At 71.0% G+C, this 54,067-nt stretch carries 57 protein-coding genes and 4 tRNA genes (1 of these 61 running past the window's edge); 26 read left to right on the top strand and 35 right to left on the bottom strand.

Annotation, left to right across the window (positions count from 1 at the left end; translation table 11 throughout):
- Positions 1-143, bottom strand: the start of a protein-coding gene (locus tag J2W45_RS03355; protein ID WP_310129012.1) for an MFS transporter. Its footprint begins 1,132 nt before the window's first position; only the first 143 of its 1,275 coding nucleotides appear in the window; the start codon lies at positions 141-143; the stop codon falls past the left edge of the window.
- On the bottom strand, positions 143-862 hold the full coding sequence (locus tag J2W45_RS03350) for a helix-turn-helix domain-containing protein (protein WP_310129010.1): 720 nt from the start codon (positions 860-862) through the stop codon (positions 143-145). The genes J2W45_RS03355 and J2W45_RS03350 overlap by 1 nt, the downstream gene beginning before the upstream one ends.
- Before the next feature lie 108 nt (positions 863-970).
- On the opposite strand from J2W45_RS03350, the gene J2W45_RS03345 reads away from it, so the two are divergent.
- Together J2W45_RS03345 and J2W45_RS03340 are read left to right on the top strand one after the other, a co-directional pair.
- Entirely contained in the window at positions 971-3,010 is a 2,040-nt protein-coding gene (locus tag J2W45_RS03345; protein ID WP_310129009.1) for a M3 family metallopeptidase, read from the top strand.
- Between the two features lie 57 nt (positions 3,011-3,067).
- Positions 3,068-4,369 carry an ion channel protein gene (locus J2W45_RS03340; protein WP_310129007.1) on the top strand — a complete coding sequence of 434 codons (1,302 nt, stop codon included), beginning with the start codon at positions 3,068-3,070 and terminating at the stop codon, positions 4,367-4,369.
- On the opposite strand, the gene clpX is transcribed toward J2W45_RS03340, so the two are convergent.
- The 7 genes from clpX to J2W45_RS03305 form a co-directional block, all read right to left on the bottom strand.
- Positions 4,326-5,600, bottom strand: coding sequence for an ATP-dependent Clp protease ATP-binding subunit ClpX (clpX, locus tag J2W45_RS03335; RefSeq protein WP_310129006.1), 1,275 nt, complete (start codon positions 5,598-5,600; stop codon positions 4,326-4,328). The genes J2W45_RS03340 and clpX overlap by 44 nt on opposite strands.
- Before the next feature lie 133 nt (positions 5,601-5,733).
- The gene (locus J2W45_RS03330) at positions 5,734-6,480 is read right to left on the bottom strand and encodes an AAA family ATPase (RefSeq protein WP_310129004.1); all 747 of its coding nucleotides are present in this window, start codon (positions 6,478-6,480) and stop codon (positions 5,734-5,736) included.
- Between the two features lie 13 nt (positions 6,481-6,493).
- The gene (locus tag J2W45_RS03325; protein WP_310129003.1) at positions 6,494-7,162 is read right to left on the bottom strand and encodes an ATP-dependent Clp protease proteolytic subunit; all 669 of its coding nucleotides are present in this window, start codon (positions 7,160-7,162) and stop codon (positions 6,494-6,496) included.
- A gap of 29 nt (positions 7,163-7,191) precedes the next feature.
- Entirely contained in the window at positions 7,192-7,785 is a 594-nt protein-coding gene (locus J2W45_RS03320; protein WP_310129002.1) for an ATP-dependent Clp protease proteolytic subunit, read from the bottom strand.
- Between the two features lie 111 nt (positions 7,786-7,896).
- Positions 7,897-8,382 carry a tetratricopeptide repeat protein gene (locus tag J2W45_RS03315; RefSeq protein ID WP_310129000.1) on the bottom strand — a complete coding sequence of 162 codons (486 nt, stop codon included), beginning with the start codon at positions 8,380-8,382 and terminating at the stop codon, positions 7,897-7,899.
- A gap of 231 nt (positions 8,383-8,613) precedes the next feature.
- Entirely contained in the window at positions 8,614-10,032 is a 1,419-nt protein-coding gene (tig, locus tag J2W45_RS03310; protein WP_310128998.1) for a trigger factor, read from the bottom strand.
- Between the two features lie 60 nt (positions 10,033-10,092).
- A tRNA-Pro gene (locus J2W45_RS03305) sits at positions 10,093-10,167 on the bottom strand.
- Positions 10,168-10,286: 119 nt separating this feature from the next.
- On the opposite strand from J2W45_RS03305, the gene J2W45_RS03300 reads away from it, so the two are divergent.
- Positions 10,287-10,357 (top strand) — tRNA-Gly (locus tag J2W45_RS03300).
- A gap of 126 nt (positions 10,358-10,483) precedes the next feature.
- Positions 10,484-11,155, top strand: coding sequence for a hypothetical protein (locus J2W45_RS03295; RefSeq protein ID WP_310128997.1), 672 nt, complete (start codon positions 10,484-10,486; stop codon positions 11,153-11,155).
- 3 nt (positions 11,156-11,158) lie between these two features.
- Here J2W45_RS03295 and J2W45_RS03290 read toward each other — a convergent pair whose 3' ends face one another.
- From J2W45_RS03290 to J2W45_RS03280, 3 genes are read right to left on the bottom strand one after another with little or no spacing between them, the layout of a single operon-like run.
- On the bottom strand, positions 11,159-11,371 hold the full coding sequence (locus J2W45_RS03290) for an Rv0909 family putative TA system antitoxin (RefSeq protein ID WP_310128995.1): 213 nt from the start codon (positions 11,369-11,371) through the stop codon (positions 11,159-11,161).
- A gap of 15 nt (positions 11,372-11,386) precedes the next feature.
- Complete coding sequence (locus J2W45_RS03285) at positions 11,387-12,046, bottom strand: response regulator transcription factor (protein WP_310128993.1); 660 nt, start codon at positions 12,044-12,046, stop codon at positions 11,387-11,389.
- Positions 12,047-12,072: 26 nt separating this feature from the next.
- Complete coding sequence (locus J2W45_RS03280; RefSeq protein ID WP_310128992.1) at positions 12,073-13,452, bottom strand: sensor histidine kinase; 1,380 nt, start codon at positions 13,450-13,452, stop codon at positions 12,073-12,075.
- A 158-nt stretch (positions 13,453-13,610) separates the two neighbouring features.
- Here J2W45_RS03280 and J2W45_RS03275 point away from each other — a divergent pair, with 158 nt between their 5' ends.
- Both J2W45_RS03275 and J2W45_RS03270 read left to right on the top strand, forming a co-directional pair.
- Positions 13,611-14,093: a Dps family protein gene (locus J2W45_RS03275; protein WP_310128990.1), complete on the top strand. Its 483-nt coding sequence runs from the start codon at positions 13,611-13,613 to the stop codon at positions 14,091-14,093.
- Between the two features lie 236 nt (positions 14,094-14,329).
- Entirely contained in the window at positions 14,330-15,607 is a 1,278-nt protein-coding gene (locus tag J2W45_RS03270) for an alpha/beta hydrolase (protein WP_310128988.1), read from the top strand.
- A 357-nt stretch (positions 15,608-15,964) separates the two neighbouring features.
- Here J2W45_RS03270 and J2W45_RS03265 read toward each other — a convergent pair whose 3' ends face one another.
- Genes J2W45_RS03265 through J2W45_RS03250 form a run of 4 tightly spaced genes read right to left on the bottom strand, consistent with a single transcriptional unit; the run spans position 15,965 to position 19,631 of the window.
- Entirely contained in the window at positions 15,965-17,509 is a 1,545-nt protein-coding gene (locus tag J2W45_RS03265) for an amidohydrolase (RefSeq protein WP_310128985.1), read from the bottom strand.
- On the bottom strand, positions 17,506-18,144 hold the full coding sequence (locus tag J2W45_RS03260) for an FMN-binding negative transcriptional regulator (RefSeq protein ID WP_310128984.1): 639 nt from the start codon (positions 18,142-18,144) through the stop codon (positions 17,506-17,508). The genes J2W45_RS03265 and J2W45_RS03260 overlap by 4 nt, the downstream gene beginning before the upstream one ends.
- A gap of 9 nt (positions 18,145-18,153) precedes the next feature.
- Complete coding sequence (locus J2W45_RS03255) at positions 18,154-19,143, bottom strand: Fpg/Nei family DNA glycosylase (protein ID WP_310128982.1); 990 nt, start codon at positions 19,141-19,143, stop codon at positions 18,154-18,156.
- Positions 19,143-19,631, bottom strand: a complete 489-nt coding sequence (locus J2W45_RS03250) for a ribose-5-phosphate isomerase (protein WP_310128980.1) — start codon at positions 19,629-19,631, stop codon at positions 19,143-19,145. The genes J2W45_RS03255 and J2W45_RS03250 overlap by 1 nt, the downstream gene beginning before the upstream one ends.
- A 113-nt stretch (positions 19,632-19,744) precedes the next feature.
- On the opposite strand from J2W45_RS03250, the gene pepN reads away from it, so the two are divergent.
- The 8 genes from pepN to J2W45_RS03210 all read left to right on the top strand — a co-directional run bounded on the left by pepN (position 19,745) and on the right by J2W45_RS03210 (position 29,549).
- Positions 19,745-22,291, top strand: coding sequence for an aminopeptidase N (gene pepN / locus J2W45_RS03245; protein ID WP_310128978.1), 2,547 nt, complete (start codon positions 19,745-19,747; stop codon positions 22,289-22,291).
- Positions 22,292-22,430: 139 nt separating this feature from the next.
- Positions 22,431-23,342 (top strand): ATP-binding cassette domain-containing protein, encoded by a 912-nt coding sequence (locus tag J2W45_RS03240; protein ID WP_310128976.1) that lies wholly within the window; start codon positions 22,431-22,433, stop codon positions 23,340-23,342.
- A complete protein-coding gene (locus J2W45_RS03235; RefSeq protein ID WP_310128975.1) occupies positions 23,339-24,205 on the top strand; it encodes an ABC transporter permease subunit in 867 nt (288 codons plus the stop codon). The genes J2W45_RS03240 and J2W45_RS03235 overlap by 4 nt, the downstream gene beginning before the upstream one ends.
- Before the next feature lie 8 nt (positions 24,206-24,213).
- Positions 24,214-25,590 (top strand): sensor histidine kinase, encoded by a 1,377-nt coding sequence (locus J2W45_RS03230; protein WP_310128973.1) that lies wholly within the window; start codon positions 24,214-24,216, stop codon positions 25,588-25,590.
- A complete protein-coding gene (locus J2W45_RS03225) occupies positions 25,587-26,261 on the top strand; it encodes a response regulator transcription factor (protein WP_310128972.1) in 675 nt (224 codons plus the stop codon). Before J2W45_RS03230 ends, J2W45_RS03225 begins: the two co-directional genes overlap by 4 nt.
- Positions 26,262-26,316: 55 nt before the next feature.
- Positions 26,317-27,462 carry a mechanosensitive ion channel family protein gene (locus J2W45_RS03220; protein ID WP_310128970.1) on the top strand — a complete coding sequence of 382 codons (1,146 nt, stop codon included), beginning with the start codon at positions 26,317-26,319 and terminating at the stop codon, positions 27,460-27,462.
- Positions 27,459-27,866: a globin gene (locus tag J2W45_RS03215; RefSeq protein WP_310128969.1), complete on the top strand. Its 408-nt coding sequence runs from the start codon at positions 27,459-27,461 to the stop codon at positions 27,864-27,866. Before J2W45_RS03220 ends, J2W45_RS03215 begins: the two co-directional genes overlap by 4 nt.
- Before the next feature lie 36 nt (positions 27,867-27,902).
- On the top strand, positions 27,903-29,549 hold the full coding sequence (locus J2W45_RS03210) for an FAD-binding dehydrogenase (RefSeq protein ID WP_310128967.1): 1,647 nt from the start codon (positions 27,903-27,905) through the stop codon (positions 29,547-29,549).
- Positions 29,550-29,666: 117 nt separating this feature from the next.
- Here the strand turns inward: J2W45_RS03210 and J2W45_RS03205 are convergent, their stop codons facing one another.
- Positions 29,667-30,380 (bottom strand): hypothetical protein, encoded by a 714-nt coding sequence (locus J2W45_RS03205; RefSeq protein ID WP_310128965.1) that lies wholly within the window; start codon positions 30,378-30,380, stop codon positions 29,667-29,669.
- 42 nt (positions 30,381-30,422) lie between these two features.
- Here J2W45_RS03205 and J2W45_RS03200 point away from each other — a divergent pair, with 42 nt between their 5' ends.
- Positions 30,423-31,295, top strand: a complete 873-nt coding sequence (locus tag J2W45_RS03200; protein ID WP_310128964.1) for an acyl-CoA thioesterase — start codon at positions 30,423-30,425, stop codon at positions 31,293-31,295.
- Positions 31,296-31,322: 27 nt separating this feature from the next.
- On the opposite strand, the gene J2W45_RS03195 is transcribed toward J2W45_RS03200, so the two are convergent.
- Both J2W45_RS03195 and J2W45_RS03190 read right to left on the bottom strand, forming a co-directional pair.
- Positions 31,323-32,036, bottom strand: a complete 714-nt coding sequence (locus J2W45_RS03195; RefSeq protein WP_310128963.1) for a zf-HC2 domain-containing protein — start codon at positions 32,034-32,036, stop codon at positions 31,323-31,325.
- Entirely contained in the window at positions 32,033-32,545 is a 513-nt protein-coding gene (locus J2W45_RS03190; protein ID WP_310128961.1) for a sigma-70 family RNA polymerase sigma factor, read from the bottom strand. Before J2W45_RS03190 ends, J2W45_RS03195 begins: the two co-directional genes overlap by 4 nt.
- 122 nt (positions 32,546-32,667) lie before the next feature.
- On the opposite strand from J2W45_RS03190, the gene J2W45_RS03185 reads away from it, so the two are divergent.
- Both J2W45_RS03185 and J2W45_RS03180 read left to right on the top strand, forming a co-directional pair.
- The gene (locus J2W45_RS03185; RefSeq protein ID WP_310128959.1) at positions 32,668-33,129 is read left to right on the top strand and encodes a QcrA and Rieske domain-containing protein; all 462 of its coding nucleotides are present in this window, start codon (positions 32,668-32,670) and stop codon (positions 33,127-33,129) included.
- Between the two features lie 8 nt (positions 33,130-33,137).
- Positions 33,138-33,653 carry a hypothetical protein gene (locus tag J2W45_RS03180; RefSeq protein ID WP_310128957.1) on the top strand — a complete coding sequence of 172 codons (516 nt, stop codon included), beginning with the start codon at positions 33,138-33,140 and terminating at the stop codon, positions 33,651-33,653.
- 66 nt (positions 33,654-33,719) lie between these two features.
- Here J2W45_RS03180 and J2W45_RS03175 read toward each other — a convergent pair whose 3' ends face one another.
- From J2W45_RS03175 to msrA, 5 genes are all read right to left on the bottom strand, one after another.
- Positions 33,720-34,238, bottom strand: a complete 519-nt coding sequence (locus tag J2W45_RS03175; RefSeq protein ID WP_310128956.1) for an acyl-CoA thioesterase — start codon at positions 34,236-34,238, stop codon at positions 33,720-33,722.
- Between the two features lie 13 nt (positions 34,239-34,251).
- Positions 34,252-35,934, bottom strand: coding sequence for an energy-dependent translational throttle protein EttA (gene ettA / locus J2W45_RS03170; RefSeq protein WP_310128955.1), 1,683 nt, complete (start codon positions 35,932-35,934; stop codon positions 34,252-34,254).
- 106 nt (positions 35,935-36,040) lie between these two features.
- Entirely contained in the window at positions 36,041-36,559 is a 519-nt protein-coding gene (locus J2W45_RS03165; protein ID WP_310128954.1) for a DUF6993 domain-containing protein, read from the bottom strand.
- A gap of 10 nt (positions 36,560-36,569) precedes the next feature.
- A complete protein-coding gene (locus J2W45_RS03160) occupies positions 36,570-36,995 on the bottom strand; it encodes a single-stranded DNA-binding protein (protein ID WP_310128953.1) in 426 nt (141 codons plus the stop codon).
- Between the two features lie 143 nt (positions 36,996-37,138).
- Complete coding sequence (gene msrA / locus J2W45_RS03155; RefSeq protein WP_310128951.1) at positions 37,139-37,663, bottom strand: peptide-methionine (S)-S-oxide reductase MsrA; 525 nt, start codon at positions 37,661-37,663, stop codon at positions 37,139-37,141.
- 140 nt (positions 37,664-37,803) lie between these two features.
- On the opposite strand from msrA, the gene J2W45_RS03150 reads away from it, so the two are divergent.
- Positions 37,804-38,538 (top strand): hypothetical protein, encoded by a 735-nt coding sequence (locus J2W45_RS03150; RefSeq protein ID WP_310128949.1) that lies wholly within the window; start codon positions 37,804-37,806, stop codon positions 38,536-38,538.
- An 88-nt stretch (positions 38,539-38,626) separates the two neighbouring features.
- Here the strand turns inward: J2W45_RS03150 and nadE are convergent, their stop codons facing one another.
- On the bottom strand, positions 38,627-39,466 hold the full coding sequence (gene nadE, locus J2W45_RS03145; RefSeq protein ID WP_310128947.1) for an ammonia-dependent NAD(+) synthetase: 840 nt from the start codon (positions 39,464-39,466) through the stop codon (positions 38,627-38,629).
- 88 nt (positions 39,467-39,554) lie between these two features.
- Here nadE and J2W45_RS03140 point away from each other — a divergent pair, with 88 nt between their 5' ends.
- Positions 39,555-40,772, top strand: coding sequence for a cation:proton antiporter (locus J2W45_RS03140; RefSeq protein WP_310128945.1), 1,218 nt, complete (start codon positions 39,555-39,557; stop codon positions 40,770-40,772).
- Between the two features lie 27 nt (positions 40,773-40,799).
- Here J2W45_RS03140 and J2W45_RS03135 read toward each other — a convergent pair whose 3' ends face one another.
- A complete protein-coding gene (locus J2W45_RS03135) occupies positions 40,800-41,654 on the bottom strand; it encodes a LysR substrate-binding domain-containing protein (RefSeq protein WP_310128943.1) in 855 nt (284 codons plus the stop codon).
- A 166-nt stretch (positions 41,655-41,820) separates the two neighbouring features.
- On the opposite strand from J2W45_RS03135, the gene J2W45_RS03130 reads away from it, so the two are divergent.
- Positions 41,821-43,125, top strand: coding sequence for an MFS transporter (locus tag J2W45_RS03130; protein ID WP_310128942.1), 1,305 nt, complete (start codon positions 41,821-41,823; stop codon positions 43,123-43,125).
- A gap of 32 nt (positions 43,126-43,157) precedes the next feature.
- Positions 43,158-43,230 (top strand) — tRNA-Arg (locus J2W45_RS03125).
- A 281-nt stretch (positions 43,231-43,511) separates the two neighbouring features.
- On the opposite strand, the gene J2W45_RS03120 is transcribed toward J2W45_RS03125, so the two are convergent.
- The 3 genes from J2W45_RS03120 to J2W45_RS03110 form a co-directional block, all read right to left on the bottom strand.
- Positions 43,512-43,587 (bottom strand) — tRNA-His (locus J2W45_RS03120).
- Between the two features lie 47 nt (positions 43,588-43,634).
- On the bottom strand, positions 43,635-44,258 hold the full coding sequence (gene orn / locus J2W45_RS03115; protein ID WP_310128940.1) for an oligoribonuclease: 624 nt from the start codon (positions 44,256-44,258) through the stop codon (positions 43,635-43,637).
- A 10-nt stretch (positions 44,259-44,268) separates the two neighbouring features.
- Complete coding sequence (locus tag J2W45_RS03110) at positions 44,269-45,096, bottom strand: SGNH/GDSL hydrolase family protein (RefSeq protein WP_310128938.1); 828 nt, start codon at positions 45,094-45,096, stop codon at positions 44,269-44,271.
- A 96-nt stretch (positions 45,097-45,192) separates the two neighbouring features.
- Here J2W45_RS03110 and J2W45_RS03105 point away from each other — a divergent pair, with 96 nt between their 5' ends.
- Positions 45,193-45,507 carry a thioredoxin family protein gene (locus J2W45_RS03105; protein WP_310128937.1) on the top strand — a complete coding sequence of 105 codons (315 nt, stop codon included), beginning with the start codon at positions 45,193-45,195 and terminating at the stop codon, positions 45,505-45,507.
- Between the two features lie 107 nt (positions 45,508-45,614).
- Here the strand turns inward: J2W45_RS03105 and J2W45_RS03100 are convergent, their stop codons facing one another.
- A complete protein-coding gene (locus J2W45_RS03100; RefSeq protein ID WP_310128936.1) occupies positions 45,615-46,199 on the bottom strand; it encodes an ArsR/SmtB family transcription factor in 585 nt (194 codons plus the stop codon).
- A gap of 73 nt (positions 46,200-46,272) precedes the next feature.
- On the opposite strand from J2W45_RS03100, the gene J2W45_RS03095 reads away from it, so the two are divergent.
- From J2W45_RS03095 to J2W45_RS03080, 4 genes are all read left to right on the top strand, one after another.
- Positions 46,273-47,535, top strand: a complete 1,263-nt coding sequence (locus tag J2W45_RS03095; RefSeq protein WP_310128934.1) for an MFS transporter — start codon at positions 46,273-46,275, stop codon at positions 47,533-47,535.
- Positions 47,536-47,868: 333 nt separating this feature from the next.
- Positions 47,869-48,660 carry an aggregation-promoting factor C-terminal-like domain-containing protein gene (locus J2W45_RS03090; RefSeq protein WP_310128933.1) on the top strand — a complete coding sequence of 264 codons (792 nt, stop codon included), beginning with the start codon at positions 47,869-47,871 and terminating at the stop codon, positions 48,658-48,660.
- A 99-nt stretch (positions 48,661-48,759) separates the two neighbouring features.
- Positions 48,760-49,827 (top strand): hypothetical protein, encoded by a 1,068-nt coding sequence (locus J2W45_RS03085; protein ID WP_310128931.1) that lies wholly within the window; start codon positions 48,760-48,762, stop codon positions 49,825-49,827.
- 37 nt (positions 49,828-49,864) lie between these two features.
- The gene (locus tag J2W45_RS03080) at positions 49,865-50,218 is read left to right on the top strand and encodes a metallopeptidase family protein (protein ID WP_310128930.1); all 354 of its coding nucleotides are present in this window, start codon (positions 49,865-49,867) and stop codon (positions 50,216-50,218) included.
- Between the two features lie 37 nt (positions 50,219-50,255).
- On the opposite strand, the gene J2W45_RS03075 is transcribed toward J2W45_RS03080, so the two are convergent.
- The 5 genes from J2W45_RS03075 to J2W45_RS03055 are packed head-to-tail and all read right to left on the bottom strand — an operon-like array spanning position 50,256 to position 54,049.
- The gene (locus J2W45_RS03075) at positions 50,256-50,534 is read right to left on the bottom strand and encodes a hypothetical protein (protein ID WP_310128927.1); all 279 of its coding nucleotides are present in this window, start codon (positions 50,532-50,534) and stop codon (positions 50,256-50,258) included.
- Entirely contained in the window at positions 50,531-51,145 is a 615-nt protein-coding gene (locus J2W45_RS03070; protein WP_310128925.1) for a nucleoside/nucleotide kinase family protein, read from the bottom strand. The genes J2W45_RS03075 and J2W45_RS03070 overlap by 4 nt, the downstream gene beginning before the upstream one ends.
- Complete coding sequence (locus tag J2W45_RS03065; RefSeq protein WP_310128923.1) at positions 51,129-51,908, bottom strand: energy-coupling factor transporter transmembrane component T family protein; 780 nt, start codon at positions 51,906-51,908, stop codon at positions 51,129-51,131. The genes J2W45_RS03070 and J2W45_RS03065 overlap by 17 nt, the downstream gene beginning before the upstream one ends.
- Positions 51,905-53,428 carry an ABC transporter ATP-binding protein gene (locus J2W45_RS03060; protein WP_310128921.1) on the bottom strand — a complete coding sequence of 508 codons (1,524 nt, stop codon included), beginning with the start codon at positions 53,426-53,428 and terminating at the stop codon, positions 51,905-51,907. The genes J2W45_RS03065 and J2W45_RS03060 overlap by 4 nt, the downstream gene beginning before the upstream one ends.
- 18 nt (positions 53,429-53,446) lie before the next feature.
- Positions 53,447-54,049, bottom strand: a complete 603-nt coding sequence (locus tag J2W45_RS03055; RefSeq protein ID WP_396427057.1) for an ECF transporter S component — start codon at positions 54,047-54,049, stop codon at positions 53,447-53,449.
- Between the last annotated feature and the right edge of the window lie 18 nt (positions 54,050-54,067).

Raw genomic sequence — 54,067 nt, 5'->3', positions numbered from 1 at the left:
CGGGTCAGCGTCGTGGCGATGAGCGGCACGGCGGTGCGCCCGAGACCGTCGGCGAGGTTGCTCGCGATGGCCGCGGTCCACAGGCGGGCGAACCCGCGCCCCAGAGGAGAAACCGCCAGCGGAGATGCCGCCGTGCCGCTCATCAGCGCTCCTCCTGCTCCACGAGCGGGAAGGCGTTGAACTGGACCTGGACGCGCTTGCGCTCCGCCGGGGTCGCTCCGCCCTCGGCGGGGGCCGTCTCGGCCTCCGCCTCCTGCGCCTTCCACTTCTGCTTCAGCCGGTCCTGCAGCTCGTAGTACTCGCGGCCGAGCTCGGCGAGCTGTTCGCGCGTGAGCTCGAGGTGCGACGTCGAGAGCGTGCTCGACTCCATCCACTCGAACCCGAACGTGTCGAGGCCGCGCCGCAGGAAGGTGGAGAGACGGCGCTCGTTGTTCTGCTGCCAGCCGAGCGAGATCAGCTCGTTGGCCTCCCGGCCGGCCGGGGTGTCCAGCGTCTCCTGGGAGCCGATGGTGACGCCGCCCGGCGCCATGCGCCACCAGCGCTCGCGCCCGGAGCCGCGCTCGGTGTCCTCGACGATGATGTCGTGCTTGGCGAGCTGACGGAGGTGGTAGCTGGTCGCGCCGCTCGACTCCCCCAGGCGCTCCGCCAGCATGCTCGCGGTCGCGGGGCCGAAGTCGGAGAGCTCGTTCATGAGCTCCACCCGCAGGGGATGCGCGAGGGCGCGGAGTGCGGCCATGCCCAGCGCGTCCTCGTGGGGCCACCGGCCGCCTGCTGCGCCGCCGACCGCGGGGGCCGCAGGGGCCGCGGCCTCCGCAGCTTCCGCGGGCTCGCCGGGCTGTGCCGGCTGTTCCTCGTTCGTCATATCACCCAGCGTAGAACCGCAAAGGTTTCTTTGCAAGCTTCTCTTTGCATTCATTCGTTTGCAACGAAACCTTTGCGGCATCCCTCAGCGCCTGTCTAGGCTGGGACCATGGCCGACACGTCGAACCCCTTCTTCTCACCCAGCACCCTGCCGTACGGGCTCCCGCCCTTCGCTGAGATCCGCGACGAGCATTACCGTCCCGCGTTCGAGCGCGGCTTCGCGGAGCAGCTGGCCGAAGTGGATGCGATCGTCGCGACCGACGCCTCCCCCACGTTCGAGAACACGATGCTGCCGCTGGAGCGGTCGGGTCAGGTGCTGCAGCGCGTCGCGGAGGTGTTCTTCAACAAGAGCTCGTCGGACAGCACCGACTTCACCAACGCCCTCGAAGAGGAGATCGCGCCGCAGCTCGCCGCGCACAGCGACGCCATCCGGCTGAACCCGCGCCTGTACGAGCGCATCGCCGACCTGCACGCGCGGCTCGACGAGCTGGGCCTGGATGCGGAGTCGCGCTACCTGGTCGAGCGCTACTACGCCGAGTTCACCCTGGCCGGCGCCGGGCTCGACGAGGCCGGGAAAGAGCGGCTCCGAGGGTACAACCAGCAGCTCTCCACCCTCACGACGCGGTTCGAGAAGAACCTCCTCGCCGACACGAACGACCTCGCCGTGGTGTTCGACACCGCCGAAGAGCTGGCCGGCCTCGGTGAGGGCGAGCTCTCCGCCGCCGCGCAGGCAGCGGCGGAGCGCGGGCTCGAGGGCAAGTACGTGGTGACCCTCGTGCTGCCGACAGGACACCCGTGGCTTGCCGACCTCACGAACCGCGCATCCCGGGAGCGGATCATGGCGGCCTCGCGCTCGCGCGGCATCCGCGGCGGCGACAACGACAACCGCGACCTCGTGCTCGAGATCACCCGGCTGCGCGCCGAGCGTGCCCGCCTGCTCGGCTTCGACACGCACGCCGCCTACGTCACCGCGGACGAGACCGCCCGCACCCCGGAGGCCGTCGCCGACATGCTGGGGCGCCTCGCGCCCGCGGCGGCCCGCAACGCGCGGACGGAGCAGGCGGACCTGCAGCGCCAGCTGCCCGACGGCGAAAACGTCGAGGCGTGGGACTGGGCGCACCTCACCGGCAAGGTGCGCGCCGAGAAGTTCGACGTCGACTTCGCGGCGATGCGGCCCTACTTCGAGGCCGAGCGCGTGCTGCGCGACGGCGTCTTCTACGCCGCCACCCGTCTCTACGGCATCACCTTCACCGAGCGTCCGGACCTGGTGGCGTACCACCCGGAGGCGCGCGTCTTCGAGGTGCGCAACGAGGACGGCAGCGGCCTCGGGTTGTACATCCTCGACCTGTACACACGCGACTCCAAGCGCGGCGGTGCCTGGATGAACCCGCTGACCGCGCAGTCCGACCTGCTCGACACGCCCACGGCCGTCGTCAACAACCTCAACGTGCCGAAGCCCGCCGCCGGCGAGCCGACCCTGCTCACCTACGACGAGACGAACACCCTCTTCCACGAGTTCGGCCACGCGCTGCACGGCCTGTTCGCGCGCGTCACCTACCCGAAGTTCGCCGGCACCAACGTGTTCCGCGACTTCGTCGAGTTCCCGAGCCAGGTGAACGAGATGTGGATGCTGTGGCCCGAGGTGCTCGAGAACTACGCGGTGCACTACGTCACCGGCGAGCGGATGCCGCAGGACCTCGTCGACCGGCTGCACGCCGCCGAGGGCTTCAACGAGGGCTTCGCGACCAGCGAGTACCTCGCGGCCGCGCTGCTCGACCAGGCGTGGCACCGGATCACCGCCGACGACGAGGTGACCGACGTCGCCGCTTTCGAGGCGGACGCCCTGGCCGCCGTCGGGCTCGACAACCCGGCCGTCCCTCCCCGCTACGCGAGCACCTACTTCGCCCACACGTTCTCGGGCGGGTACGACGCCGGGTACTACTCCTACATCTGGAGCGAAGTGCTGGACGCCGACACGGTCGAGTGGTTCCGCGAGAACGGCGGCCTGCTGCGCGAGAACGGCGACCGCTTCCGCAACCGTCTGCTGGGCGTCGGCGGGTCGAAGGACCCCCTGGAGGCGTACCGCGACTTCCGCGGCCGGGACGCCGAGATCGAGCCGCTGCTGAAGCGTCGCGGGCTGGACAACTGAGCCTAGCCCGCCTCACCGGCCACCCTCTACGCTGAGCCCAGTCGAGAGGGGGTGGCCATGACCGCCACGCAGCCGGAGCTCGCCGCGCCGTCGGTGCGCCAGCTCGTCCTCCTCAGCATCCCGGCCGTCGTGGTGGGCGTCGTCAGCGCCCTGGCCCTGTGGGCCATCGAGGCGCTGGCCGGCCTGGTCGAGGACGGTGTGTGGACGAACCTGCCGAAAGCGCTCGGCATCGACCCGTCCTCGGGGTGGTGGATCTTCGCGGTCCTGACCGTGACCGGCGCCGCCGTGGGGCTGACCGTCTGGCTGGTCCCCGGTCACGCGGGCCCGGACTCGGCGACGACGGAGCTCGTCGCCCCGCCGCTGCGCCCGGCGGTGGTTCCGTCGCTGGCACTGGCCACCGTCCTGGGCCTCGCCGGTGGCGTCAGCCTGGGGCCGGAGAACCCGATCATCGCCATCAACATCAGCCTGATGGTGGCGCTGGTGGGCCGCCTGTGGAAGGCCGTCCCCCTGCAGCTGGTGCTGATGATGGCGGCCTCGGGCACCATCGGCGCCCTGTTCGGCACTCCCGTCGCCGCCGCCCTGGTCTTCACCGGGATGGTCGCGGCCATCAAGGGAGGCGGCGCGCTGTGGGACAAGCTGTTCCTGCCGCTGGTCGCCGCCGCCGCGGGATCGCTGACGATGACGTTGCTCGCGCATCCGCACTTCGGCATCCCGATGCCCGCCTACACGACCGTCACCGGCTGGGATGTGCTCGCCGCCATCGTCCTCGGCGTCATCGCCACCGCGGTGGGGCTCGTCGGCGTGATCGTGTTCCCGCTCGTCCACCGCGCCTTCCATGCGCTGCGGCACCCGCTGCTGATGACCCTGCTGGGCGGCGCCGTGCTCGGCGGCCTGGGCGCCCTCGGCGGCCCGATCACCCTGTTCAAGGGCCTGACGCAGATGGGACAGCTGGTGACCTCCCGCGCCGACTATTCGGCGGGACAGCTGACGCTCATCGTCCTGGTCAAGCTCGCGGCCCTGCTGGTCGCAGCCGGCGCCGGGTTCCGCGGCGGCCGGATCTTCCCCGCCGTCTTCATCGGGGCGGCGATCGGCACGCTCGCGAACGCGCTGGTGCCGGGAATCCCGATTCAGATCGCGGTCGCCGCCGGCGTGATGGGGCTGACGCTGGCCGTCGCGCGGGACGGCTGGATCGCCATCTTCATCGGCGTCGCCGTCACGCAGAACCTGCTGATCCTGCCCATCCTGTGCCTGGCCATCCTGCCGGCCTGGCTGATGGTGTCGAAGGCTCCCGAGATGCTGATCAAGCAGCCGGTGCTTACGCCGACTTCTCCTCGCGCCGCGGGCGGTGCGGGACGATAGTCGGCGCCGCGTTCTCGAGCACCGCCTCCTTCGTCACGACCACACGAGCCACCTCGGAGCTGGACGGCACCTCGAACATGATCGGGCCGAGCACCTCCTCCATGATCGCACGCAGACCGCGGGCGCCCGTCTTGCGGAGCACCGCGAGATCGGCGATGGTCTCCAGCGCCGCGTGGTCGAACTCCAGCTGCACGCCGTCGAGCTCGAACATGCGCTGATACTGCCGCACCAGCGCGTTCTTCGGCTCGGTGAGGATCTGCATCAGCGCATCCTGGTCGAGCGGCGTCACCGTGGTCACGACCGGGAGGCGCCCGATGAACTCGGGGATGAGCCCGAACTTGTGCAGGTCTTCCGGCAGCACCTCGCTGAAGAGGTTGATGTCGTCGCCCTTGGAGTGCAGCGGGGCGCCGAAGCCGATGCCCTTCTTGCCCGCACGCGAGGAGATGATCTCCTCCAGCCCGGCGAAGGCGCCGGCCACGATGAACAGCACGTTCGTCGTGTCGATCTGGATGAACTCCTGGTGCGGGTGCTTGCGACCGCCCTGCGGCGGGACGGAGGCGACCGTGCCCTCGAGGATCTTCAGCAGCGCCTGCTGCACGCCCTCGCCGGAGACGTCGCGCGTGATCGACGGGTTCTCGGCCTTGCGGGCGATCTTGTCGACCTCGTCGATGTAGATGATGCCCGTCTCGGCCCGCTTGACGTCGTAGTCGGCGGCCTGGATGAGCTTCAGCAGGATGTTCTCGACGTCTTCACCGACGTAGCCGGCCTCCGTCAGCGCGGTGGCGTCGGCGACCGCGAACGGCACGTTGAGCCGGCGGGCCAGCGTCTGCGCGAGGTACGTCTTGCCGCAGCCGGTGGGGCCGATCAGCAGGATGTTCGACTTCGCGATCTCGACGTCGTCGATCGAGTCGGCGGAGGTGATGGTCGCCTTGGCGCGGACGCGCTTGTAGTGGTTGTAGACCGCGACGGCCAGAGCGCGCTTCGCCTGCTCCTGGCCGATGACGTACTCCTCGAGGAAGCCGAAGATCTCCTTCGGCTTGGGGAGGTCGAACTCGCTCGACGTCTCCTCGCCCGCCTCGGCGAGCCGCTCCTCGATGATCTCGTTGCAGAGCTCGACGCACTCGTCGCAGATGTACACGCCGGGACCGGCGATCAGCTGCTGGACCTGCTTCTGGCTCTTTCCACAGAAGGAACACTTGAGCAGATCGGCGCTTTCCCCGATGCGTGCCATCCCTCCCCCTCCTTCTTCGGGTGTCTTCTGTCGAGCCTAACCCGTGGAACCGACATTGGCGCGCATGTCGGACGTTTTGCGTCTCGCGGCGGTTCTGCCCACAGCAGATGGGTCCGCGGCGCCACCGTGCGGCTCACAGCAGGTGGCGGAGGTAGCGGCCCGGCGCGTCGAGGAACGAGCGGTAGTGCTGGACGATCTCCAGGTCTTCATAGGCGGTCTCGCGGATCCCCCACTCCCCCAGCTCCAGCAGGTGGGCGCCGGGCAGCGCCGCGAGGATCGGCGAGTGCGTCGCGCACAGCACCTGCGTGCCGCGCTTGGCCATCACATCCAGGTTCGCCAGCCACGCCAGCGTCGACTGGAACGACAGCGCCGCCTCCGGCTCGTCCAGGCACACCAGCCCGGCGACGAACTGCGGGTGATTCAGGCGCGTGGCGAGGAGCGTGTTGAACGACTCCCCGTGGCTCATCTCGTGGAAGCGCGGGTCCGACGCCGTCGCCACGTCCTCGAAGTAGCTGTAGTAGCCGTGCATCGTCTCGGCGCGGAGGAAGAACCCCCATTTGGCGGCCCAGGGGGCGCGCTCCAGGAAGATCCACTCGGAGAGGGGCGACTCGGTGGGGCGCGTGACGTGGCGCCCCTGGTTGCTGCCGCCCTCGGGCGGGAGACCGTACGCGACGGCGACCGCCTCCACGATGGTCGACTTGCCCGCGCCGTTCTCACCGACCAGCATCGTGACGCCCGCGGGGAGCTCGAGCCCCTCGTGGAGGAGCTGGCGCACCGCGGGGATGTCGGCGGGCCACGCATCCGGATCGTATGCGGCGTCTGCGTATGTCCGGATACGGCGAACGGGGCGATCGTCGAATCGATCGCCCCGTTCGCTCATGCAGCGAAGGCTACTACTTGACCAGCGCCGGCAGCGTCTTGCGGCTGGTGAGCACCTGGTCGATCAGGCCGTACTCGAGGGCCTCCTCCGCGGACAGGATCTTGTCGCGGTCGATGTCCTTGTTGACCTGCTCCACCGAGCGCTTGGAGTGCTTCGCGAGCGTCTCCTCCAGCCAAGTGCGCATGCGCATGATCTCGTTCGCCTGGATCTCGATGTCGGACGCCTGCCCCTGACCGGCCTCGCCCACGGCGGGCTGGTGGATCAGGATGCGCGCGTTCGGCAGCGCCAGGCGCTTGCCCGGGGTGCCGGCCGCGGTGAGCACGGCGGCGGCCGAGGCGGCCTGGCCGAGCACGACCGTCTGGATCTGCGGGCGGATGTACTGCATCGTGTCGTAGATCGCCGTCATCGCGGTGAACGAGCCACCGGGCGAGTTGATGTACATGACGATGTCGCGGTCCGGGTCCTGGCTCTCGAGCACGAGCAGCTGGGCCATGATGTCGTCCGCCGAGGCGTCGTCGACCTGCACGCCGAGGAAGATGATGCGGTCCTCGAAGAGCTTCGCGTACGGGTCCTGGCGCTTGTAGCCGTAGGCCGTGCGCTCCTCGAAGCTGGGGAGGATGTAGCGGGCGCCGGGGGCCTGCACGCCGCCCTGGGCGGCTCCGCCGAGCATGGGGATGTTCATTGACGTTGTCCTTGTCCTTCCGCGGTCGTTCAGTTCTTCTCCGGCTCGGTGCCGCCGCCGCCGGCGACGTCGAGCGCCGACTCGCGGATGTGGTCGACGAAGCCGTACTCCAGTGCCTGCTGCGCGGTGAACCAGCGGTCGCGGTCGCCGTCCTCGTTGATCTGCTCGACGGTCTTGCCGGTCGCGGCCGCGGTGATCTCGGCGAGGCGGTTCTTCATGTCGATGATCAGCTGAGCCTGCGTCTGGATGTCGCTCGCGGTGCCGCCGAAGCCGCCGTGCGGCTGGTGGAGCAGCACGCGTGCGTTCGGGGTGATGTACCGCTTGCCCTTGGTGCCCGCGGTGAGCAGCAGCTGGCCCATCGAGGCGGCCATGCCGATGCCGACGGTGACGATGTCGTTCGGGACGAACTGCATCGTGTCGTAGATGGCCATACCGGCGGTGATCGAACCGCCCGGGGAGTTGATGTAGAGGTAGATGTCCCGCTTCGGGTCCTCCGCGGCCAGGAGGAGCAGCTTCGCGGCGATCTCGTTCGCGTTCTCGTCCCGGACCTCGGAGCCGAGCCAGATGATGCGGTCCTTCAGCAGTCTGTCGAAAACGTTGGGCTGGATACCCATGTCGGCCATGTTCGCTCCATTTCCTTTGTCGCTTGGCATTGAATCTATCGGAGCGCCGAGCCGGTTTCCGTGCTGTTCGCCCTCGGCAGAGAGCGGTGTCGCGGCGGGTGGGCCGCGCGCCTAGTCGTCGTCGAGCGCGGCGGCGTAGGCGGTCACGGCGCGGCCGTAGCGCGGCAGGTGCGGAACGAGCGCCTCCAGCGCCTCGCGGAGGGCGTCGGCCGCCATCCCGTCGTCGAACAGCGCCAGCGCCGCGAACGCCCGGGCGGCGTCGGCGAGGGGATGGTCCGGCTCGGCCGCGAGGAAGTCGCGCAGCAGGGCCAGCGCCTCCGGCGACCGGTCGAGGTTGCGGAGCGTGCTGGCGAGCTGCACGATCGCCTGCCCGCGGTACGGCTCGGCGAGGCCGTGGGCGAGCGCCGCGCGGTAGAACGGCTCGGCGTCCGCCTGGAGGCCGGCGAAGTCGCGGGCGCTCGCGGACTCGAACAGCGCCTCCGGGTCGCTGGCGGGACGCTCGGCGACCAGGGCGTCGATCGCCGCGAGCGTCGCATCCTCCCCCGCGTCGTCGGCCGCCGCCCACACCGCATCCACCCGCCGCCGCCAGTCGTCCATCCGCGTCTCCTCCGTCTTGTGGCCGTGCCCGCGCCCGTGCCCGTGCTCGTGCCCGTGCCCGTGCCCGTGCCCGCGCCTGAGCCCGTGCCCATCGTGGCAGATCGCGAGCCGCGCATCCATGGGTCGCGACACGCCGTTATCGCCGGCCCTCAACGGCGTGTTGCGACCCCTGGATGCAGCGAAGCCGGGCCGCGCGGAGAGCGCGGGCCCGGCTTCGGGAGCGAGGGAGGCTTACTTGTCGTCGGCCTTCTTCTTGGTGGAGCGCTTCTTCGGCTTCTCCGCGGGAGCCTCCTCGGCGGCGGGCTCCTCGGCGGGCGCCTCGTCGGCCGCGGGGGCCTCGTCGGAGGCTGCGGCGTCGTCGGACTCGTCGCCGTCGGCGATCGCGGTGAACTCGGCCAGGTCGACCGGCTTGCCGTTGCTGTCGACGACCTTCACCTTTCCGAGGATGATCGCGAGCGCCTTGTTGCGGGCGACCTCGCCGACCATCGACGGGATCTGGCCGTTCTCGCTGAGGATCTTCACGAACTCGTTCGGGTCCATGCCGTACTGAGCGGCGCCCTGGACGAGGTACTGGGTGAGCTCGTCCTGGCTGACCTTGACGTCGTTCTCCTGCGCGACCTCGTCGAGGAGGATCTGCGTGCGGAAGGTCTTCTCGCTGGACTCCTTGACCTCGGCGCGGTGCACGTCGTCCTCGAGGCGGTTCTCCTGCTCCAGGTGACGGTGCACCTCGTCCTCGACGAGCTGCTCGGGGACCGGGATCTCGACCAGCTCGAGGAGCTTGTCGACCAGCTGGTCGCGGGCGGCCGTGCCCTGGCCGAACACCTTGGCGCGCTCGACCTGCGTGCGCAGGCTCTGGCGCAGCTCGCCGATGGTGTCGAACTCGCTGGCGATCTGGGCGAAGTCGTCGTCGGCCTCGGGGAGCTCGCGCTCCTTGACGGCGTTCAGCGTGACGGTGATCTGCGCGTTCTCGCCCTCGTGGTCGCCGCCCATGAGCGGGGCCTCGAAGGTGGTGGTCTCGCCGGCGGTCAGCGTGTCGAGCGCCTCGTCGATGCCGTCGATGAGCTCGCCGGAGCCGATCTCGTACGAGATGTTGGCCGCGGTGTCGACCTCCTCGCCGCCGATCTCGGCGGTCAGGTCGATCTGCGCGAAGTCACCGGTCTTGGCGGGACGGTCGACGGTCACGAGCGTGCCGAAGCGGCTGCGGAGCCGGTCGAGCTCCTCCTCCACGTCGTCCACGCCCACCTCGGCCGCATCCACCGTGATGGTGATGTCGTCGAAGTCGGGCAGCTTCACCTCGGGGCGCACATCCACCTCGATGGTGAGGAGCAGGTCGCCCGAGAAGTCGCTCTCGTTCGGCCACTCGGTGATGTCGGCCTCCGGACGCCCGAGCGGGCGCACGTCGTTCTCCTCGATGGCACGGCGGTAGAACCCGTCGAGGCCCTCGTTGACCGCGTGCTCCAGGACGGCGGCCTTGCCGACCCGCTGGTCGATGATGGGCGGCGGCACCTTGCCCTTGCGGAAACCGGGGATGGTCACCTGCTCGGCGATGTGCTCGTACGCGTGCTTGATGGACGGCTGCAGCTCCTCCGGCGTCACCGAGATGGTGAGCTTGGTGCGGGTGGGGCTGAGCTTCTCGACCGTGGTCTTCACGATGTCTGGGTTCTCCTGAATGTTCGAACGGTGGTCTTCTCGCAAGGAACGAGGTCCTCGTCGGGGCGACAGGATTCGAACCTGCGACCTCCCGCTCCCAAAGCGGGCGCTCTAGCCAAGCTGAGCTACGCCCCGGCTTGAAGCGGTGCGAAAGACCGTGGTCGAGTCTACTGCACGCCCGCATCCCCCGCGTGTACTACGATGGTCTCCGGCCGTCGCGCAGAAGGCGGCCCGGTGCCGCAACTGCGGCGCTCGGGGATGTAGCTCAATGGTAGAGCCTCAGTCTTCCAAACTGATTACGCGGGTTCGATTCCCGTCATCCCCTCCGTTTTCGCCCGTCGGGCGTGTCTGCCGCCGTTCGTAACGTCTGCGCCCGCGCGAGCAGCCGCAATCGTGACGGAGCACCGCAGTCGCTGGTGCCAACGGCGCGCCGGCGCGGCACAATTCCGTCATGACGGCGACACCCCCGCCTGAGGACGGGCTCACGGATGCGCAGCGCAGCCTGCGCGCGCAGCTGCTCGCGACCGAGCACTGGGGGCTCCTCGCGTCGCGGTCGACGACGCAGAGCGAGGTGCTGACGCGGATCGCGATCTTCCTGACGCTCGTGTCGGCGGGCCTGGTGACGCTCGGGTTCATCGGGCAGGCGAGCGGCTTCCGCGGGTGGTTCGGCGTGGCCGCGCTGGGGGTGCTGTTCGCGCTGGCGCTCCTCGGGCTCGTCACGGAGGTGCGGGCGTTCAACACGGCCAGCGAGGACCTGATGTACGTCGTCGCCATGAACCGGCTCCGGGCGGCGTACGTCGAGCTCGACCCCGGGATCGAGCAGTTCCTGATGGCGTCGGCGCACGACGACGAGGCAGGGGCGCGGCTCACCTACCACTTCTTCTACCCGCGGGGGCCCAGTCCGGTGCTCGGAAGCTCCATGATGATCATCACCATCGTGGAGGCGATCGTCGTCGGTCTCCTCGTCGGAGGGGCGACGTGGGCGCTCGGCGCGCATCCGGTCGTCGCGGCTGTTCTCGGCAGCGTGGTCGGAGTCGCCGTGGTCGTGCTCTCGCTGCTGTGGGGCATGCGCACGTACCGGAAGGCGTTCGCGTCCTACCGGCCGCTGCGGCCAGGCGGCTGACCGCTATTCGTTGCCGACGTGCTTGTCGGCCTGGTCGCGGGCGCCCTCGATCTTGTCGTCGTACTTGCCGCCCATGACCTTCTTGGCGGCGCCGGCGACGCCGTCGAGAAGCTTGTCGCTGACGCCTTCCGCCTGCTCGGAGCTGAGCGCGTCCTTGACCTTCGGGTCGTTCAGGAACTCCTGCGCCTTTTTGGTGATGTCATCGAATCCGGCCATGCGGCCATCCAACACTCAGTGCTGCAGGAAGGCCAGTACCGCGAGCACCCGGCGGTGGTCGTCGCCGGAGTCCTCCAGGCCCAGCTTCTGGAAGATCGACGTGACGTTCTTCTCCACCGCGCCGACGCTGACCACCATGCGGGCGGCGATCGCGGCATTGGTGCGGCCCTCGGCCATCAGCTCCAGCACCTCCCGCTCGCGCGGCGTCAGGGTGGCGAGCGGGTCCGTGCGCCGGGTCAGCAGCTCGCGGACCACCTGCGGGTCGAGCACCGTGCCGCCCGCCGCCACCCGGGAGACCGCATCCCGCAGCTCGTCGAGCGACGCGATCCGGTCCTTCAGCAGGTAGCCGGTGCCGCCCTCGCCGCCGGCCAGCAGCTCCTGCGCGTAGGTGCCCTCGACGTACTGGGACAGCAGCAGGACCGCGATCGAGGGATGCTCGCGCCGGATGCGCAGGGCCGCCCGCACGCCCTCGTCGCGGAACGTCGGGGGCATCCGCACATCCAGCACCGCCACATCCGGCATCAGATCGGGCACCGCCTCCAGCAGCGTGTCCGCGTCGCCGAACGCCCCGACGGTGTCGAACCCGGCCTCGTCGAAGAGCCGGATCAGACCCTCGCGAAGGAGGACGGAGTCGTCCGCGACGACCACACGGAGGGGGACGGATTCGCTCGGCACGCCCCCAGCCTAGAGCGCGGCCGGAGTCAGGCGAGCGGGATGCGCGCCCCGATGCGGGTGGGGCCGCCGGCCGGGCTGTCGACGACCAGCTCGCCACGCAGGCCCCGTACCCGCTCCTCCAGTCCGCGGAGCCCGTGGCCCTCGACCGGCGACGCGCCGCCTCGGCCGTTGTCGGTCAGCCAGACGCTCAGCCAGGCGGCGCCCGACGCATCCACCGACCGATCCAGGAACAGCCGGGCCGCCTGCGCGCCCGAGTGCTTGGCCAGGTTCGCTGCGAGCTCCGCCAGCACGTAGTAGGCGTTCCGCTCGATCTCGGGACTGAACCGCTCCTCCGGCTGCAGCGACGACTCGACGGTCATCGGGATCGGGCTGCGCGCGGCCAGAGACTCGGCGGCGGCCACGAGGCCCCTGTCCTGCAGGATGGGCGGGGCGAACCCGCGCGACAGGGCCCGGAGCTCCTCGAGGGTGTCGCCCGCCTGCTGCCGCGCCTCCGCGAGCAGCGTGGCGGCGGCCTCCGGGTCGTCGGCCAGCTTGCGCTCGGCGGCGGCGATGTCCATCTGCAGCCGGATCAGGCGCTGCTGCGGGCCGTCGTGCAGGTCGCGCTCGAGGCGGCGCAGGGCCTGGTCCTCGGCGGCGACGGCGGCGCCCCGGGAGGCGGACAGGTCGGCGACCTCGCGCTGCAGCGCCTCCGACGGCCACCGGCCCAGCAGTCCGCGCGCCACGGCCTCGTGCGCCAGGGTCAGCCCGCGGGTCACGAACGGCAGGGTCACGGCGAACACGATGCCGGCGATCACGTAGAGGATGCGGTCGCCCACCGTCGGGTCGAACGTCGAGTGCGTGCGGAACACCGCATCCACGACGGTCTGCGACAGGAAGAAGGAGCGGTCGCCCTGCGGGATGAACGGCTCCCAGATCCACCCGGTCAGCCCGCCGAGAGCGACCGACACCCACACGATCGTCAGCGACCAGGAGACGATGCTCACGATCGGGTTGATCAGGATGCCGTGCAGCAGGTAAAGCCAGTAGTGGCCGTTGGCGAAGGGGCCGAAGACGGAGCGCACGAACGTGCGGGGCGTGCCGGGCTTCTCCCAGACCGGGCGCGGGATGGACGGCCGGCCCGCCCAGTCCAGGCGGGTCAGCTCGACCACGCCGAAACCACGCGCGGTGTAGAAGGCGGCGACGATCAGGAAGAAGCCGACGTAGATGACGATGGTGCCGACGCCCGTCCAGAACAGCGACATGAGCACGGAGAGCCCGATGATCGCGATCGGCATGGTCAGCACCAGGAAGCCGAGCTCGCGCGGGACGCCCCGCCACAGCGAGCCGTAGTTCGCTCGGGCGGGACGGGGCTGGGTGGGTGTCACAGCATCCAGCGTGGCAGAGACGGGGGCGGGTTCAGTGGACATGACCTCAGCCTCGCGGGATCGGCGCGCTCACCCCATCCCGGGCGCCTCCGGAACCGTTCGGGGGTTAACCCGACCTCAGTAAGCGCAGCCTTGGCTTCGTTGTCGGAATTCCGTCGGCTCGCTAGCGTTCATGACAGGCAGAAGAAAGGACGCCACCCATGACGGACATCGCCGCAACCCAGAGTGTCTCGAACCCCGACGTCGCGGCCGGAGTCGCGCAGTTCCTCACCCCTGTCGTCATCGACCTGACCGCGATCGTGGTCAACGGCAAGCAGGCGCACTGGCACGTGCGCGGCGCCAACTTCATCGGCGTGCACGAGCTGCTCGACACGATCGTCGACCACGCGCAGGAGTGGGCGGACCTCGCCGCGGAGCGCATCGTCGCCCTCGGCCTCCCCGTCGACGCACGCCTCGGCACCGTGGCCGCGAAGACCACCACGGGCGAGCTCACCGCGGGCTTCCGCCCCTCGAACGAGACCATCGCCGAGGTCATCGCCCAGCTCGACGCCGCCCTCGCCGCCGTGAACACGGCCGTGCGCGAGCTCGCGGAGCTCGACCAGACCAGCCAGGACGTCGCGATCGAGATCGCCCGCGGGCTCGACAAGGACCGCTGGTTCCTGTTCGCCCACATCAGCGAGTAGGGCGCGCGCTTCGACAGGGGCCGTCCGCGAAAGCGGGCGGCCCTTCGTCGTTGGGGCGGTCCGGTGCGCCCCTCGTGGCGTCGCTCGCCGCGTCGCTCGCGCGGCGACGATTTGTGCCAAATCGTGGTTATGGCGGCGCCAGAACCGAGATTTGGCACAAATCGTGTGGGGGGTGGGCGCGCGTCACGCCCGCCGGGTCATGGACACGCGGAGCGCGGCAGCACTACGCTCGCGCCATGATGCGCCGGGTGCTCGTCGCGGGAGGCCTGGTCGCCGTCGCACTGATCGGCCTGCTCGTCGCTCCCGCCGCCGGGGCGGCGCCCATCACCACGTTCGACGTGCTGAAGGCGATGAACGACGAGCAGCAGGAGGCGTACCTCCAGAAGCATCCCGAACTGCTCATCCGGCTCGCCAACACCGACCCCGACGCCGTTCACGACGACTGGGCGTCGATGGATGCGGCCGATCGTGAGGATGCGGTGGAGACGATCCCCGAGATCATCGGCAACCTCGACGGCGTCGACTACCGTGACCGGGACCGCGCCAACCGCCGGGCACTGCGGCAGGCGATCGCGAAGGCGGAGCGGCAGGTCAGCGCGCATCCCGACGACGAGCTGACGAAACGGGTGCTCGGGGCGTTGACGGCCATCCAGAAGACCCTCAAGGGGAAGCGCACGCCCGCGCGGCACCTCATCACCCTGAGCCTCGACCGGCCGCCGCTCGCCGCCATCGCGCTGGGCGACCTGGACAAGGCGTCCGAGATCACGTTCGTGGTGCCCGGGATGGGCACGTACACCGACGACATGCAGCTGTGGACGCAGTCGGCCCAGAACCTGTACGACGAGCAGGGCGAGGTGGGCGCATCCAAACGGCGGGCGGTCGTGTCGTGGATCGGGTACGTCACTCCCCCGCCCGGGCTGGATGCGGCCCTCGGCGACTACGCCGCCCGCGGCGCTCCCCTCCTCACCGACGACCTGCGCGGGATCAACGCAGTGCGCGTCACGAGTCCGCCGCGCTCGCTCAACGTGGTGGCGCACTCGTACGGGACGACGACCAGCGCCAACGCCCTCGCCGACGCGTCGGACCTCGGCGTGTACGCGTTCGTGATGCTCGGGTCCGCGGGCATCGAGAGCCGCATCCCGAACGCGGCCGCGCTGCACACGCGGCACAGCTACGCCGGCGAGGCCGAGGCCGACGGCGAGGCGCGCTTCGGGCGCATCACCCGCCGCGACCCGCGCTCGCCGTCGTTCGGCGCGACGGTCATCAGCGTCGACGGTGACGAGGAGGCCGACCTGCTGCCGGTCACCGGTCACGCGCCGGTGCTGCACTCGCCGTGGAACGACGACCCGCTGTCGTCGGCGTGGTCGGGCATCACCGACACGGTGCTGTTCGAGAAGAAGTACGCCGAGCACCTCGCGCACTACGGCTACCTGGACGCCTACACGGAGTCGCTGCGCAACACCGCCGTGGCGACGACGCCGGGCGCGGACCGGCTGCTGCTGCGAGGGCACTGAGGCGGCGGCTGGGCGCTGCTGTCGCGTGTGAGGGCGAAGATTTGTGCCAAATCGCGGTTATAGCGCCGCGAAAACCACGATTTGGCACAAATGGTGACGAACGGGGACCGTCGCGGGGGCGTGCGCGGGGATCGCGTCGTGGAGGCGAGTGCGAGATTTGTGCCAAATCGCGGTTTTGACGACGTCAGAACCACGATTTGGCACAAATCGTGCCCGAGCTGCGAGGCGTCGGCGTGAGGGCGGTGCGGCGTCCGCGCTGACATTCGTCGCGAATGGCGGGATTGGCGGGGCGGGACGCCGCATTCGGCACGAATGGTGCCCGGACGGCGGGCGCCCGAGGGACGCCGGGCGCGGGGGTCAGCGCAACGCGTCGTGCGTGACGCGGCCCGCGAGGAGGGTGGTGGCGACCGGCATCGTGCGGAGTTCGTCGGGCGACGCCGCCAGCGGGTCGCGGTCGAGCACGGCGAGGTCGGCGGGCTGACCGGGCGACAGGGTGGAGCGGGTGGATGCGCGGAGCGCGACGTCCGCGGGGATCGCCTGCTCGGGGTGCCAGGGCTCGCGGCCGTCGCGGGTGCGGCCGACGGCGGAGGCGATCGCCGCCCAGGGGTCGAGGGGCGCGACGGGGGCGTCGGAGCCGAACGCCAGGCGGGCGCCGGCGGCGTGCAGGTCGGCGAGGGGGAAGGCGCGGCCGCTGCGTCCCTGCCAGAGGCGGTCGGCGACGTCCCGGTCGTCCATGGCGTGCTCGGGCTGCACGCTCGCGGTCACACCGAGGCGGGCGAACCGCGGGACGTCGGCGGGGTCGATCAGCTGCGCGTGCTCGATGCGACCGCCCGCGCTGATCGCGGCGAAGGCGTCCAGCGCCCGGCGGTTCGCCTCGTCGCCGATCGCGTGGACGGCCGGCTCCAGGCCGTGGTCGACGGCGAACCGCATCCGCTCGACGAGCTCCGCGGGCGTGAGGTTGGCGACGCCGTGGCCGCCGTCCGGATAGGCGTGCGAGCACAAGGCGGTGCGGGTGTTGAGCGAACCGTCGGAGATGACCTTGAACGGCCCGACGGTCAGCAGGCCGCCGGTGCCGGGAATGGCTGCGCCCGTCCGCAAGCCCAGACCGGCGGCCCGGTCGAGGTGCTCGCCGTAGATGCCGAACTCCACGCGCAGACCCGCAGCGTCGCCCTCGCCGCCATTCCGGCCGACGCCGTCACCGCCACGCCCGCCGCCGGCGCCCATCCGCCGCATCCACACGTCGAGGTTCCACCCGTACTCGAGGTCGACGATCCCGACCACCCCGCGCGTCGCCGCAGCGCGCGCGGCGTCAGCCGCCCAGCGGTCGAGCGTGGCGTCGTCGGCAGCGGTCAGGAGGCTGGTGACCGCGAAGCTGGCGTCCTCGCGCAGCACGGCGTCCGGGGTGCCGGGAGCGAAACGTCGCGCCGCGGCGCTGTTGAGCCACGAGCAGTGCAGGTCCCCCGCGATCAGGACGACCGGACGGTCCGTCGCCGCGTCGAGCAGCGAACGCGTCGGCTCGTCGGGCCACAGGGCATCGTGGAAGCCGAAGCCGACCAGCACGTCGTCGCCAGAGGCGCCGGAGGCGCCCGCCGCGCGCTCCCGCACCGCCCGCTCCCGCACCAGCGCCGCGGCCTCGGCCGCGGACGCCGCCCGGGACACGTCGAGCCGACGCGCGGTCTGCGCCCACTGGGTGAAGTGGACGTGCTGGTCCCACAGCCCCGGCACGACCCAGCGCCCGTCGAGCGGGATGCGCTCCACGGTCCCGACGTCCGTCGCCGTCCCGGCGGGCTGCACCGCGCTGATCCTGCCCTCGTCGAGCACGACATCCACCAGTCCGTCCACACCGGACACACCGAACGCAGAGACCGCGGGGATCCGGCCCCCGGCGAGCACCACCGTCATCGTGCCGCGCGTCGCCGCTCGTGCACGATCCGCATCTCGCGGAGCAGCCCCTCGCTCGCGTACGGGCTGTCGCCGCCGAGCTCGGACATGATCGTGTCGACGATGTGGTCCGGGCGGTTCTGGCTCATCTTCTGCTTCGCGACCACGCGGGTGGGCGTCAGGCGCAGACCCACCGTGCCGGAGGCGATGCGGTCGGCGTACTCCGAGTCCTTGAGGGTGCCCCGCATCCGCCGCGGCGACGGGAGCGCATCCTCGAAGTGGTCGACCAGGCGCTCCAGCACCTCGAGGTTCTCCTCGTCGCTCAGGATCTCCGGGACGCCGGAGAAGTGCGCGGCGATGAAGTTCCAGGTCGGCACGGCGGGCTTCTCGTCGTACCAGCCGGAGGAGATGTACCCGTGCGGGCCCTGCACGACGATGAGCAGTTCGTGCTGCCCGAGCTCGTGCAGCTGCTCGTCCGGCCGTCCGAGGTGCGCGAGCAGGCTCAGCTCCGCCCGCGTCTCGTCGAGGAGGACCGGGTAATGCGAGGCGACGAGTCCGGTCGAGGGGGCGCTGACGAACGTGGCCCACGGGTTCTCGCGCACAAGCCGTTTCAGCTCGTCGGGGTCGCCCAGGGTGAAGCTCGGGTTCTGTCGCATCGCGCCCTCCTAGGCCTGGTCCACCGGGCACCAATACAGCTTGCGGCCGCCCAGCTCCTCCATGAGGATGTTGGTCCCGCACACCCGGCACGGGAGGCCTTCGCGCTTGTAGACCCAGTGCCGGTCGTCGCGGCTGGCCATCGCCTTGCGGTACGACTCCTCGTCGAGGTCGTCCATCGTCATCATCTGCCCGGTCTCGACACCGATGCGCAGCAGGTGCACCCAGTCGCGCCACAGCGCCCGCACCGTCTCCTCCGGCACCTTCTTGCCGGGCGTGTGCGGGTTCTGCCGGGCGCGGAACAGCAGCTCGGCGCGATAGACGTTGCCGATGCCGCTGACCACACTCTGATCCATCAGCAGCAGGGCGATCGAGGTGGGCTTGCGCCGGACGATCGAGACGAAGCGGTCCTCCGCCTCCTGGCTGGCGTCGACCTGCGGGTCCGGTCCGAGCTTCGCGATCACCGCATCCACCTGGGCCGGGTCGAGCACCTCGCAGGCGGTCGGTCCGCGCAGGTCGGCGACCGCGCTGTCGGTGAGGAGCCGCACGCGCACCTGGCCGATCGGCTCGGGCGGGAACGACGTGATCTCGGCCTCCACCTTCTCCGACTCGGCCATGCGCAGGCGTGTGCGTCGGGGCGCGCCGATCGAGTGGAGGGAGTTCTCGCCCGCCGCGTCGAGGATCGGCTCGCCGAGGTCGGTGCCGCGCTGGTTGGTCTGGCCCATCCGTCCGTTCGCGCTCGCGATCGTCGGGTCGATGCTGATGTCGCCCGCGAAGTCCCAGGCGCCGTAGAGGCCGAGGTGGACGCGAAGCCACAACTCGTTGTCGAACTCGAGGAACATCTGCTTGCCGACCGCGCGCGCATCCGTCATGACGTGGCCGTCGATGCGCGTCGCATCGGCCGCGAACCGGCCCTGCGGGGACGACACGGCCACGCGGTGGCCGACGAAGTTGACGGCGAACTGCCGCGCGATGCGGTGGACGGAGTGGCCTTCGGGCATCAGTGGTCCACGTTCTTGCCCGCGATGTCGCCGGTGGCCTCGTACTCCGCCAGCTGGGCGATGCGGCGCACATGCCTCTCCTCGAACGAGAACGGCTCGGCGATGAACGCGTCGATGAAGCCCGTGGCCTCCTCGACCGTGTGCTGCCGGGCGCCGATGGCGATGACGTTGGCGTCGTTGTGCTGCCGGGCGAGCAGCGCGGTCGACTGGCTCCACACCAGCGCTGCGCGCACCCCGCGCACCTTGTTCGCCGCGATCTGCTCGCCGTTGCCCGAACCGCCGAAGACGATGCCGAGCGCCTCGACGCCGGCCTGCTGGTCGCGGACCACGGCGGCCGCCGCGTTGATGCAGAACGCCGGGTAGTCGTCGATCGGGTCGTACTCCGTCGGACCGTGATCGATCACCTCGTGACCCGCCGCGCTCAGGTGCTCCTGCAGATGCGTGCTGAAGTCGAGGCCGGCGTGGTCGGTGGCGATGTGGATGCGCATATCCACAGTTTAGGGAGGACCGCCGACCCTCGACGGCTCGGTGGCTAAGGTGGGTGCGGTGGACACGATCCACACGTTCGACCTCTTTAGTCATCCCCTCGAAGGAGCCAGCGTTGCCCGGAGAAAACCTCACCCGCATCGAAGCGCAGGAGCGTGCGTCGCTCGTCCGCACCCACAGCTACGACGTCAGGCTCGACCTGACCACCGGGCCGGAGACGTTCCGCAGCACGACGACGGTGCGCTTCTCGGCGAAGGAGGGCGCGTCGACCTTCATCGACGCGATCACGCGGACGGTGCACGCCGTCACCCTGAACGGCGTCCAGCTCGACCCCTCCACGGTGAGCGACGGCGTGCGCATCCAGCTCGACGGTCTCAAGGACGAGAACGAGCTGACCGTCGACGCCGACGCGGTCTACACCAACACCGGCGAGGGCCTGCACCGCTTCGTCGACCCGGTCGACGGCGAGGTGTACCTCTACAGCCAGTTCGAGGTGCCGGACTCGCGGCGCATGTTCGCCGTGTTCGAGCAGCCCGACCTCAAGGCCGAGTTCACCTTCACCGTCACCGCACCGGAGCACTGGGCGGTCGTCAGCAACTCCCCCACCCCGGAGCCGCAGGCGGCGGGTGACGGTAAGAAGGTCTGGTCGTTCGCGCCGACCCCGGTCATCTCCTCCTACATCACCGCGCTCGTCGCGGGCCCCTACGAGTCGGTGCACAGCGAGCTCACCAGCCGTGACGGCCGCACCATCCCGCTCGGCGTCTACACCCGCAAGAGCCTGGCCGAGTTCCTCGACGCCGACTACATCTTCGACAAGACGCGCGAGGGCTTCGCGTTCTACGAGGAGCGCTTCGACTACGCCTACCCGTTCGAGAAGTACGACCAGCTGTTCGTGCCGGAGTTCAACGCCGGCGCGATGGAGAACGCCGGTGCGGTGACCTTCACCGAGACCTACGTGTTCCGGTCGAAGGTCACGGACGCGATCAAGGAGCGCCGCGTCGTCACGATCCTGCACGAGCTGGCGCACATGTGGTTCGGCGACCTGGTCACCATGAAGTGGTGGAACGACCTCTGGCTGAACGAGTCGTTCGCCGAGTACGCGTCGACGCTCGCGACCGCGGAGGCCACCGAGTGGACCGAGGCATGGACGACGTTCGCCGCGATGGAGAAGAGCTGGGCGTACCGTCAGGACCAGCTGCCCTCGACGCACCCGATCGTCGCGACGATCAACGACCTCGAGGATGTGCAGGTCAACTTCGACGGCATCACCTACGCGAAGGGCGCCTCGGTGCTCAAGCAGCTGGTGGCGTGGGTCGGCCAGGACGACTTCCTCGCGGGCGTCGCGCAGTACTTCAAGAAGCACGCGCACTCGAACACCGAGCTCAAGGACCTGCTGGTCGAGCTCGAGGCCACCAGCGGCCGCGACCTGACCGGATGGTCGGAGAAGTGGCTGGAGACCGCGGGCGTCAACACCCTCCGTCCCGAGCTGACGGTGGATGCGGACGGCACGATCACCTCGTTCGCCGTGCTGCAGTCGGCGGCGTCCGACTACCCGACCATCCGCCCGCACCGCCTCGCGATCGGCCTCTACAACCTCCGCGACGGCAAGTTGACGCGCGACGAGCGCTTCGAGCTCGACGTCGACGGGGAGCGCACCGAGGTCGCCGACCTCGTCGGCACCCGCCGCCCCGATCTCGTGCTCATCAACGACGACGACCTCGCCTACGCGAAGATCCGTCTCGACGAGCAGTCGCTCGCGGTCGCGATCGAGCACCTGTCCGACATCGAGAGCCCGCTCGCCCGCTCCCTGGTCTGGGGCGCGGTGTGGGATGCGACCCGCGACGCCGAGACGAGCGCGAGCGACTACGTGCGCCTGGTGCTCGGGAACATCGCCTCGGAGACCGAGTCGACCACCATCCGCACCACGCTGAACCAGCTCGTGCTCGCCGCGACGGCCTACGTCGCGCCGGAGCGCCAGAAGGAGACCGCCCAGGGCGCAGCCGACGCTCTGTGGGAGCTGGCCAAGGGCGCGGCAGCGGGTAGTGACGCACAGTTCCAGTTCGTGAAGTTCTTCGCCGCGCTGGCCTCCACCGACGAGCAGCTGTCGACGATCGCCGCACTCCGCGACGGCTCGGTCACCCTCGACGGTCTGACCGTCGACACCGACCTCTCGTGGGAGCTGCTGATCGCGCTGGTCGCCGGCGGCGCCGCGGGCACCGCCGAGATCGACGCGGCACTCGCCGCGGACAACACCGCGAACGGCGGCCAGTTCGCCGCGCAGGCCCGCGCGAGCATCCCGACGCTCGAGGGCAAGCAAGCGGCGTGGGACTCGGTGTTCGCCTCGGACGCCCTGCCGAACACGATCGTCCGGTACACCGGCATCGGGTTCCAGCGCGCCAAGGACAAGTCCGTGCTCGCGCAGTTCGTCGAGCCGTACTTCGCCGCCCTGCAGGGCATCTGGACCTCGCGCACCTACAAGATCGCGGAATACCTGGTCGAGGGCATGTACCCGGCGCCGCTCGCGAACGAGGAGCTGCGGGATGCGACCCGCGCCTGGCTCGACGCGAACCCGGAGCCGGCCGCCCTGCGCCGCATGGTGGTCGAGAACCTGGCAGGCGTCGAGCGCGCGCTCGCGGCTCAGAGGCGGGACGCCGCCGCCTGATCGGAGCCGAGCGCTCCCATCGCGGCGATCACCGGAGGGGCCGTGCGTCTGCACGGCCCCTCCGTCGTACCAGGCGGTCCTCCGGGGTGGTACCGCGGGAGGATGCCGTGACGCGAGCCGCGCCCCTAGTCTCGGACGTATGATCCAGCTCGATCACCTGACCAAGCGCTTCGGCGAGAAGACCGCCGTCGACGACATCACCGTGACCATCCAGCCGGGCAAGGTCACCGGCTTCCTCGGCCCGAACGGCGCCGGGAAGTCCACGACCATGCGGATGATCATGGGACTCGACCGGCCCACCCGCGGACGCGCGCTCATCAACGGCAAGCGCTACGCCGAGTTCCGCTCCCCGCTCACCGAGGTGGGCGCCCTGCTCGACGCCAAGGCCGTGCACACCGGGCGCACCGCCTACGCGCACCTGCTCGCGCTTGCCGCGACGCACGGCATCCCGAAGTCCCGCGTGCACGAGGTCATCGGCATGACGGGACTCGAGACGGTCGCGAGCAAGCGCGTCGGCGGCTTCTCGCTCGGGATGGGACAGCGGCTGGGCATCGCCGCCGCCATGCTCGGAGACCCCGCCACGCTCATCCTCGACGAGCCCGTCAACGGCCTCGACCCCGAGGGGGTGCTCTGGGTGCGTCAGTTCGCCCGTCACCTGGCGTCGCAGGGCCGCACCGTGTTCCTGTCGTCGCACCTGATGAGCGAGATGGCCCAGACGGCCGACCACATCGTCGTGCTGGGACGCGGTCGCGTGCTCGCGGACGCCCCGGTCGACACCATCCTCGCCGGGGCCACCCGGCATGCCGTCCGCGTGCGCACCCCGCAGCCCGAACAGCTCGCCCGGGCGGTGGCGGGCGCCGACGTCGCCGTCACCGGCGTCGAGGCGCAGCTGCTGGAGGTCACCGGCCTCACCGCGGCGCAGATCGGAGAGACCGCCGCCCGCGACGGCATCGTGCTGCACGAGCTGACGCCGATCAGCGCCTCCCTCGAGGAGGCCTACCTCGAACTCACCCAGGACGACGTCGAATACCGCACGGAGGTCAGCCGATGAGCACCGCCACCACCACCCAGCAGGGCACGGTCCACCCGCACACCTCGCTCGGCCACCTCAACTTCGCGCGGGTCGTCCGCTCGGAGTGGATCAAGCTCTGGACGCTGCGCTCGACGTTCTGGACCCTGATCAGCGCGGTCGTGCTCGTCGTCGGCATCGCCGCCCTGGTGGCCGTCGCGATCCCCGACAAGTCGACCCTGGTGGACCGAGTCTCCGCTGCACAGCGCGCGGCCGTCGAGGCGCAGGCGGCGGACTTCGCGCAGACCGCGGCGACCGCGGGCCTCACCTTCGCCTCCCTGGTCATCGCCGTGCTCGGCGTGCTCGTCATCAGCGGCGAGTTCTCGACCGGCATGATCCGCTCGTCCTTCACGGCCGTCCCGCGCCGGTTCCCGGTGTTCGGCGCCAAGACCCTGGTGCTGTTCGTCGTGGCGTTCCTCGCCGGCCTGATCAGCTCGGCCGCGTCGTGGGCCGTCGCCGTGCCCATCCTGACCGCGAAGGGCTACACGGGAGATCTGTTCTCGAGCGACACCCTCTGGGCGATCCTCGGAGCCGGCGCCTACCTCGGCCTGGTGGCCGTCTTCGCCCTCGGGGTCGGCGCGATTCTGAAGTCCACCGCGGGCGGGATCGCGGGCGCCCTCGGCGTGCTGCTCGTCCTGCCGATCATCGCGAGCCTGGTCGGCGGCCTGACGCGGACGCAGTGGGTCACCGACGCGCAGCACTACCTGATCAGCAACGCGGGCTCCGGCATGGCGGGTCTCGCCAACGGCGACCTCGAGCCGTGGGCGAACGTGCTCACCGTGCTCGTCTGGGCCGCCGTCGCCTTCGTCGGCGGCGCGCTCCTCCTGCAGCGCAGGGACGCCTGACCGCCGACGTGACCGCTCCCTCCCCCGCACCGGACGCCCCGGACGGCCTCGAACTGCCGAGGCCGCCCGGGGCGATCCGTCGCTACTTCGCGGCGCATCCCCTCGTCGTGGATGTGCTGCTCGCGGCCCTCTACCTGGTGCCGACGGTGATCGTGTCGCTCGTCGGCTTCGCCATGCGGCCGAGCGTGCAGGAGGCCGTCCTCCTGGTGCTCTCCGCGGCCGCGGGCGTCGCGCTGCTGGCGCGCCGGCACCGGCCGGTGGTCGTGTTCGCCTTGGCGACGCTCGTCCTCGGCGCCAGCGTGTTCCTGGGCCGCGACGTGGACCTGCTGCCGACGCTGTTCGCGCTCTACGCCCTGGCGGTGTACCGCTCCATCCGCTCCGCCTGGATCGCGTACGCCGTCACCGCCGCCGTCACGGTCGCGACGCTGACCACCGAGGTGCTGCTCCAGCAGGCCCAGGTGTTCACCCAGCTGCGGACGGCGGCGCTCCCCGCCGGCATCATCGTGCTCCTCTTCTCGGCCGTGGCGGTGCTGATCGGCAGCAACGTCGGCAACCGGCGGCGGTACCTGGATGCGCTCATCGACCGTGCCCGGCAGCTCGCGCGCGAGCGCGACCAGCAGGCCGAGATCGCGACGGCGGCGGAGCGCAGCCGCATCGCGGGCGAGCTGCACGATATCGTGTCGCACAGCCTCACGGTGATGATCACCCTCGCCGACGGTTCCGGGCGCCTCGCCGCGACCGCGCCGGATCGCTCCGCCGAGACGATGCGGCTCGTCGCCGAGACCGGCCGCGGGGCCCTCGCCGACATGCGGCGCCTGCTCGGCGTGCTCGGCGACGACGACGGCGAGCCCGCGGCACGCGCACCCCAGCCCGGCGTCGCCGACCTGGGCGCGCTGATCGAGACGTTCCGCGCGGCCGGCCTACCGGTGCGCATCACCGTGTCGGGGGTGCCGCCGGAGGACGCCGGGCAGCAGCTGACCGTGTACCGCGTGGTGCAGGAGGGGCTGACCAACGTGCTGCGCTATGCCGCGACGGCGACCGCGGTGCGGGTCGTCACGGTCTTCCAGCCCGGAAGCGTGATCCTGACGGTGGACGACGACGCGACCGTGCACGGCCCGCCGCATCAGGGGTCGGGACGCGGACTGCTCGGGCTGCGTGAGCGCGTCGGGCTGTACGGCGGCACGATCGAAGCCGGACCGCGGCCGGGCGGCGGCTGGCGGCTGCGGGCGGTATTCCCGGCGCTGCGAGGCGCGGCGGGCGCCGCATCCAACCCGGCTCCCGCATCCACCCCGGACCCCGCGTCCACGCCGGACCCCGCATCCACGCCGACCCCCGCATCCACCCCGACCCCCGCATCCACCCCGACCCGGAAGGAGACGCCGTGAGCGACGGCCCCATCCGCCTCCTGCTCGTCGACGACCAGCAGCTCGTCCGCCTCGGCTTCCGCATGGTGCTGGAGGCCGAGCCCGGACTCGTCGTGGTGGGCGAGGCCTCCGACGGCGCCGAGGCGGTGCGGCTGGCGGCGGAGCTCCGGCCCGATGTCGTGCTGATGGATGTGCGGATGCCGGTGCTCGACGGGATCGAGGCCACCCGGCGCATCATCGCGGCGCAGCCGTCGGCCCGCGTGATCGTGCTGACCACCTTCGACCTGGACGAGTACGCCTTCGGCGGTCTGCGCGCCGGCGCCAGCGGCTTCCTGCTGAAGGACGTGCGGCCCGACGAACTCGTCTCCGCAGTGCGCAGCGTCGCCGCCGGGGACGCGGCGGTGTCGGGACGCGTCACGCGCGCGATGCTCGAGCTCTTCGCCGACCGGCTGCCGGCGGGCGGCGCATCCCCCGCTCCGGGCCACGACCCGGTGGCCGCCCTCACGCCGCGGGAGCGCGAGATCCTCGCCGCCATCGGCGAGGGGCTCAGCAACGGCGAGATCGGCGCCCGGTTCTACCTCACGGAGTCGACGGTCAAGACGCACGTCGGGCGCGTGCTCGCCAAGCTGCACCTGCGCGACCGCGTGCACGCGGTGATCTTCGCCTACGAGAACGGACTGCGGGAACCGTGAACCGCCCGGCCGGTCCAGCGACCGCCAAGGCACGGCTCGCTAGGCTCGGAGCGGTATGGAGATCCTGAAAGCAACCTTCTGGACCGAACTCGGGTCGTGGGCCGTCGCGGCCGGCTGGAACATCCTCAGCGCCGCGTGCATCGTCGGCGGCGCCTTCCTGCTGAGCTGGATCCTGCGGGTGGTCATCCGCAAGGTCGTGCAGCGCATCGTCAGCGGCGTGAAGAAGGGGCAGAACGTCAGCGACACGCAGGCGCTGGTCGCCTCGCCGCTCGCGGCCGTGCGCCTCGTGCAGCGCACGCGGACCCTCGGCTCGGTGCTCACGAACATCGTCAACGTGACGATCGGCATCATCGCGATCATCCTCATCCTGAACGTGTTCGTGCCGGATGTGCTGGGGTCGTTCGCGCTCCTCACGGCAGCGATCGGCGCCGGTCTCGGTTTCGGCGCGCAGAACATCGTCAAGGATGTGCTCAACGGCCTGTTCATGGTGATGGAGGACCAGCTCGGCGTGGGCGACGTGGTCGACCTCGGGTCGGCGACCGGTGTCGTGGAGGCGGTCGGCATCCGCGTCACCCAGGTGCGCGACGTCAACGGGACGCTCTGGTTCGTGCGCAACGGCGAGATCCTGCGCGTCGGCAACATGTCGCAGGGCTGGGCGCGGGTGATCATCGATGTCGCCGTGCCGTACGACGTCGACATGGACGCCGTGCAGGCCAAGATGCTCGAGGCCGCGAACGCGCTGGCGTCGAGCACCAAGTGGCGCTCGCGCATCCTGGAGAAGCCGGAGCTGTGGGGGCTGGAGTCGATCTCGGCCGACGCGATGGTCATCCGCCTGGTGCTGAAGACCCGCACGACCGCCAAGGACGACGTGTCGCGCGAGCTGCGCCTCCGCATCAAGCAGGCGCTCGACGAGCTGGACGTGAAGCTGCCCTCCCTCTCAGCCGTCGTGCTGACCGGCTTCGACAGCGCCGCCAGCGTCATGGGCGCGAAGCCGCCGCGCACCCGCCCCAGCCCGACCGTCACGACCGAGCCGCCGCTGAAGGGCCGGAAGGCCCGCGCCGCGGCCAAGCGCGGCACGGCGCAGGCGACGCCTCCGGCCGATCCGGGCGCGATCCGGGTCACCCCGGCGATCGAGAACAAGCCGGCGGGTGCCGCCCCGAAGTCCGCATCCGAGAAGCGCACGGACGGAGACCCGACGTGAGCCTGCCGCTCATCCCCACCGGCCCGCAGAAGGCGTTCTACGACGAGGTCGGCGGCCGTCCGACCTTCCAGCGCCTCGTCGACGTGTTCTACGACGGGGTCGCCGACGACCCGGTGCTGCGTCCGATGTACCCGGAGGAGGACCTCGGACCGGCGAAGGAGCGGCTGCTCCTGTTCCTGGAGCAGTACTGGGGCGGTCCCACCACCTACAGCCAGCAGCGCGGTCACCCCCGGCTCCGGATGCGGCACAACCCGTTCAAGGTCAACCCGGACGCCCGCGACCGCTGGCTCGCCCACATGCGCGTCGCGGTCGAGCGGCTCGAGCTGCCGCCCCTCCAGGAGGAGACGCTCTGGAGCTACCTCGAGCGGGCGGCGTTCGCTATGGTCAACACATTCGAGGAGTAGCCCTCCCCCGCCATCCCGGTGCCGAAGGAGACACGGATGACACACGAAACGGACGCGATCGTCGTCGGAGCCGGCCTCTCCGGACTGGTCGCCGCCTCCGAACTCCTGGATGCGGGACGGCGCGTCACCATCGTCGAGCAGGAGCCCTCGGCCTCCTTCGGCGGACAGGCGTGGTGGTCGTTCGGCGGGCTGTTCCTGATCGACTCGCCCGAGCAGCGGCGGATGGGCGTGCACGACTCGCTCGCCCTCGCCCGTGACGACTGGTTCGGGTCGGCCGGCTTCGACCGGGCGGAGGACCACTGGCCGCGCCGCTGGGCCGAGGCGTACCTGCAGTTCGCCGCCGGCGAGAAGCGCGCGTGGCTGCACGAGAAGGGCCTCCGGTTCTTCCCCGTCGTGGGCTGGGCGGAGCGCGGCAGCGGTTCGGCGGGAGGCCACGGCAACTCGGTGCCGCGTTTCCACATCACCTGGGGCACCGGACCGGGCGTGGTCGAACCCTTCGCCCGGCGGGTGCAGTCGGCCGCCGCCAGCGGACGCGCATCCCTCCGCAACCGTCACCGCGTCGACGCGCTGATCGTGGAAGACGGCCGGGTGGTCGGAGTGCGCGGGGCCGTGCTGGCGCCCGACCCCGCCGAGCGCGGCGCACCGAGCAACCGGGAGGTGACCGGCGACTTCGAGTTCCGCGCCCCCGTGGTGATCGTCGCGTCCGGCGGCATCGGTGGCAACCACGACCTGGTGCGGGCCGCGTGGCCCGCGCGCCTCGGCGAGCCGCCCGCGCACATGCTGTCGGGCGTGCCCGCGCATGTCGACGGGCGGATGCTCGGGATCGCGGAGACCGCCGGCGCGCACCTCATCAACGGCGACCGGATGTGGCACTACACCGAGGGCATCACCAACTGGGACCCGGTGTGGGAGCGGCACGGCATCCGCATCCTCCCGGGTCCGTCGTCGCTGTGGCTCGACGCGCACGGCGACCGGCTGCCGTCGCCGCTGTTCCCCGGTTTCGACACGCTCGGGACGCTGGAGCACCTGCGCCGGACCGGCTCGGACTACAGCTGGTTCGTGCTGACGCAGCGGATCATCGAGAAGGAGTTCGCGCTCAGCGGCAGCGAGCAGAACCCCGACCTGACCGGCAAGGACCTGCGCCTCCTCGCCAGCCGCGTCGGACCGGGCGCCCCCGGCCCCGTGGAGGCCTTCAAGGAGCACGGCACGGACTTCGTGGTGGCCGACACCCTGGACGAGCTGCTCGCGGGCATGCAGCGCATCGCGGACGTCCCCCTCGACACCGAGCTGGTCACCCGGCACGTGCACGAGCGCGACCGGCAGCTCGACAACGAGTTCGGCAAGGACCTGCAGCTCGCCGCGATCCGCGGGGCGCGGAAGTACCGGGGTGACCGGCTCATCCGCGTCGCGCCGCCGCACAAACTGCTCGACCCGTCGGCGGGACCGCTCATCGCGGTCAAGCTGCACATCCTGACGCGCAAGAGCCTGGGCGGGATCGAGACCGACCTCGACGGGCGCGTGATCGGCCCGGGCGGCCGTCCGGTGCCGGGGCTGTACGCGGTCGGCGAGGCGGCCGGCTTCGGCGGCGGCGGGATGCACGGCTACCGCGCCCTGGAGGGCACGTTCCTCGGCGGCTGCCTGTTCTCCGGCCGCCAAGCCGGCCGCGCCGCCGCCCTCGCCTGACCTGCGCCCTCTCCCCCTCCGTCGAGTCCTCGAAAAGTGAACGCCTTTGCGGCGTGTCGCGTGCACTTTTTGAGGACTCGACGGAGGGGCGGGGCTTGATGCGGTGCGGGGGGGGGGTTAGCGGCGGAGGCTCCAGGAGGCTCGGCGGACCAGGGTGTGGCCGCGGCGGGTGGTGAGGCGGGTCCAGGTGCCGGTCTCGTGGATGGTGACGGGCTCGTCGTCGCCGAGGAAGCCGAGGCTCTCGGCGGCGAAGCCGGCGCCCGCCGGGACGTACTCGAGGCCCTCGATCTCGCGGCCCCACACCTCGGCGCGGACGCGCTGGACGAGCTGCTCGCCGGTCCCCGTCGGGACCGCTTCCGCGACCTCGGCGATGCCGTCGCGCGCCATTGTCCGCAGGCGGCCGGGATCGGTCTCGCCCACCTTGTGCCAGCCGCCGCGCGGCGGGGAGATGCCCGCCCAGGTGACCGTCGACACCTCCAGCGGCAGCCGGATCTCGATCGGACCGTCGGGCGCGGCGCCCGACTCCGCCTGCGCCTCGGCAGCGGCCGCCTCGGCGCTCTCGCGCACGCGCGCCACCCGGTCGAGCAGCGAGCGGATCGGCACGACGGCGTCGAACTCGGCGTCGTTCCCGATGGCGAAGGTCCGCAGGCCCAGCACCGTCGGCGTGGTGTCGAGCAGCCCTCGCGGGTACAGGATCGCGGTGTAGACGGCGAGCACGCCCGAACCGGCGATCAGGCGCACGGAACCTTCCTCGACACGGGCCGCCCGAGACAGATACGTCTGCAGGTCGGCGACGGCGAGGGCATCCATCAGGGAAAACGACTGGTTCATCGGGTGTCTAAACTACCAACAGACCATCGACTTGGAGGCACCGTGACCGAGCCCCTGGCTTCCCTACTGACCGCGCTCGATCTCACCGACACCGGTGCACGCACCAGCGAGGACATCTTCACGGGCCCCTCCCAGTGGATGCCGCTGGGCCGTGTCTTCGGCGGCCAGGTGCTCGCGCAGTCCATCGTCGCGGCGACCCGCACCGTGGAGGACGACCGCAGCATCCACTCGATGCACGGGTACTTCCTGCGGCCGGGTGACGTGAACTTCCCGATCACCTTCTCGGTCGACCGCATCCACGACGGCCGTTCGTTCTCCACCCGACGGACGCAGGCCTACCAGAACGGCCTGCCCATCCTGTCGATGATCGCGTCGTACCAGACCGAGGACGAGGGCTTCGAGCACCAGGATGCGATGCCGGACGGCATCCCTGGACCGGAGGAGCTGCCCTCCACCGCCTCCACTCTCGAGGACGTCCGGCACCCGGTCGCGCAGTATTGGGCCAGCCAGCGGCCATTCGACATGCGGCACGTCACCTCACCGATCTACCTGTCCGTGGAGGGCGACCGCGTCGCCCACCAGGCGGTGTGGTTCCGGACGATCGGCGAGATGCCGGACGACATGGCGCTGCACCGCGCCGCGCTGGCGTACGCGAGCGACTACACGATCATGGAGTCCGTCATGCGCCGCCACGGCATCGCCTGGGCGACGCCGGGGCTGAAGGCGGCGAGCCTCGACCACGCGATGTGGTGGCACCGCCCGGCGCGCGTCGACGAGTGGCTGCTGTACGTGCAGGAGTCGCCGACCGCCGGCGGCGGCCGCGGCCTCTCGCAGGGACGCATCTTCACCCGCGACGGACGCCTGGTGGCGAGCGTCGCGCAGGAGGCGACGATCCGCCTCCCCCGCGCCGACTGAGCCGGGTCCCGAGGCGTCGCCCGCCGGTCAGTCGAAGGTGCTGCGGAGCAGGACGGTCCCGGCTCCGGCGGCACGGATGTCCACGCTCGCGATGTCCTTCAGCGGCACGCTGGTCGTCGCGATCGGGCGCGCGGTGGTGCCCTCGTCGGCCGTCCAGGTGGAGATCGTGTACTGCTGACCCGCGCGGTCGGTGACGACCATCGCATACGTCCAGGCGTGCGAGCCCTCCTCACCGCCGACGTGGGCGTATTTGCAGGTCGAGTCGATGCGCGTGCCCCACGGCTCGGCGGTCAGCCGCACGTCCGCGGTGAGCGGGCTCGGCTCGACCTGCTGCATGGCGACGGCCGTCTGCGGCGCGGACACCGGGTTGAGCACGGTCGGCAGCACGAGCGCGGCGACGCCCACGAGCAGGGCAGCGGCGACCGTGGAGAGCCCCGCGATCAGCCAGCGCGCCCGGACCCGCCGGCGGCGGACGCGGTGCAGAAGCGCCGGGAGCAGCTCCGGGGAGGGCCCGCGGTCATCGGCGGGTGCCGCCTCCGGCGCCTCCTCGTCGAGCAGGGCGAACGCCTGCTCGCGGGGCACCCGGCTCAGGATGCCCGGCATACCCGCCAGCTCCGAGACGGCCTCCGAGCACCGCTCGCAGTCGCGCAGGTGCGCCTCGAACTCGCGCCGCTCGGCCGGTGAGAGCGCGCCGAGCACATACGCGGCGTCCCAGGTGGCGAACTCGTCGTGGGTGGTCATCGTTCCGTCACCCCTCTCTCCTGAAGGGCGAGCCGCAGGGCCCGCAGTCCGTAGTGGAGGCGCGATTTGACGGTGCCCTCGGGGATGTCGAGCTCGCGGGCGATCTCGGCCACCGAGCGTCCGCCGTAGTAGGCGTGGACGATGACGGCCCGGTGCTCGACGGACAGCTCGGCCAGGGCGTCGGAGACCAGCCAGGCGTCGAGGACCGCATCCGCCTCGCTGTCCGGGGCCGGACGCTCCGGGACCTCGTCGGTGCCGAACTCGTGCCGGTGCTGCGCGCTGCGGCGCCCGTCGATCACCAGGTTGCGCGCCACGGTGAACAGCCACGTGCGGGCGGACTGCTGGGACTGGTCCAGCACCGTGGGCTTCCGCCAGGCGCGCAGCAGCGTCTCCTGCACGATGTCGTCGGCCATCGCCCGGTCGCCGGTGAGGTGCACCACGTACCGCCAGACCGCCTGCGCGTGCTGGTCGTGCAGTTCGCGCAGCAAGCGGGCGTCCTCCTCCGGCATGTTCACCTCCACCCTGTACACGATGCAGCCGGTGGAAAGGTTCACACGCCACGGTTGAACCGACCGCTGCATCGTCTCGTGAATACGGTAAGAGACGAATCCGCCGAACGGGAGGAACCCGCATGAACGACCACGCACCGCTCACCCGCCGAACGCTCGTGTCCATCGGCGGAGTCTCCGCCGGCGCCCTGCTGCTCGCCGCCTGCACACCGGGTGGTGCGGACGGCTCGAGCGGCTCCGGCGACGGCTCGGGCGACTCGGGCGGCTCCGGCGGCTCGGGCGGCGGTTCGGGTACCGCCGAGGTGTCGCTGGCGTCCATCCCGGTGGGCGGTGCGGTGTCGGCGACGCTCGGCGGCAAGCCGATCGTGGTGTCTCAGCCGAGCGCCGGCAAGGTGGTCGCGTTCAGCGCGGTGTGCACGCACCAGGGCTGCACGGTGGCGCCGCAGGGCAAGGAGTTCGACTGCCCGTGCCACGGCTCCCGGTTCGACGGGGCGACCGGCGACGTTCTGAACGGTCCCGCGCGCGACCCGCTGCCGAAGCTGAAGGCGCAGGTCTCGGGCGACTCCGTGACCGTGACCGAGTAGGGGCCGTCGTGGAGGTCAACGGGCTGCCGCTGCACGTCCTGCTCGTCCACTTCGTGGTGGTGCTGATCCCGCTGACGGCGGTCGCCGCGCTGCTGGTGCCGATCTGGCCCGCGGCGCGCCGGCGTCTGGGGATCGTGGTGCCGTTGCTGGCGCTGGCGGACCTGGTGCTGGTGCCGGTGGTGACGGAGGCCGGCGAGTGGTTGCAGGCGCGCGTGCCGTCGACGCCGCTCATCCTGCAGCACGCCGCCCTCGGGCGCACGCTGCTGCCGTGGGTGATCGCCTTGTTCGTGTTCTCGGTGCTGCAGTGGGCGTGGTTCTTCTTCATCGATCGCCCCGGCTCCCGGCGCCAGCCGTCGCCGGTGGTGCACCGGGTGGTGCTCGTCGTGCTGACCGTGATCGCCCTGGTGCTGGCCGTCGGCACCATCGTGGAGGTCGTGCTGATCGGCGAGGCCGGCTCGCGGGCGATCTGGGAGAACTCGTTCAGCCCGACGCCGCTGCCGACCGCGCCGTCGCCGACGCCCTGACCGGCGCTGCCGGGCGGGGCGCCGCGTTCGCCGGTCAGTTCGTCTGCCGGGCGGGGCGCCGGCCGGTCAGGCGCGCTTCGCGAACGCGACCGGCTCGTCGAGGTACGGCGTCCAGGCGTCGCGCTCGCGGTCGTTGATGCGCCGCGGGCGCTGTGTCGTGGCGTCGACGAGCACGATCGTGGTCGCGGCCCGCGAGAACAGCGTGCGCGGCTCGGTGCCTTCCGGCGACCAGACCTCGTAGCAGACCTCGAGGCTGGCGCCGCCGAGCCGCCCGAGCCACAGCTGCACGTCGAGCGGCTGACGCAGGTACGGGATGGGCGCCAGGTACTCGATCTCCTGGCGCGCGATCAGCGTGAGGGTGTCCGCGCCGGGGCGTCCGTCGAGGACGGCCGTCGACGCTCCGACCGCTTCGCCGCTCCCCCGCACCGGCTCGCCGTTCGCCGTTCCGGCCTCGGCGCTGTCGTCGGTCACCCAGAACGCCTCGATGCGCGCCTCCTCGAGGAGGCGCAGCATCTCGGCGTTGTTGACGTGCCCGTAGGCGTCGAGGTCGCTCCAGCGGAGCTTGATCGGAACGTGCAGTCGCATCGGGTCGCCTGGCTCAGTCGCGGGTGAGCTTGCGGTACGCGGAGCGGTGCGGCTTCGCCGCGTCCGGTCCCAGACGCTCGACCTTGTTCTCCTCGTACGCCTCGAAGTTGCCCTCGAACCAGTACCAGTCGGACGGGTTCTCCTCCGTGCCCTCGTAGGCGAGGATGTGCGTCGCGATGCGGTCGAGGAACCACCGGTCGTGGGTGATGACCACGGCGCAGCCGGGGAACTCGAGCAGCGCGTTCTCGAGGCTGGAGAGCGTCTCGACGTCGAGGTCGTTGGTCGGCTCGTCGAGGAGAAGCAGGTTGCCGCCCTGCTTGAGCGTGAGCGCGAGGTTGAGGCGGTTGCGCTCACCGCCCGACAGCACGCCGGACTTCTTCTGCTGGTCCGGTCCCTTGAAGCCGAACGTCGAGACGTAGGCGCGCGACGGGACCTCGGTCTTGCCGACCTGGATGTAGTCGAGACCGTCGGAGACGACCTCCCAGACGTTCTTGTTGGGGTCGATGCCGCCACGGGTCTGGTCGACGTACGAGATCTTGACCGTCTCGCCGACCTTCAGGTCGCCGCCGTCGAGGGGCTCGAGCCCGACGATCGTCTTGAACAGGGTCGTCTTTCCGACGCCGTTCGGGCCGATCACGCCGACGATGCCGTTGCGCGGGAGGGTGAAGCTGAGCCCGTCGATGAGCATGCGCTCACCGAAGCCCTTCTCCAGGCCCTTGGCCTCGATGACGAGCTGGCCGAGGCGCGGCCCCGGCGGGATCTGGATCTCCTCGAAGTCGAGCTTCCTGGTGCGCTCGGCCTCCGCCGCCATCTCCTCGTAGCGGGCGAGACGCGCCTTGGACTTCGCCTGGCGGCCCTTCGCGTTGCTGCGCACCCAGTCGAGCTCCTCGGAGAGGCGCTTGGCGAGCTTCGCGTCCTTCTTGCCCTGGATCTCCAGGCGCTCGCGCTTCTTCTCGAGGTAGGTCGAGTAGTTGCCCTCGTACGGGTAGAGGTGGCCGCGGTCGACCTCGGCGATCCACTCGGCGACGTGGTCGAGGAAGTACCGGTCGTGCGTCACGGCGAGCACGGCGCCGTGGTACTTGGCCAGGTGCTGTTCGAGCCAGAGCACGCTCTCGGCGTCGAGGTGGTTGGTCGGCTCGTCGAGGAGGAGCAGGTCGGGCTTCTGCAGCAGCAGGCGGCACAGCGCGACGCGCCGCTTCTCACCACCGGAGAGGGTGTTCACCGGCCAGTCCCCCGGCGGGCAGCGCAGGGCGTCCATCGCCTGCTCCAGCTGGGAGTCGAGGTCCCACGCGTCGGCGGCGTCGATCTGCTCCTGCAGCGTGCCCATCTCTGCGAGCAGCGTGTCGAAGTCGGCGTCCGGGTCGGCCAGCAGCCCCGAGATCTCGTTGAAGCGGTCGACCTTGTCCTTGATCTCGCCGACGCCCTCCTGCACGTTCTCGAGGACCGTCTTGTTCTCGTCGAGCTCCGGCTCCTGCATGAGGATGCCGACGGTGTATCCCGGGGAGAGCTTGGCCTCGCCGTTGGAGGGGGTGTCCAGGCCGGCCATGATCTTCAGGATGGTGGACTTACCGGCGCCGTTGGGACCGACGACACCGATCTTGGCTCCGGGGAGGAACGCCATCGTCACGTCGTCGAGGATCACCTTGTCGCCGACCGCCTTGCGGGCCCGCACCATCGAGTAAATGTATTCGGCCACTCTTCTTCTCAAACTCCCTGTCGTCGGCTGTTTGCCGTATTCGAGGATACCGGGATAGCACCGCCCATCGGGCGGGCGTGCTCAGATCACCACGGGCGTGCTCGGATCACCAGTCGATCGCGCGAGTCTGCCCGACGAGGCAGGTGCCCGTCGACAGCACGGGGACGACCTCGCTCCAGTACCCGCCCGCGTCGGCGCCGTTCTGGCCGATCAGGCAGGTGTCGCCCATCCGCACCGAGAACTGAATGCTGTTCGCCTTCAGGCCGATGGTCGTGGTGTCGACGGTCACCTGCATGTCGCTCTTCTGGAACCCGGCCGCCACGAGGGCGTCGATGAAGTCGCGCCCCTGCGCGTTCGGGTTCGCCGCGAGGGTGGCGTGGTTCACCTGGTCGAAGTACGGAAGGTTCTGCTCCGCCGTCCCACCGGGGACCAGCGCGATGGCCGCCGGCGCCGAAGCGGTCGGGGCCGGGCTCGGGACCGCGACTGCGGTCGACGCCGCCGGGGACGCACTCGGTGCGGGTGCGCCCGCGCAGCCGGCGAGGCCCAGAGCGACCGCCGCGGACGCCGCGAACACGACCGCGGACACGGCGAACGGACCGGTCCGGCGGACCACGGGAGGCGTCATATGCCTCATCTTAGGGGGCGGCCGCTGGGAGCGCGTCGGGAGGCTCCGGCGCCTCGTCCGGCGCTCCGCTCGGGGAGTCGCCTCCGGCCGACTTGGTGAATCGGGACCGGCCCCACGCGAGGTCGTGCCCGATCGAGTCCGCTTCGATCTCCACGGTCATCCCCTGCTTCTCGCCGGTCCACTCCCGCAGGCACAGCCTCCCGGAGACGAGCACCGGGTCGCCCTTCACCACGCAGTCCGCCGCGCTCAGCGCGAGCCGACGGAAGGCGCTCACGGTGTACCAGTTGCTCCCACCGTCCTCCCACGAGGCGGCCTGGCGGTTGTAGCGGCGCCGCGTGGTGACGAGCCGGAAGCTCGTGATCGGCAGCCCGCCCTCCGTGACGAGGTGACGGGGCTCGGTGGCGACGAACCCGCGGACGGCGACAGTCTCGGACATTGATCTCTCCTCACCGGACCGCCCGGCAGCGGCCCCGAGACCACTCTCGCCGAGCGGCCGCGCGCAGGAATCGCGGACGGGACATCCGTGGAGAACCCGCTGAAGCGGCCGACCTGTGGACAGATCCGCGCGCGAGCGCCCCCTCAGGCCGCGACGTAGTCCGCGTAGGAAGCGCGGATCTTGTTCACCTTCGGCAGTGCGACCGCGAGGCAGTAGCCCTGGCCCGGGTTCTTGGCGAAGAAGTCCTGGTGGTACTCCTCGGCGCGGTAGAAGGGGCCGAGCGGCTCGATGGTGGTGACGATCCCGCCGTCCCAGTACCCGGACGCGCGGTCGCGGGCGGCCTCGAACAGCTCGCGCTGGTGCTCGCCGTCGTAGAACATCGCCGAGCGGTACTGGGTGCCGATGTCGTTGCCCTGGCGGTTCAGCTGGCGCGGGTCGTGAAGCGTGAAGAACACGTCGAGAATGACGCTCGGCGGGATGATCTCCGGGTCGAAGGTCACCGCGACGGCCTCAGCATGGCCGGTCCGCCCGGTGCACACCTCTTCGTACGTGGGATCCACCACGGTCCCGCCGGTGTACCCGGACACCACATCCTTCACACCGCGCAGCACGCGGTACACCGCGTCCAGGCACCAGAAGCATCCGCCGGCCACCACGAAGGTCTGCATGGGGTTCCCCTTTCGTCACGCACTCCCATTCTGCCGTGCCGACGCCGCGACCACGTCGCCGGAGCGTGCCGGCATGCGGTGTTGGCGACACGACGGGCGGGCTCCCGGCCCGCCGACCGGACCGCCGTTACCATCACGGCATGCAGTGGTGGAATGACTTCGTCGATTGGCTCACGTCGCCGGCAGCGCGCCCGGTGATCTTCTACGCGGTGGTCCTCGCGGTCGCCGTGATCCTCTCCGGCCTCATCGCCGCCTGGATCGCCCGGGGTGCCATCAAGGGCCTCCTCTCCCGCACCGACCGCCAGCAGAAGGCGTCCGCGATCGCCGCGCTCGTCGATGCCGCGACCGAGGCGTCCGTCTGGAACTCCCTCACCCCGGCCGAGCAGGTGCTCTCCGACCGGGCCGTGGGTCAGGCCGACATCATGGTGCGCCTGCTCCCCATCCGCAACTCCGGCCTGGCCGCCACCTGGGCGGGCCACCAGCTCGCCGAGATGAAGCGCGCGTCCGCGACGTTCGGCTACCAGCTCGACCCCGCGATCGCCGAGTTCCGCGACCGCTTGATCGAGTGGCAGAACAACCCGCGCCGCGCCCGCAAGATCTTCCAGAGCGACCTCGAGCGGTGGCGCTTCGAGAACACCGACAGCGAGCGGTCGCTGATCGCGCAGCAGGATGCGTGGGTCGCGCAGCAGCACCACGAGCAGTACGCGGCGCCCGCCGCAGCGACGGCAGGCGGCGACGCGGCGGCGCCGGCGCCCGCGACAACGCAGACGACCGAGCCCGAGCGCACCGGCGCCGCCCCGTTCGCGGGAGCGGCCGCCGACGCGAACGCGACCGCCGACACGTCCCCGACCGCCCGGCTCGGCCAGCCCGTCTGACCGACCCCGCCGACACGACGGCGGCACACTCCACCCGAAACGAAAGGGCGCCGGCTGAGAAGCCGGCGCCCTTCGTCGTTCTCGCCGCTCAGCGGCTGTACGACCCCTCGCCCCACCAGGCGTCGAACATGCTCGCGGGAGGCTGCCGCTTGTGCTCGGTGGCCCGGTACCGGGCTTCGAGCGCCTCCGCGACCTCGTCGCTGACATCCTTGCCCTCGAGGAAGTCGTCGATGTCGCTGTAGGTCAGCCCGAGGTTGTCCTCGTCCGTCTGGCCCGGGTTCAGGTCGAGCAGATCGGCCGTCGGCGCCTTCTCATAGAGGCGCGCGGGCGCATCCAGATACTGCAGCAGCTGCTTGCCCTGACGCTTGGTGAGCCCGGTGAGCGGCAGGATGTCCGTGCCGCCGTCGCCGTACTTGGTGAAGAACCCCGTCACCGCCTCCGCCGCGTGGTCCGTGCCCACCACGAGCAGCGCGCGCTGTCCGGCGATGGCGTACTGGGCGACCATGCGGATGCGCGCCTTCACGTTGCCCTTGACGAAGTCCGACATGGGCTCGCCGAGAGCGTCCGCGTACTCGTCCTCCACGCCGTCGGTGCCGCGCTGGATGTTGAACACGACCGAGCTCTTCGGCTGGATGAACGACAGCGCCAGCTGGGCGTCGTCCTCGTCGCGCTGCACGGCGTACGGCAGCCGTACGGCCACGAAGTCGGCCTCGATGCCGTCGGCAGCGAGCCGCTCCACCGCGAGCTGGGTGAGCCGGCCGGCCAGGGACGAGTCCTGGCCGCCGCTGATGCCGAGCACGTAGCCCTTGGCGCCGGTGGAGCGCAGGTAGTCCACCAGGAAGCCGACGCGACGGTCGACCTCCTCGGCCGGGTCCACCTCGGGGCGGACGTGCAGGTCCTCGATGATCTTCGCCTGGAGTTCACGCATGACGCCACGATAGTCCCGCAGGATTTCGTGCGTGTGAACGTCCGGAACGGTCTGCCGCGATCGCCGTCGTCGTCGCTAGCATGCGCGCATGGCTCCCGCCGTGTCCACCGTCGTGCTCGTCCCGCTGATCGCCGTCGCCGCGGCGCTGCTGACCACCGTCGTCGGCCGGTTCGTCAAGATCCCCCTGGTGGTGTTCGAGATCGTGCTCGGTCTGATCGCGGGCCCGAGCGTGCTCGGCTGGGTTCCGGAGACGGACGCGCTCAAGGCGGTGTCGAACTTCGGCCTCGCCTTCCTCTTCTTCATGGCGGGCAACGAGATCGACTTCGCCGCGATCGTGGGGCGCCCGATCCGCCGCGCCTCCCTCACCTGGCTCATCTCCCTGATCGCCGGGATCGTGCTCGCGACGCTCATCGTCGGCCAGCTGATCACCGGCGTCTACCTGGGGATCGCGCTGACCTCCACGGCGCTCGGCACCCTGATGCCGGTGCTGCGGGATGCGGGCGAGCTGCGGACGCCGTTCGGCCGCGTCGTCATCGCGGTGGGCGCCGTCGGCGAGTTCGGGCCGCTGATCGCCATCTCGCTCTTCCTCAGCGGCCGCAAACCGCTGGCCGCCGCACTCGTGCTGATCGGCTTCGCGATCATCGCGGGGGCGGCGATCTGGTTCGCATCGCGCGGCGGGCACGAGCGCTTCCAGAGCCTGGTCCGCGCCACGCTGCACACCAGCGGACAGTTCGCGGTCCGCTTCGTCGTGCTCGTGATCGCAGCGCTCGTGGGCTTGAGCATCGCTCTCGGGCTCGACATGCTGCTCGGCGCATTCGCCGCGGGCGTGCTGTGCCGCATCCTGCTCGGCGGGGCGGCGCCCGAGGACGCCCACCACATCGAGAGCAAGCTCGAGGCGGTCGCATTCGGCGTGCTCGTCCCGGTCTTCTTCATCAACACGGGCATCGGCTTCGACCTCAAAGCCCTTCTCGGCGATCCGCGCGCGCTGCTCCTGCTCCCGATCTTCCTGGTGCTGCTCGTCGTAGTGCGCGGCCTCCCGGGCTCCTTCGCCGCCCCGCCGGGCTCGACAGGGCGTGACCGTGCCGCGCTGACGCTCTTCACCGCGACCGGCCTGCCGATCATCGTCGCGGTGACCGACATCGGCGTGCGCGAGCACGACCTGCAGAGCGGGACGGCGACGGCACTGGTCGGCGCGGGGATGCTGTCGGTGCTGATCTTCCCGCTCGTCGCGCTGCTGCTGCGCCGGCGCTCCGCGGACGGCGGTGTGCGACCCGCCGATCCGGATGCGGTGCCGATCGAAGGCTGAAGCGCCAGGTTCTCGGTCGGCTGGCGGTCAGGCCACCCGGCTGACCGCACGCGCCAGGATCGCCGTGGTCAGCGCCTCCACCGGCTCCCGTGCGGCGGACGGGTTCGACAGCAGCGTGAAGTCGACGTGCCCGAGATCCGGCAGCCCGAAGCGGTTCGTGACCTTGATCAGGTCGGTCGGGATGAGCGACCGCGGGAACACCGCCACCCCGATCCCCGCGCGCACGGCGGCGAGCACACCGTTCACCTCGCGGGTGTTGCAGGTGATGCGCCAGGTGCGCCCCGCGGACTCCAGCGCGTCGATCGCCACCTGCCGGCTGAGGCTCGGCCCCTGGTACGAGATCAGCGGCACCGGGCCGTCGGGATCGAGGATGGTCTTCTCCTGCCCCATCCACACCAGCTCGTCGGTCGCGACCACCGTGCCCTCCGTCGTCCCCGGCGTCTGCTTGATGAAGATCAGGTCGAGCTGGCCGGCTTTGAGCTTGCGGTGCAGCGGAGCGGACTGGTCGACGGTCAGCTCCAGGTTGATCTGCGGATTCTGCTGCCGGAAGTGACGCAGGATGCGAGGCAGCGTCGTGATCGCGAGGTCGTCCGCCGCGCCGAAGCGTAGCCGGCCGCGCATGGCGGAGCCGCTGAAGTAGCTGTCCGCCTCCGCGAGGGCGGCGAGGATCGTCCGTGCGAAGCCGGCCATCGCATCCCCGTTGTCCGTCAGCCGCACCTCGCGGGTGTCGCGCGCGATCAGTTGCCGTTTCGCGGATTGCTCGAGCTTCCGGATGTGCTGGCTCACCGTCGGCTGGCTGATGCCGAGCCGGGCGGCGGCGCGGGTGAAGCTCCGCGTGTCGGCGACGGCCAGGAAGGTCTGCAGCAGGACCGGATCGAACATCGCGCGCATCCATTCGAAAAGCCAATAGGAGTTATAGCTCGGATCGGGAACAAGAATAGTCGGTTCTGCGTAATGTCAATCAGGACACTTCATACGGAACCAGCACTGACATCGAGGTAACACGCACGTGGCGCACTCCCCCGCAGCGGCCCCGCCCACCGGACCCATGCCGGTCCTCTCCGCCCGCCCGCCGTGGAAGGAGACCTTCGCCTCCCTCCGCGTGCCGAACTACCGGCGCTTCGCCGCGAGCAACCTGGTCGCCAACACGGCGGTGTGGATGCAGCGCATCGCGATGGACTGGCTGGTCCTGCAGCTCTCCGGCAGCGTCGCCGCGGTCGGGGTGACCGTGTTCATGCAGTTCACCCCCATGCTGCTGTTCGGCCTGTGGGGCGGAGTGATCACGGATCGCTACTCCAAGCAGCGCCTGCTCGTCGTCACCCAGTCGTGCGCGGCTGCGCTCGCCGCGCTCCTCGCCGTGCTGACCCTGAGCGGTGTCATCGAGGTGTGGCACGTCTACGCGATCTCGTTCGTGCTCGGCCTCGTCACGGTCGTCGACAACCCGGCGCGCCAGGTGTTCGTGAACGAGCTGGTCGGCCCGAAGTACCTCCGGAACGCGATCAGCCTCAACTCCTCGATCTTCCAGCTCGGCGGCCTGATCGGACCGGCGCTGGGCGGCATCCTCATCACGGCGGTGGGTGGCGGGTGGTCGTTCGCGATCAACGCCGTCGCGTGCCTCGCGGTGGTGTTCGCGGTCGCGACCCTGAAGCGCTCCGAACTGCACGCGTCGCCGGCGGCCCCGCGCACCAAGGGGCAGCTCGCCGAGGGGATGCGGTACGTGCGCCGCAAGCCGGTGATCTTCTGGACCATCGTCATGGTCGCCGTCGTCGCGGTCTTCGCGTTCAACATGCCGGTGTTCCTCGCCGCGTACGCGAACGACGTCTACCACGTGGGCGCCCAGGGCTACGGGATGTTCAACGCGCTCGTCGCCGCCGGCGCACTCACCGGGGCGCTCGCATCCACCCGGCGCACCAGCGTGCGGCTGTCGATGGTCGTCGGCACGGCGGCCGCCCTGGGGATCGTGCAGGCGCTGGCGGGATTCGCCCCCGGCGAGCTGGCGTTCGGGATGCTGCTGATCGGCGTCGGCGTCGGCAACCTGCTGTTCATCACGGCGGCGAACTCGCTGGTGCAGATGTCGTCGAACCTGCAGATCCGCGGCCGTGTGATCTCGCTGTACATCCTGGTGCTGCTCGGCGGCCAGGCGCTCGGCGGGCCGCTGATGGGGTGGATCGTGGAGCAGGTCGGCCCGCACATCGCGATGGCGATCTCCGGGCTCGTCCCCGCCGCCGCGGCCGCGGTCGTCGCCGTGCTGATCGCCCACCAGGCGCAGCTGCGGCTGCGGTTCGGCCTGCGCGGACGGCGCCCGGTCATCGCGATCGTGAACCGCGCGGGCAAGTCCGGCACGACGCTCTGAGCCCTGCGCCGCTCCGGTATCGTGGATGCGTCGCCCCCGTAGCTCAGCGGATAGAGCAGGAGCCTTCTAATCTCTTGGTCGCAGGTTCGATTCCTGCCGGGGGCACCGGAGCAGTTCTCGCGGTGCTTCTCATCTCTTGGTCGCAGGTTCGATTCCTGCCGGGGGCACTGGAGCAGTTCTCGCGGTGCTTCTCATCTCTTGGTCGCAGGTTCGATTCCTGCCGGGGGCACCCTCTTGCGCACGCATCCCATCCCCCGTCGAGTACACGAAAAGTGCACGCGAATCCGGCGTGTCGCGTGCACTTTTCGTGTACTCGACAGAGGGGGGGACGCTGGGGGGCGGAGACGCGAAGAAGGGCCGGACTCGGGGAGTCCGGCCCTTCTTGGTGGGGTGAGTAACGGGGCTTGAACCCGCGACCTCCTGGACCACAACCAGGCGCTCTACCAACTGAGCTATACCCACCATGTGTCGCGCCGAACCGAGCGGGCGGCGCAAGCAACTCATCGATTCTAGTACATGCGGGGAGCCCATTTTTCCACGACGCCGTCCCTCAGCGCCTGGGTGTCCTCCGTGCTCGGGCCGGGAGGCGCGACGAACGCGGCGGAGCGGTAGTAGTCGAGCTCGCGGATGGACTCGAGGATGTCGGCCAGCGCGCGGTGCCCGCCGTTCTTCTCGGGAGCGTTGAAGTAGATGCGGGGGAACCAGCGGCGCGCGAGCTCCTTGATGGAGGACACGTCGACGTTCCGGTAGTGCAGGTGGTTGTCCAGCCGCGGCATGTACTTCGCGAGGAACATCCGGTCGGTGCCGATGGTGTTGCCGGCGAGCGGCGCGGTGCGCGCGGTCGGCGCGAACTTGAGCACGTACTCCAGCACCTCGTACTCGGCCTCGGCGAGGCTCTTGCCGTTCGGGATCTCGTCGATGAGCCCCGAGGTAGTGTGCATCTGCCGCACGAAGTCGCCCATGTGCTCGAGGGCCGAGTCGTCGGGCTTGATGACGATGCTGAGGCCCGGGTCGAGCACGTTCAGCTCGAAGTCGGTGATCACCACCGCGATCTCGACGAGCTCGTCGACCTCGAGGTCGAGGCCGGTCATCTCGCAGTCGATCCAGACCAGTCGATCCGAGGAGGTAGCCATAACACCGAGTCTAGTGCGGGCCTCCGACGGTGCCCGGAATCGAGTGGCCGCTGAGGCCCACGCGCTGCGGGACCGGCAGCTTGGGCCCGCGCCCGTCGCCGGTGGAGACGTGGCGCAGCCGGCGGGCCACCCACGGGATCGCGTAGACCCGGAGCCACGTGCGCAGGGGCAGCTCGTCGGGCGGCGCCGGCGGCTCGGGCACGGCGGCAGCCTCCGGCCCGCTCACCTCGGCGTACGGGACGCCGAGGGCGTGCGCCGCGTGCGCGGCGAGCAGGCGGTGCCCGCGCGTGCTGAGGTGCACGCGGTCGGACGCCCACATCGCCGGATCGCGGAACTCGCGCACGCCCCACACATCCAGCACGACGGCGCGCTGGTCCCGCGCGATGCTCCAGATGTTCGCGTTGAAGACGGCGGCGCGGCCGCGGAACGGCTTCAGGAAGAAGGCGAACTGCGGGTCGAAGATGTTGGCGAGCAGCACCGTCGCCCCCGAGTCGCGCAGGGCCCGGATGCCGGTCTCGAGCCGCGCGGCCAGCGCATCCGGGTCGGCGGAGGGGCTCATCAGGTCGTTGCCGCCGATCATGACCGAGACGAGGTCGGGGCGCAGCTGCAGCGCGTGAGGGATCTGCGCCTCCACCACGTCGGAGATCCGGCGTCCGCGCACGGCGAGGTTGGCGAACTCGACCGAGTCGCCGGCCAGGCGGGCGTCGCCGTCGAGGATGCCGGCGAGGCGGTCCGCCCAGCCGAGGAACGCGTCCGGGGCGCCGGGCGCGCTGTCGCAGAGCCCCTCGGTGAGCGAGTCTCCGAGGGCGACGTAGCGCGTATAGGTCGTTCGGCTCACGGGACGATTGTGGGTCGCACAGGCCCGCCGGGTCGCGCCGGGACGCCCGGTTCTGCAGGATCGTCGCCGCGATTTCGCCGGACGTACACTGACAGGGTGGATTCGACACCGGCCGTTGTCCCGGAGGTCACCGGGGCCGAGCACACCCGTGCCCGCCTGACCCTGTACACGTCGGCCTTCTGCGAGCCGTGCATGCAGACGCGCGCCGTGCTCGCGGAGGCCGCGCGCCTCGCTCCCCGCATCGCGGTGACGGAGCTGGACGTCGCCCGCAACATCGACCGGGCCGAGCGCGACGGCATCCGCTCGACGCCGACCGTTATCGTCGAAGGCCAGGACGGCGCCGAGGTGTTCCGCGCGGAGGGCGTCCCGACGCTCGCCCAGGTGCTGGCGGCCGCCGCGAAGGCGCTCTGACCGCATCCGCCGACCGCGACTGCGGTGGTTCGGAACGTCTGCGGCTGCTCGCAGGGGCGGAGTCGTTCCGAACGGGCGCAATCGCCGCCCGTCAGGCGGAGGTGGCGTCAGGCGGAGGCGGCGGCGTCGTCGGAGCCGGGGTCGAGGGCCCGGTGCACCAGGAAGATGCCGCCGTGCGCGGGATGCTGCGCGCGCTCGGCGTCGTGCTCGATGAACTCGTCGAGCACCGCCACGATGCGGCGGTCGAGCTCGGCGACATCCTCGGGCGACAGGTGCAGCGAGAAGCGGGCGTAGGTGGCGATGGATGTCGGACCCGCCTCCGCGAGCTCCTGCTGGAACGCCTCGACGGGGGCGAGGCCCTGGCTCAGGTCCAGGTCGTCGAGGGAGACGGTGAGCCACCAGCTCTTGCCCGTCGAACGGTAGGGCTTCTCGAGCGCGCCGGACTCCCCCGTCCTCACGTCGGCGGGCTCGAGGAATCCCGTCCGGACGAGCTGCCGCACGTGGTAGTAGACGGTGCCGGGGTCGATCCCCAGGCGGTCGGCCAGCTGCTTGTTGGTCCAGTCGCGGTCGCCGCACAACCGCACGATCCGCACGCGCAGCGGGTGCGAGAGCGCCTTGAGCTCCTCCGGGGTCGCAGGCCTGCGCTTGGCGTCCGGGTCGGCACTGCTCGCATGCGGAAGGTCGTCGGTCACGGGTCCAGACTATCAACGATTGAGTGAACTCCTATCGATTGAACTTTCTCAATCAGTGTGCGAACCTGGGCACATGACGACGGATGGGCTCGGCACGCGCTACTGGAGGCTCTGGACGTCGGCCGGGCTCTCCAACCTGGCCGACGGCGCGATGAAGGTCGCACTCCCGCTCGTCGCGATCCGTTACACCGACTCCCCCGCCCTCATCGCCGGGCTCACCTTCGCGTTCACGCTGCCGTGGCTGTTCTTCGCGCTCACCGCCGGCGCGTTGGCCGATCGCCGGGACCGCCGCCGGCTGATGCTCGTGGCCAACGGCGCCCGCGCGCTGTTCCTCGCCTGCCTCACCGTCGCGACCGTCGCCGGCGCCGGGTCGATCTGGCTGCTCTACGCCGCCGCGCTCTGCATCGGCGTCGCCGAGACCATCTACGACACCTCGTCGCAGTCGATCCTGCCGCAGCTGGTCCCCCGCGACCGTCTCTCACGGGCCAACGGCCGCCTCTACGCCGCCGAGCTCACGGCGAACGAGTTCGTGGGTCCGCCGCTCGGCGGATTCCTCGTCGCCGTCGGCGTCGGCGTCGCGTTCGGAACCCCGGTGCTGCTCTGGGTGGCGGCGATCGGGGTGCTCCTGCTGGTCCGCGGCCGCTTCGTCGCGGGGCGTACCGAGCCGACCACGATCCGTGCGGACATCGCCGAGGGCCTGAGGTTCCTCGCGGGCAACACCCTCCTCCGGACGCTCGCCATCATGGTCGGAATCTTCAACTTCGCCGCCTCCGCCGCCTTCACGGTGTTCGTGCTGTACGCGGCCGGTCCCTCCTCGACGATGAACCTGAGCGACCCGGCGTACGGGCTGCTGCTCACCTGCTCGGCGATCGGCAGCGTGCTCGGGACGTTCCTCGCCGAGCCGGCCGAACGGCTGCTCGGCCGGTCACGCGCCCTGGTCCTGACGATCGCCGGGTCGCTGCTGACCGTTGCGACCCCCGGGTTCACGGCGAATCCGTTCGTGATCGGGGCAGGGATGCTCCTCGGCGGCATCACGATCTCCGTCTGGAACGTCATCACGGTCTCGCTGCGCCAGCGCGTCACCCCCACCCGGCTCCTCGGCCGGCTCAACAGCGCCTACCGCTTGCTCGCCTGGGGCACCATGCCGCTCGGCGCGGCGGCGGGCGGACTGCTCGGCCAGGCGTTCGGCGTGCAGTCGGTGTTCTGGATCATGGGCGGCCTCATCGTGCTGCAGCTCATCCCGATGCTGTGGGTCACCGACCGGCGCATGGATGCGGCCGAAGCGGCCGTCGAGGCCGAGGAGGCGACGGCGGCGGCCGATCCCCGAAGTCGTTGACGCGTACACGACTTTGCCAGGCTCTATGCCCGAACCGTCCAGAATCGGGGCCTAGGGTCATTTATCGACGGCCGTGAGTGCCGTCCGTGCCGCGCAGGCGGCATCCAGCCCCCAACCCCTGAGGCGCCCCCGCGCCCGCTCCTGGATGCTCGAGCCTTCCGAACGCCCGGCACACCCGCGCCGCACGCTGCGCCTTCCGGACCACGGGTCCATGAGGCGCTTCCGCGCGTGCTCCGCGGTCGCCCGCTGGACCGCTCCCGATGAGCCACGGTCCCCCCGCGCACGCTCCGGCGTCCGCGCGCTGCAGCCGGGATAACCCGATCCAGGAAGACAATGCTCAGTACTCTCCGTTCCACCGTCAAGAACAGTCCCATCCCCTTCGGCCGCATCGTGACCGGCGCAGCCGCCGTGATCATGAGCGCCAGCCTGATCGCCCCCGTCATGGCGCAGCAGCAGGCCAGCGAGCGCCAGACCCGCGAGCTCTCCGAGTCCACCGGGATGCGCCACGAGCAGCTCGGCGTCTACGGCTCGATCGTCCGCGAGCGGCTCGAGGACGAGGCGAAGACCACCCTCGCCGGCGCCCAGGCGACCCTCGCCGCCAACCAGGCGAAGGCCGACCCGACGGCCGCGAAGACGGCGATCGCCGGCCTCAGCGGCTTCACGAAGCTCGACGACACGAAGCTCCGCAGCACCATCGACAAGACCAAGGCGGCGTCGGACGCGCTCGCCGCCGCGGGCGCGGAGGCCGACCGCAAGGCCGCTGCCGCCGCTGCGGCTGCCGCGGCTGCAGCCGCCGCCGCGCAGGCGAACGCCAACACCCCGGCGGGCGCGAAGGCGACGGCCGCAAGCCTCGCCGCGAGCCAGTACGGCTGGGGCGCCGACCAGTTCGGGTGCCTCGAGAAGCTGTGGCAGCGCGAGTCGCAGTGGAACTACCAGGCCTCCAACCCCGGCAGCGGCGCCACCGGCATCCCGCAGGCGCTGCCCGGGAGCAAGATGGCCTCGGCCGGCTCGGACTGGGAGACCAACGCGACCACCCAGATCAAGTGGGGTCTCGACTACATCGCCCGCGGCTACGGGACGCCCTGCGGCGCCTGGGGCCACTCGGAGTCGTTCAACTGGTATTGATCCGCTGAGCGAGCGGTGTACGGCGGCCGGGGTTCTCTCCCCGGCCGCCGTTCTGCTTGCCGTCGCCGTGCTGTCCGCGCCCGCCGATAGACTCCGCGGGTGAGCACGAGCAGCCCCGAATCTCAGACTGTCTCCCCTGTCATCCGTGGAGCCCACCTCGTCGGCAGCGTCAACCTGCCCGACGCCGAGACCGTGTTCCGCACGGTGAGCGGGCACCTCGGCGACCGGATGCGCCGCATCCCGGACGGCGAGGTCGGCGAACGGTTCTACTGGGTGCAGTTCCAGACCGCACGCCTCGACACGATGGCGGGCATCTCGCGCATCGACGTGCCGCCCTCGCTGCTGCGCGGTCGGTTCGACGGGCGCCCCTTCCGCCTCGACCCGGGCGTGAGCGCCGACGACCTCGAGTTCCCGAACCTGGGTTACGCCGACGCGGCGCTCGACTCCTACGCCGTGTTCGAGCGGCTGCGCTCTGAGGGAGTCATCCCGCCCCGCACACGCTTCCAGGTCTCGTTGCCGACGCCGGCGGGAGTCGTGGGCCCGTTCATCGTGCCGGAGGACCGCGCGGCGATCGAACCCGCCTACGAGCGCGCGCTGTTCGGTGAGCTGGACCGCATCCTGACCGGCATCCCACACGACGATCTCGCCATCCAGTGGGACACCGCGGTCGAGTTCGCCCTGCTCGAGGGCCGGATGCCGTCGTGGTTCGGCGACGACGTGCTCGCCGGGGTGCTCGAGCGCGCCGAACGCCAGGCCGCGGCCGTTCCGGCCGACGTGGAGCTGGGCTACCACCTCTGCTACGGCGACGTCGAGGAGCAGCACTTCGTGCAGCCCGCCGACGCCGGCCGGCTCGCGGACGTGCTCGGCGGCATCCTGAGCCGTGCTCCGCGACCGGTCACCTGGGTGCACCTGCCCGTTCCGATCGAGCGGGACGACGAGGCGTACTTCGCGCCGCTCGCCGGGGTCGCGGTTCCCGAGAGGACCGAGCTCTACCTGGGCCTGCTGCACCACGAGGACGGCGTGGAGGGCGCGCGGCGCCGCGCCGAGGCCGCCGCGACCGCGGTCACGGCGTTCGGGGTCGGCACGGAGTGCGGCTTCGGCCGCGGGCCGAGCGAGCGCACCGACGGCCTGCTCGACCTGCACACCGCCGTCGCGGCGGCGTGGTGAGCCGCGAGCCCGTAGCGCCGATGAGCCGGGAGATCCGATGAGTCTGGAGCTGGACGTGGAGGCGTTCGAGGCGCTGGTCGCCGACGAGCTTGACCGCCTGCCCGACGAGATGGTCGACGGGCTCGACAACGTCGTGTTCGTGGTCGAGGACCGCCCGGAGGACGGCTCGCTCGACCTGCTCGGCCTCTACGACGGCGTCGCGCTCACCGAGCGCGGCGACTACGGGTTCGGCGAGATGCCCGACCGCATCGTGCTGTACCGCGAGCCGCTGCTCGCGATCAGCGCCGACGAGGACGAACTCCGCGACGAGGTGCACATCACCCTCGTGCACGAGATCGCGCACTTCTACGGCATCGACGACGACCGCCTGCACGAACTCGGCTGGGCCTAGCCCGGCACCGGGCGTCGCGCGCGGCCGAGACGCTGCTTCAGGCGCCGAAGCCGAAGATCGACTCGTCTTCCTTGTCGGCCGCCACCGGGTCGGAGTCCGGCTGGTCGAACCGGTAGGTCACATGGATCTGGCCCTCGACCTCGCGCCGGTCGGCCGCGACGTACCAGAAGGTCGACTCGAGGCCCTCGACGGCGGCGATCACGCCGATCCGCTCGTCCGGCTTCCCGTCCACCAGGAAGCGGCGGTCGGTCTGTCCGACGAGGGGTCCGTCGGCGTATTCGACGATGTACTCGGGGTCCTGTCGTGCGTCGCTCATGACTCCACCGTAGTCCCCGCGCGGCCCTCCGTGAGATCGACGCCCGTCACATCCAGCACCAGAGCGGCCTGCTCGAGGGGATGCTCGCGGGCGACGAAGCGGTCGAACTGCCGCTGCCAGCGGTTCCACTCCACCGCGAACGTCTCCCCGTCGCGGGCGAGGGCCCGCTCTTTGCGCAGCGTGTCGTCGGCCTGCAGCCAGACGGTCAGGTCCGCCGAGGCGGCGTTCCGGCGGGACAGGGCGCCGCAGCCTTCGACGACGAGGGGTTCCGCCCCCTCCACCGCGACCCGGCCGGAGGGGCGGCTTCGGCTCCAGTCCCAGCGGGTCCAGAATCCCGAGCCGGATGCGCGCAGCGGCTCCAGCAGATCGCGCCCGACCGCTTCGCTCCCCGCATCGAGGCCGTCCCAGCCCGGGTAGAGGTCGTCCATCCGCACCAGCCGCGGCGTGCCGGTCGCCGGCCATGCGGCCAGGAGCGCGTCCGCGAGCGAGCTCTTGCCGGCGCCGCTCGGGCCGTCGATGAGCACGACCGGGGTCCGTCCTTTCGCGGCTGCGGCGTCGGCGGCGGCGGCCACCGCGGCATCCAGCGCCGCCAGCTCAGCCGAGCGGGGCATTCCAGCTCCCCGTCGCCACGGCGGCGCCCACGGCGCAGGCCGCGACGAGCACGGCGACGGCCAGCGCCGCCCAGTCGCGCGCCCGGAACACCGACGGCCGTGCCCACGTGCGCCGCCCGGGCGCGCCGAAGCCGCGCGCCTCCATCGCGGTCGCCAGTTTCGTGCCACGGCGCAGCGAGAGCACGAACAGCGCGAACGCCTGCCCGAGGAACCGGCGCAGCGCGCCCGACTCCGCCACGCCCCGCGCCCGGCGGGCCAGGGTGAGCGCGCGCCAGTCCTCGGCGAAGAGGCCGACGAGGCGGAGGCCGGCGAGGGCGCCGATGACGAAGCGCGCGGGCAGGCGCAGCAGCTGGCCGAGGCCGTCGGCCAGGTCGGTCGGGTCGATCGTGACGAACAGCAGCACGGCGGGGAGGCCGATCGCCAGCACCCGCAGTGTCGTCGCCAGCGCGAGCGCGATCGAACCGTCGCTGATCTCGACCGCCCACCACTGCACGTAGACCGTGCCGGAGGTCTGGCCGTACAGCAGCGTCGTGAGGCCGGCGAGCGGCGCCGCGACCCAGACCGGCGCCGTGCGCGCCAGCACGGTGCGAAGCGGGATGCCGGCGAAGGCGAGCAGCACGAGCTCGAGAACGAGCGCAACGCCGGCCGACACCGGGTCGATGGACAGCAGCAGCACGACGGTCACGACGAGGGCCGCGCCGAGCTTGGCGACGGGGTTGAGCGTCGCGAGCGGTCCGGTGCGCAGCGGCTCCACGAGCGTCATGCGCGCACCTCCGCGGCATCCATCCGCACCCGGGCGGCTCCCATGGCCTCCACGAACTCCGCATCGTGCGTCGCGGCGACCACGGCGTGACCCTCGGCGCGCAGGTCCGCGATCAGGGCGACGAGCTCGCTCCAGGTGCGCGCATCCTGGCCGAAGGTGGGCTCGTCGAGCACCAGGAGCCGGGGACGGGTCGCGAGGGCGGTTCCGACGGAGAGCCGCCGCTTCTGGCCGCCGGAGAGCGTGAACGGGTTCGCGTCGGCGAGGTCGTCCAGCGCCAGGCGGACCAGCAGCTCCTCCACCCGCGCGTCGACCTCGCCCGGCGCCAGCCCGAGCGCCCGGGGTCCCGCAGCGAGCTCGTCGCGCACCGTGGAGGCGATCAACTGGTGCTCCGGGTTCTGGAACACGCTCCCGATGCGGGTGAGCAGGTCGCGCGACCGCCAGTCGGCCGGATGCGGCGAGGCGCCGAAAGCGAGAGCCGGCTCGGCCGTCAGCTCGCCCGCCACCGGGGGCAGCAGTCCGCCGAGGGTGAGGGCGAGCGTCGACTTGCCGGCGCCGTTGCGGCCGACCAGGGCGACGGCGGACCCCTCGCGCAGCGCGAGATCGATCGCCGGACCCACTTGTGCGGCCCGAGTCGCGGCATCCGAGCGTCCGGATCGCCGACCCCGCCGCCGCCCGCGCGTCACGGCCGGGCCGCGGCCCACCGCGAGCGAACGCGCGGTGAGCAGCGCATCCCCCTCGGGGACGTCGGGCGCTTCGGGGATCGGAGTGTCCGGCAACCAGACACCGGCCCGCCGCAACTCCCCCGCCGTATCCCTGAGCACTGCATCCGGCGACCCGTCGGCGAGCACCCCGCCGTCGGCGCCGAGCACGACGACGCGCGTGACCAGGTCGCGCCAGACAGCGACGCGATGCTCGACGACGACGAGGGTCGCGCCGCTCGCGTCGAGCGCCGCGCGCACCGCATCCCGGACCTCGAGCACACCCTCGGGGTCGAGGTTCGCGGTCGGCTCGTCGAGCAGCAGCAGGCCGGGGCGCATCGCCAGCAGGCCGGCCAGGGCCAGCCGCTGCTTCTGGCCGCCGGAGAGGTGCGCGGTCGGCGTGTCGAGCGGGAGGTCGAGCCCGACCCGGACGAGCGACTCGCGCACGCGCGCCCAGAGCTCGTCGCGCGGCACGCCGAGGTTCTCGCCGGCGAAGGCGACGTCGTCGCCGACCCGGGCGAGGATGACCTGCGAGTCGGGATCCTGCAGCAGCAGCCCGGCGGTCCCCCGCGTCTCCGCGGGTGGACGGCCGGCCACGGTCAGTGCGCCCTCCGACTCGCCGTCGTCCTCGCCGCCCAGCACCCCGGCCAGGCCCGCGAGCAGCGTGCTCTTGCCCGCGCCGGACGCGCCGAGCAGCAGCACGCGCTCGCCCGGCTCGATGCGCAGGTCCACACCGCGTGCGGCCCAGCCGCTGCGTCCCGCGTAGCGCCAGCCCCAGCCGTCGACCCGAACGGCGGCCGGGACCGGCAGTCCGTCACCCACGATCGTCTGATCCGATCGTCAGACCCGTGCGGCCTTCTGCGCCTCACGACCGGCCGCGAACCGGCTCAGCGCGCCGGTGCGTGCCAGGGCGCGCACGACGAGCCAGGAGCCGAGTCCCGCGACGACGGCTCCCGAGATGATCGTGGTGATCGCGTAGACGATCGCGAACTCGGGCTTCGAGCCGGGGTACCAGTAGAGGAGGTCGAGGATCGACTCGGCGAGGCCGGCGCCAGCGCCCGCCAGCAGCGCGGGCACCAGCCGCCAGTTGGCGTAGAGGAACGCCGCGAAGACGATCTCGGCGCCCAGGCCCTGCACCACGCCGGAGAGCAGCGTGGCGAAACCCCACTGCGTGCCGATCAGGGCCGACACGATCGCGGCGACCAGCTCGCCGTACAGGGCGGCGCCGGGCTTCCGCACGATGAGGGCGACGAGCACCCCGGCGAACAGCCACGGACCGTTCAGGATGCCCTGGAAACCGGGCAGGACGGCGCCGATCGGCCCCGAGATCGGGTTCTGGACGACGCCCCAGACCCAGAAGACGACGCCGGATGCGACGGCGACCACACTGGCGACGACGATGTCGACGACGCGCCAGCGGAGGGTGCGCGGGCGTGCGCCCACGGTGGAGATGGTTGCGTG

This window comes from Leifsonia shinshuensis (assembly GCF_031456835.1).
GTDB classification, from domain to species: Bacteria; Actinomycetota; Actinomycetes; order Actinomycetales; family Microbacteriaceae; genus Leifsonia; species Leifsonia shinshuensis_C.
The sequence above is the reverse complement of the archived record's forward strand: the minus strand, read 5'-3'. Positions and strand labels throughout refer to the sequence as shown.

What these genes read in the sequence shown, in the direction of transcription:
- J2W45_RS03345 (WP_310129009.1), top strand. Translation starts at nt 971, where the DNA reads ATGGCCGACACGTCGAACCCCTTCTTCTCACCCAGCACCCTGCCGTAC.
- J2W45_RS03095 (WP_310128934.1), top strand. Translation starts at nt 46,273, where the DNA reads ATGACGACGGATGGGCTCGGCACGCGCTACTGGAGGCTCTGGACGTCG.
- J2W45_RS03270 (WP_310128988.1), top strand. Translation starts at nt 14,330, where the DNA reads ATGATGCGCCGGGTGCTCGTCGCGGGAGGCCTGGTCGCCGTCGCACTG.
- J2W45_RS03160 (WP_310128953.1), bottom strand. Translation starts at nt 36,995, where the DNA reads ATGTCCGAGACTGTCGCCGTCCGCGGGTTCGTCGCCACCGAGCCCCGT.
- J2W45_RS03150 (WP_310128949.1), top strand. Translation starts at nt 37,804, where the DNA reads ATGCAGTGGTGGAATGACTTCGTCGATTGGCTCACGTCGCCGGCAGCG.
- J2W45_RS03240 (WP_310128976.1), top strand. Translation starts at nt 22,431, where the DNA reads ATGATCCAGCTCGATCACCTGACCAAGCGCTTCGGCGAGAAGACCGCC.
- J2W45_RS03195 (WP_310128963.1), bottom strand. Translation starts at nt 32,036, where the DNA reads ATGACCACCCACGACGAGTTCGCCACCTGGGACGCCGCGTATGTGCTC.
- J2W45_RS03275 (WP_310128990.1), top strand. Translation starts at nt 13,611, where the DNA reads ATGACGGACATCGCCGCAACCCAGAGTGTCTCGAACCCCGACGTCGCG.
- J2W45_RS03255 (WP_310128982.1), bottom strand. Translation starts at nt 19,143, where the DNA reads ATGCCCGAAGGCCACTCCGTCCACCGCATCGCGCGGCAGTTCGCCGTC.
- J2W45_RS03260 (WP_310128984.1), bottom strand. Translation starts at nt 18,144, where the DNA reads ATGCGACAGAACCCGAGCTTCACCCTGGGCGACCCCGACGAGCTGAAA.
- J2W45_RS03315 (WP_310129000.1), bottom strand. Translation starts at nt 8,382, where the DNA reads ATGGACGACTGGCGGCGGCGGGTGGATGCGGTGTGGGCGGCGGCCGAC.
- J2W45_RS03235 (WP_310128975.1), top strand. Translation starts at nt 23,339, where the DNA reads ATGAGCACCGCCACCACCACCCAGCAGGGCACGGTCCACCCGCACACC.
- J2W45_RS03320 (WP_310129002.1), bottom strand. Translation starts at nt 7,785, where the DNA reads ATGGCCGACATGGGTATCCAGCCCAACGTTTTCGACAGACTGCTGAAG.
- J2W45_RS03175 (WP_310128956.1), bottom strand. Translation starts at nt 34,238, where the DNA reads ATGCGACTGCACGTTCCGATCAAGCTCCGCTGGAGCGACCTCGACGCC.
- J2W45_RS03330 (WP_310129004.1), bottom strand. Translation starts at nt 6,480, where the DNA reads ATGAGCGAACGGGGCGATCGATTCGACGATCGCCCCGTTCGCCGTATC.
- J2W45_RS03220 (WP_310128970.1), top strand. Translation starts at nt 26,317, where the DNA reads ATGGAGATCCTGAAAGCAACCTTCTGGACCGAACTCGGGTCGTGGGCC.
- J2W45_RS03090 (WP_310128933.1), top strand. Translation starts at nt 47,869, where the DNA reads ATGCTCAGTACTCTCCGTTCCACCGTCAAGAACAGTCCCATCCCCTTC.
- J2W45_RS03295 (WP_310128997.1), top strand. Translation starts at nt 10,484, where the DNA reads ATGACGGCGACACCCCCGCCTGAGGACGGGCTCACGGATGCGCAGCGC.
- J2W45_RS03080 (WP_310128930.1), top strand. Translation starts at nt 49,865, where the DNA reads ATGAGTCTGGAGCTGGACGTGGAGGCGTTCGAGGCGCTGGTCGCCGAC.
- J2W45_RS03075 (WP_310128927.1), bottom strand. Translation starts at nt 50,534, where the DNA reads ATGAGCGACGCACGACAGGACCCCGAGTACATCGTCGAATACGCCGAC.
- nadE (WP_310128947.1), bottom strand. Translation starts at nt 39,466, where the DNA reads ATGCGTGAACTCCAGGCGAAGATCATCGAGGACCTGCACGTCCGCCCC.
- J2W45_RS03205 (WP_310128965.1), bottom strand. Translation starts at nt 30,380, where the DNA reads ATGAACCAGTCGTTTTCCCTGATGGATGCCCTCGCCGTCGCCGACCTG.
- J2W45_RS03140 (WP_310128945.1), top strand. Translation starts at nt 39,555, where the DNA reads ATGGCTCCCGCCGTGTCCACCGTCGTGCTCGTCCCGCTGATCGCCGTC.
- J2W45_RS03290 (WP_310128995.1), bottom strand. Translation starts at nt 11,371, where the DNA reads ATGGCCGGATTCGATGACATCACCAAAAAGGCGCAGGAGTTCCTGAAC.
- J2W45_RS03130 (WP_310128942.1), top strand. Translation starts at nt 41,821, where the DNA reads ATGCCGGTCCTCTCCGCCCGCCCGCCGTGGAAGGAGACCTTCGCCTCC.
- J2W45_RS03280 (WP_310128992.1), bottom strand. Translation starts at nt 13,452, where the DNA reads ATGTCCACTGAACCCGCCCCCGTCTCTGCCACGCTGGATGCTGTGACA.
- J2W45_RS03250 (WP_310128980.1), bottom strand. Translation starts at nt 19,631, where the DNA reads ATGCGCATCCACATCGCCACCGACCACGCCGGCCTCGACTTCAGCACG.
- J2W45_RS03340 (WP_310129007.1), top strand. Translation starts at nt 3,068, where the DNA reads ATGACCGCCACGCAGCCGGAGCTCGCCGCGCCGTCGGTGCGCCAGCTC.
- J2W45_RS03185 (WP_310128959.1), top strand. Translation starts at nt 32,668, where the DNA reads ATGAACGACCACGCACCGCTCACCCGCCGAACGCTCGTGTCCATCGGC.
- orn (WP_310128940.1), bottom strand. Translation starts at nt 44,258, where the DNA reads ATGGCTACCTCCTCGGATCGACTGGTCTGGATCGACTGCGAGATGACC.
- J2W45_RS03165 (WP_310128954.1), bottom strand. Translation starts at nt 36,559, where the DNA reads ATGACGCCTCCCGTGGTCCGCCGGACCGGTCCGTTCGCCGTGTCCGCG.
- J2W45_RS03210 (WP_310128967.1), top strand. Translation starts at nt 27,903, where the DNA reads ATGACACACGAAACGGACGCGATCGTCGTCGGAGCCGGCCTCTCCGGA.
- clpX (WP_310129006.1), bottom strand. Translation starts at nt 5,600, where the DNA reads ATGGCACGCATCGGGGAAAGCGCCGATCTGCTCAAGTGTTCCTTCTGT.
- J2W45_RS03350 (WP_310129010.1), bottom strand. Translation starts at nt 862, where the DNA reads ATGACGAACGAGGAACAGCCGGCACAGCCCGGCGAGCCCGCGGAAGCT.
- J2W45_RS03325 (WP_310129003.1), bottom strand. Translation starts at nt 7,162, where the DNA reads ATGAACATCCCCATGCTCGGCGGAGCCGCCCAGGGCGGCGTGCAGGCC.
- J2W45_RS03190 (WP_310128961.1), bottom strand. Translation starts at nt 32,545, where the DNA reads ATGCCGGAGGAGGACGCCCGCTTGCTGCGCGAACTGCACGACCAGCAC.
- J2W45_RS03065 (WP_310128923.1), bottom strand. Translation starts at nt 51,908, where the DNA reads ATGACGCTCGTGGAGCCGCTGCGCACCGGACCGCTCGCGACGCTCAAC.
- msrA (WP_310128951.1), bottom strand. Translation starts at nt 37,663, where the DNA reads ATGCAGACCTTCGTGGTGGCCGGCGGATGCTTCTGGTGCCTGGACGCG.
- J2W45_RS03070 (WP_310128925.1), bottom strand. Translation starts at nt 51,145, where the DNA reads ATGCCCCGCTCGGCTGAGCTGGCGGCGCTGGATGCCGCGGTGGCCGCC.
- J2W45_RS03265 (WP_310128985.1), bottom strand. Translation starts at nt 17,509, where the DNA reads ATGACGGTGGTGCTCGCCGGGGGCCGGATCCCCGCGGTCTCTGCGTTC.
- J2W45_RS03135 (WP_310128943.1), bottom strand. Translation starts at nt 41,654, where the DNA reads ATGTTCGATCCGGTCCTGCTGCAGACCTTCCTGGCCGTCGCCGACACG.